Below are 55,481 nucleotides of genomic sequence, written 5' to 3'. Positions count from 1 at the left end.
CGCCTGGGCGCTCCAGACGATCAGCTTGCGCTCACCGATCCAGCCGAAGGCACCCGGATAGGGTTGGGTCACGGCGCGGACCAGGTTGGCAAGCGTGGTGGCCGGACGGCTCCACTGCAGCTCGCCATCGGCGGCGCTGCGGCGGCCATAGGTGCTGGCCTGGCTTTCGTCCTGCTCGCGTTCCTGCAGGGTGCCGGCAGCCAGCGCCGGCAAGGCGTCACGCAGGAGTTCCTGGCTGGCTTCACGGAGCTTGCCGTGCAGGGTCAGGGCGGTGTCTTCCGGGGCGATGGCGACCCGCTGCTGGGCGACGATGGCGCCGGCATCGGCACGCTTGACCATGCGGTGCAGGGTCACGCCGGTCTCGGTCTCGCCATTGACCAGCACCCAGTTGGCCGGGGCGCGACCACGGTAGCGCGGCAGCAGCGAACCGTGCAGGTTGTAGGCACCGCGCGTGGCGCAGGCCAGCACCTCTTCGGACAGCAGATGGCGATAGTAGAAGGAGAAGATGAAGTCCGGCTCCAGGGCGCGGATGCGCTCGACCCAGATCGGGTGGTTGACGTCTTCCGGGGCGTGCACCGGGATGCCGTGGCGGGCGCAGAGCTGGGCCACCGAGCCGAAGAAGCGGTTTTCGCCCGGATCGTCCGGATGGGTGAAGACGGCGGCGATGGGATAGCCGGCCTGGATCAGCGCGGCGAGGCCGGCGCAGCCGATGTCGTGGTAGGCGAAGACGATAGCGGTTTTCATCAGGGGCATTCCTGTCACTGGACCTGGCGCAGCGGCGCCGGCGAAGGGGAAAGGGTGGCGGCGCGGATCACCTGTTCCACGTGGAACCGGGGCCGGGCACGGACGTCGTGGTACACCCGGCCGAGGTACTCGCCGAGCAGACCGAGGCCGACGAACTGGGCGCCGGTGAAGATGAACAGCACCGCGAACAGCGAGAACACACCATCGGCGGCCCACTCGGCGCCGTGGGTGACGCGCAGCACCAGCAGCAGGGCGGCGAAAAGGAAACCGAACAGCGCCAGGCCCCCGCCGAACAGGCTGAGCAGGCGCAGCGGGGTGGTGGTCATGCAGGTCAGCAGGTCGAACATCAGGTTGATCAGCTTGAGGAAGCCGTACTTGGAATCCCCGTGTTCGCGCTCGGCGTGGGCCACCTCGATCTCGGTGGTGTGGCGGGCGAAGCTGTTGGCCAGGATCGGGATGAAGGTGCTGCGCTCGTGGCAGGCGAGCATCGACTGCACCACCTGGCGACGATAGGCACGCAGCATGCAGCCGTAGTCGCGCATGGCGACGCCGGTGGAGCGCTGCACGGCGCGATTGATCAGCCGCGACGGCAGAGTGCGCAGGTAGGAATCCTGGCGCTGCTGGCGCACGGTGCCGACCACGTCGTAGCCCTGGGCGGCGGTGTGCACCAGGCGGGGGATCTCTTCCGGCGGATTCTGCAGGTCGGCGTCCAGGGTGATGATCAGATCGCCGCGGGCCTGCTCGAAGCCGGCGAGGATGGCCGAGTGCTGGCCATAGTTGCGATTGAGCAGCACGGCGACCACGGGGCTGTCCGGCTCGCTGGCGGCCTGCTGCAGCAGCTCGGCGCTGCGGTCGCGGCTGCCGTCGTCGACCAGGATGATCTCCACCTGGCACTCCAGCAGGCGGCAGGCGGCGCGGGTGCGGCGCAGCAGCTCCGGCAGGCTGGCTTCTTCGTTGTAGACGGGGATCACCACGGATACCCGGTCGATGGCATAGGGCTTCATGCGCCTTTCTCCAGCAGGTCTTCGATGGCGCCGACCACGCGGTCGACGTCGGCGAGGGTCATGTCGGGGAACAGCGGGATGGAGCACAGCCGCGCCGAATTCCATTCGCTGTTGGGGAGTGCCAGCTCGGGCCAGCGCTCGCGGTACCAGGGGTGCAGGTGGGTGGCGGTGAAATGGATGCCGGTGCCGATGCCGCGCGCCTTGAGGCCGGCCATGAAGGCTTCGCGCTCCATCCCGCACCGCTCGGGGCAGATGCGCAGGATGTAGAGATGCCAGGCGTGGGTCTGGGCGTAGTCCGGCAGCGCCAGCGGGGCGACCGGCAGGTCTGCCAGGCGCTGGGTGTAGGCCTGGGCCAGCAGCCGGCGCCGGCTGTTGATGTCGCCCAGGCGATCCAGCTGCACCAGCGCCAGGGCGGCGTGGATGTCCGAGAGGTTGTACTTGAAGCCAGGTTCCTGCACCTGGGCCTGGGGCTTGCGACCCAGGGCGTGACGGTCGAAGGCATCCACCGCCAGGCCGTGGAATTTCAGCCGGCGCACGCGCTCGGCCAGGGTGGCGTCGTCGGTCACCAGCATGCCGCCTTCGGCGCAGGTCAGGTTCTTGATGGCGTGGAAGCTGAAGATGGCGGTGCCGCGCATCCCGATGGGCTCGCCCTGGTAGCGGGTGCCGGCGGCGTGGGCGGCGTCTTCAATCAGCGCCACGCCATGCTCGCGGGCCAGGGCGCGCAGCGGGGCCAGGTCACAGCTGGCGCCGGCGTAGTGCACCGGCACGATGGCCTTGGTGCGCGGGGTGATGGCGGCGGCCACCTGCTCGGCGGAGACCATCAGGGTGTCGCGGTCGACGTCGACGAACACCGGGGTGGCGCCGATCAGGGTGATCATGTTGGCGGTGGAGACCCAGGTCAGCGAGGGGGTGATCACCTCGTCGCCGGGGCCGATGTCCAGCGCCAGCAGGGTCACGTGCATGGCCGCGGTGGCCGAGCACAGGGCCACCGCATGGGCCGCGCCCACCGAGGCGGCGAAGCGCTCTTCCAGCAGGTTGGCCTGGGGCCCGGTGGTGATCCAGCCCGAGGTGAGCACCTGGCTCACCGCGGCTACCTCCTCCGCGCCGATGCTGGGGCGGGAGAACGGCAGGAAAGGCTCGTCCAGTACACGGGGAGCGGAGCTCTGGGACAGATCGGTCATGGCGGCTCATCCGAAGCGAGGGGCGCCGGTACAGACGGCCGACGCGATGAGTCCAGGCTAAGGCGCCGCGCCTTACGGCCCCCTTAGCGCAACCTGACAACAGCCTGACAGCCGGTCAGGTTCCTGCCCGACCCCGTGAACTCCTTGGCAAAACAAGGACTTAGCCCGCGACGAACGGGGTGCCGGTGGTCGGTGAGAAGCCTAGAATGCTCCCCCTGCCGCCCTTGGCAGCCCCGAACCTGACACGAGAGACGAGCGCGCCCATGCTGGACAAGACCCTGAGCGAACTGGAAACCGCGATCCGCGACCTGCTGCAACGCAACCAGCGCCTCACCGCCCACGCCCAGGAACTGGAGCAGGCCCTGGCGGCCGCGCGCGAGGAAAACGACACCCTGCAACTGAGCCTGATGGAGCAGGAAGAAGCCGGCGCCAGCACCCGTCAGCGCGTGGAAGGCCTGCTGGCCCTGCTGTCAGCTCAGTCGGTCGAGCACCAGGCCGCTGCCGACGCCGAGCAGCGCCACGCGGCCAGCGTCGAGTGAAGACCCTCCACGCGGGCACCGACGACGAGGTGGAGGTGCTCGGTCGCCGCTACCGCTTCAAGGTGGCCGAAGGTGACCGCGCCGCCCTGCAGCAGGCCGCGGCCCGCCTGCGCGACGAACTGGTCGCCATCCAGGGCGACCGCCGCCGCGGCGACGCCACCGAGTTGCTGGTCCTGGCCGCCCTGCGCCTGAGCCTGGACACCGCTGCCGATGCCGGCGCCCTGAGCGCCCTCGACGCCCGCCTCCAGGCCCTGACCGCCGAGGTGCGCGCGGCACAGGAGGCCTAGGGCCGCTCTGCTGCCGCTCCCGCGGGGCGGATCGGCGTAGGGTGGATGACGGCGTAGCCCCATCCACGGAGGCACAGCACCCGCGTGGAAAACGCTGCGCGGCTTTCCACCCTACCGCCGGGATCGCGCCTCACACCGCTGTGCCCCCCTCTTCCCTGGGAAAGCGCCAGGCGTAGGGTGGATGACGGCGCAGCCTCATCCACCCTGCCGCCGAGACATCCCCAAGCACCACTGCGCCTCCTGTCCCTCCGGGAGAGGGCTGGGGTGAGGGCCGCCCACCGCGCCCGGCTTGACCACCCCGCCGCCCCGTGCGAGCTTCGGGGCCCTTTCCCGCGCCCTGGAGGTCGTCATGCCTGGCGTTCGCTGGCTCGCCATTCCGCTATTGAGCATCACCCTCGGCGCCCAGGCCGCCCCGGCGCCCCTGCCCGAGCTGCTGAACGCCATGGCCCAGCGCCTGGCCATGGCCGACCAGGTCGCCCGCAGCAAGCACGACAGCGGCAAACCGGTACTCGACGAAGCCCGCGAGCACCAGGTGCTACGGGACGTTGCCCAGGCCGCCCCGGGGGCCCGAGTGAATCCGGCCACCGCCCAGGCCTTCTTCGCCGCCCAGATGGAAGCCAACAAGCTGGTGCAATACGGCCTGCTCGCCGCCTGGCGTCGCGGCGAGCGCCCGTTGCCCGCGGCGACCACCGACCTGGCCGCGCTCAGAACCCAGCTGAATGACCTGCAAGCGCGCCTGCTGACCGGGCTCGCCGCCACCGCCGACCTGCGCGCGGCCAAGGATTGTCCAGCGCAGCTGGACCGCGCCCTCACCGCCCACCTCGCCGCCGCGCGGCCCGACGACCTCCACCGCCTGGCACTGCTGCGGGCACTGGGGGATTTCTGCGCCTTGCCTGACTAAGGACTTCCCCATGCACATCCTGCTCGTCGAAGACGACGCCACCCTGGCCGATGGCATCCGCCGCGTGCTGGAAGGCCATGGCATGCAGGTCGATCTGCTGCGCACCGGCGCCGAGGCCGACGCCTGGCTGCGCACCACCCGCTTCGCCGTGGTGGTGCTGGACATCGGCCTGCCCGGCGGGCTGGACGGCTTCGAGGTGGTCCGTCGCCTGCGCCAGCGCGGCAGCGACCAGCCGGTACTGCTGCTCACCGCCCGTGACGCCATCGACGACCGGGTGCACGGCTTCGAGGTAGGTGCCGACGACTACCTGGTCAAGCCCTTCGCCGTGCCCGAGCTGGTGGCGCGGATCAAGGCCCTGGCCCGCCGCGCCGGCGGCCAGAACAGTGCCGACCTCGCCCTCGGCGCCCTGCGCCTGGACACCGCGGCCCACCAGGCGCGCCTGGGCGATACGCCGCTGGATCTCTCCGCCCGTGAGTGGGCGGTGCTCGAGCACCTGCTGCGCCAGGCCGGCAAGGTGGTCTCCAAGCAGCAGATCATTGATGCCCTGGCGCCCTGGGGCAGTGAAGACTTGACCCACAATGCCGTGGAAGTCTACGTCTCGCGGCTGCGCCTGAAGCTCGTTGACTCCGGCGTCGGCATCCGCACCGTGCGCGGCTTCGGCTATCGCCTGGAGGAAGCCGCGCCATGACCACCGCCGCGCCCAGCCTGCGCCGCCGGTTGCTGAAATGGCTGGTGCTGCCGGTATTGCTGGTCAACCTCGGCGGCGCGGTGATCAGCTACCAGTTCGCCCGCAAGCCGGCCTTCAGCGCCCTGGACGGCGACCTCACCGATGCCGCCATCCTGCTGGTGGAACAGCTGGAAGTGGATGGCAACGGCCGTCTGTGGCTGCCGGCGGAGGCCGACTACCTGCTGCGTCACAACAGCCACGACCACGTCTGGCTGGCGGTGCGCTCCCTCGATGGGCGCCTGCTGTTCGGCGACGAGGCCATGCCGGTGCAGCCGGTGACCGAGGAAATGCGTGACGGCCATACCACCGCCGCGCGTGCCCGCATCAACGACCGCTCGGTGTTCATGGTCGCCCGCCTCGGCCACGTGGCAGGCCAGCCGGTGGTGGCCAGCGTCGCCCAGACCCTCAGCCGCCACACGGCGGCCCTGCAACGCATGCTGCTGACCCTGGTGGCGGTGCAGTTGCTGGTCGCCCTGCTCATCGCTGCCCAACTGCTGTGGGCGGTGCGCCGCGGCCTGAGACCCCTGGAACGGCTGGAGCGCCAGCTCGACAGCCGCCACTACGACGACCTCGCGCCCCTGCGCGAGGAAGGGGCGCTGCGCGAGCTGGCCACCTTCGTCACCGCCCTCAACAACCTGCTGCTGCGGGTGCGCGACGGCGCACGCAATCAGCGCGCCTTTCTCGATGACATGGCCCACCAGCTGCGCACCCCGCTGGCCGGCATCAGCACCCTGACCCAGTGGTTACGCCAGCGCCACGCCGGCGATACCGAAAGCGCCGCCGCCCTGGCCCAGCTGGAAGCCGCCACCGAACGCATGACCCGGCAGACCAACCAGCTGCTGACCCTGGCCCGCGCCGCCACCGCCCGCCTGGAAAGCCCGCCGCGCGAGCCCCTGCAACTGGACGCACTGATCAACGAGGCCATGCCCAGCCAGCTGGCCGCGGCCGATCACCATGGTATCGACCTGGGCTACGAACTGGAGCCGCAGACCATCCTGGGCAACGCCTTCCAGCTGCGCGACCTGCTCGACAACCTGGTGGACAACGCCCTCAGATACACCCCGCGCGGCGGCCAGGTCACGATGCGGCTGCACGGCCAGGCCGGCGCGACGGTGCTGGAAGTGGAGGACGACGGCCCGGGGATTCCCGAGGCCGAGCGCGAGCGTATCTTCGAACGCTTCTACCGCCTCGACCGCGGCATCCACGGCACTGGCCTGGGTCTGGCCATCGTCCGCGACATCGCCACCGCCCACGACGCCGGCATCGAGCTGGCCACCCCGGCCAGCGGCCGCGGCCTGCGGGTGGCGATTCATTTTCCGCCGCTGGTCACCCACGCCGGGGAAGTCACGCCGTAGCTTGGCGCTGAGCACGGCGAAGCCCAACGAAGGTGCCGCCATCCTGTACGCCTACAACGTCATCGCGGCCATGGCGGTCCGCCGCTGCGGCCGCTCCCACAGCACTCCCGGAGGCTTTGCTGATCGCGGCCATGGGCCGCTCCTACAGGGGGTGATGCTTTTGTAGGAGCAACTGTCTTATCGCCTGAGTCACTGAAGACGAGCGTCCGCTCCAAGCGCCCCCTCTCCCTTCGGGAGAGGGCTGGGGTGAGGGAATCCTTAGCGGCGAACTCACCCGTGGAAAAGGCTGCGCCGTTTTCCACACTACGACCTGTAGGCGGCCCATGGCCGCGATGGCAGCGATCAGGTCACACCCAGGCCAAGCCCCTGACGTCCCCGCCAGCCCGGATTCTCCAGCAACACCGCCATGCCCTGGCCACCGCCGATGCACACCGCCGCCACCCCGTACCTGAGCCCCTCGGCGCGCAACTGCCGCGCCAGGGTGATGGCCAGGCGCAGCCCGGTGGCGGCCAACGGATGGCCGAGGGCGATGGACCCGCCATGCACGTTGAGCCGTTCCGGGTCTAGCTCCAGCGCCCGTTGCACCGCCAGCAGCTGGGCGCCCTGGGCTTCGTTGATCTCCAGGCGGTCGATGGCGTCCAGCGGCAGGCCGGCGCGGTCGAGCAGGCCCTGGATCGCCGGCACCGGACCGCTGCCCATGAGCGCAGGCAGCACCCCCACCACGCAGGAGCCCCGCACCCAGGCCAATGCCGGCCTCGCGCGAGCGTCCGCACCCCGCGCCAGCAGCACCGCGGCGGCGCCGTCGACCACCGCGCAGCTGTTGCCGGCGGTCTGGACCCCACCTGGGTGCACCGGTACCAGCCGCGCCAGGGCCTCGCGCGAGGTCTCGCGCGGATGGCTGTCCGTATCGACCAGCGCGCAGCCGCGCGGCAGGCGCAACTCCCGCGGCGCCAGCCCGGCGGACTCGAAGCGCACGGCCGCCACCGGCACGATCTCCTCACGAAACCAACCCTGGCGCTGCGCCGCCAGGGCCCGCTCGAAACTGCGCAGCGCCCAGGCATCGACGTCCTCACGGGCGATGCCATGGCGTTGCGCCAGACATTCCGCGGTGCCAAGCATGTCCAGGCCGGCCGCCGGGTCCTTGAGCGCCTCCCAGAGAAAATCGTGGAATTCCACCGGCGCGCCGAGGCGAAAGCCGCTGCGATGGGTATAGGCAGCGATGGGATTACGCGTCATGGATTCGGCCGCCACGCACAGCACCCGGCTGGCCTGGCCGCTCTGCAGCTGGTCGCCGGCCTGGCGCAGGAGCTCCAGCCCCGTGCCGCAGACCCGCTGTACCTGCAACGCCGGCACCGCCTCCGGCACTCCGGCGTAGAGGCCGATATGACGCGGTAGCAGATAGGCGTCGAAGCTGGCCTGGGCCACCGAGCCGGCCAGCATGCTGTCCACCGCCGCGGCGTCATGCCCCCGCGCCAGCAGCGCCCGGGCCACGGCAATGCCCAGGTCGGTGGGCGATACCTGGCCCAGGGCGCCGCCCAGGTCGGTCCAGGGCGTGCGCACGCCGTCCAACAGCAGGACATCGTCGTACAGCGCACTCAGGCCGTTACGCATGACCGGGTGCCTCCACGCGGCTGACGGCGTTTAGCGTCGGCGCCCGCCGGTGCAGCAGGGCCAGTACCGCGCCCGCCGCGACCAGCACCGCCGGGGTGGTGGCCACCACCAGGGTCGCCGCGCCGCCGCCCACGGCCAGTACCTGGCCGGCCAGCAGCGGCCCGGCCATGGCGCCCAGGCGTCCGACCGCCACCGCGGCCCCCGTCCCGGTAGCGCGGATCGCCGCCGGATAGAGTTGCGGCGCCAGGGCATAGAGCACCAGTTGGCCGCCGACCACGAACAGCCCGGCGGCGAAGCCGGCCAGGGCCACCAGCGGATAGGCCTTGGCCAGGCCCAGGCCGGCGAGGCCGAGCAGGATGCCCAGGTAGATGGCCAGCACCGTCAGCCGCGGCCGCCAGCGATCCATGAGCAGACCGAACAGCACCGAGCCGATGCCGCCGCCGAGGTTGAAGAGGATCTGCACCCCCACCGCCTGGCCGCGGCTGAAGCCCTGCCCCACCAGCAGCGAGGGCAGCCAGTTGAGCAGCATGTACATCACCGTGAGGGTGAAGAAGTAGCCCAGCCACAGCAGCAGGGTGGTCGACAGCGGCACTGCGCCCAGCCAGGCCCCGCGCAAGCCACCCGCCGACGTGGCAGCGCGGCTGGCCAGGAAGCCGGCGGTCTCCACCAGGTAGCGGCCGAGCAGCGGCGCCACCAGCAGGGGCGCCAGGCCGCCGACGTAGAACACCGTCTGCCAGCGACCGACGTCCAGCAGCCCCACCACCGCCGCCAGGGCACCGCCCAGGGGGACGCCGCAATACATCAGGCTGACCGCCGTGGCGCGGGCGCGCTCGTCCACCGATTCGGCGGACAGGGCGATCAGGTTGGGCAAGGCACCACCCAGGCCGATCCCGGTGAGCAGCCGCGCCAGCAGCAGGCTCTCCAGGCTCCAGACATGGGCCGTGGCCACCGAGAAGACGCCGAAGATCAGCACGCAGGCGATCAGCACCTTCTTGCGGCCGATACGGTCGGCGCACCAGCCGCCGATGAAGGCCCCGGGCAAGAGGCCGAGGATGCTGGCGCTGAACACCAGGCCCATCTGCGCTGGCTGAAAGCCGAAGGCCTTGGCCATGGCCGGGGCGGCGATGCCCATGGCCTGGAGGTCCATGCCCTCCAGCAGGGCGACGATGAAGCACAGTACGAGGGTCAGGCGGGCCCCGGGCGGGGCGGTCGAGAGCAGGCGCATGGTGGGCTCCTCAGTAGCGGAAGGTGGTGGCGACCATCAGGAAACTGGTGTCGTCGCCGTCGGCCTGGCGCACGGCGGCGCCGGCCTGGAAGTAGCTGTATTCCAGGTCCAGGGTCAGGTTGGCGGTGGGCATCCAGCGCAGGTTGTTGCGCCAGAGATTGCCGGCCTTGCGCGCCGAGCTGGCGACGGTGCCCGGCACCGTGGTCATGCCCGGCAGGTAGACGCCGTCTTCGGTACTCTGCCGCCAGACGCCGAACAGCCCGCTCTCCAGCTGCAGGGTCGGCCGCGGCGCCAGGGTCAGCAGCGGGCCGACCAGATAGAGGTTGGCCAGGGTGGTGAGGCCGGAGTCGCCGTAGAAGCCGTTCTTCGGATAGAGCGGATCGAAGGTGCCGACGCGATCGTCGCCCAGGCCGTGATCGCCACTGGCGGCATCGAGGCGCAGGGCGAGCCGCGGTTTCCAGGCGCCGGCCAGGCGATAACCGGTTTCGCTGCTCAGCCCCCAGGCGCGGATCTGCGCCCCGGCCAGATGCCCGGTCTGCCCGGCCAGGTCCCAGGTCCAGTCCCAGGGCCCGGCATTGCCGAACAGGCGGATGCCGGCGGTGTAGCGTTTCTCCGCACCGGTCAGGCCCGCCAGGGTGCGCTGATCGGTCTCCAGGCCGAAGCCGTAGACATCCAGCCTGAGCGGCCCGGCCAGCGGCAGGGTGCCGTAGAGGCCATAGAACTTGACCGCGTTGTTGGAGCCGTCGTCGAAGCTGTCCTCGCCGGTCACCACCGGTCGCAGGCCGAAGGCGTCCAGTCGGTAGCCGTCCGGACGACTCCAGGCCAGGCGCAGCCCATCGAAGTTGAGACGGATGTTGCGGGCGTCGCGATAGGTGACGAAGGCCTGGTTGCCGTAGCCCAGCTCCTGGCGGCCGACCCGGGTCATCAGCTTGCCGCCGGCCAGCGGCGTGTTGAGGTCGATGAAGGCCTGGTGCAGCTCGGTACGGCTCTGGTCGTAGGGACCGTAGAGCGCCTTGTTCCAGGCGCGGGTGTTCTCCAGCTGGACGAAGGCGCGCAGGGCGTCGTCGAACAGGTGCAGGTCGGCGTGCAGCTGCAGGCGCTGCTGGATGTAGTGATCGGTAGCCACCCCGCGCCGGCCGAAGACCGGATTGCGGATGGTGTCGAAGCGATAGCGCGCCTCACCCCCGGTCTGCAGCCAGGCCGAGTCGCCGAGGCGCTGATAGCGTAACCCGTCGAAGGGATCGGTGCGTTTTTCCGGATCGTCGAGGAAGCGATAGTCCTCGGCCCAGCGCGGCGGTCCGGGCGGCAGCGGCCGCGCCGTCTCCAGGCTGTTGAGGGGTTTGGGCCGGGCGCTTTCCAGGGTGGTGGAAGGCGCAGCCAGGGCTCCCGGGCCGATCAGCAGGGAGGTGAGAGAGGCAAAGGCGAGGCACGAGCGGACCCGTGCGCAGGCCTGGAGCGAGCGCGAAGCTGACATGGAATGACCGTCCTGACAGAGAAGGCGGAAAGCGCCGCGGGGCGCCGGGATCAGGGCCTAGTGGGCGCGGATCGGGTGATGGTCAGGAGGCGAGGCGAATGGATAGCGAGCTGACATGGCGGGTGTCCCTTTGTTGTTGTTGTCGTCACCGTGGGGCCGGGCGGCCCTGGTTCGATGATGGTCCATGCGAGAAACGGATCAAGCCATGGGACCCGATTCTAGCCGATTACCGAACGTTATATTTGTTAACTTTATCGGCTGAAGGGGTCTTGGCTCGACCATCGTCGGCGGCGCCTGGCTCGCGATTTGTAACAATGCCCACCCTAGAGGGGTCCATGCAGAAGCCCGTACGGGTTAAGGTTCCTCCTCTCACGATCGAAAAGGCGAACTCATGAGCTTCAAGACCCCTCTCCTGCTGGCTGGCGCCGCGTTCTTCACCCTGCTGGCCGGTTGTGGCTCGCATGAAACGCGCGACACCCCGGCAGCGGCCAGCCCGGCCGCGAGCGGTGCCGCCAGCAGCAGCGGCCGTTGCAACTCCGACCTAGTCCAGGACCTGGTCGGCAAGGCCCTGACCCCGGCCCTGGCCGAGGAAAGCCGTCAGCGCGCAGGTGCCCAGGTCGTTCGCGTGGTCCGTCCGCAGGACCCGATGACCATGGACTTCAACTCCCAGCGCCTGAGCATCACCACCAGCGCCACCCTGGTGGTGCAGACCGCCACCTGCGGTTGAGCCATCGCACCGACCTGCCGGCTCGCGCCGCGCAGGTCGCGCTACGTCCTACAGCCCGAAGCCCTGGCGCAACGCTGGACCAAGCCCTGCCACGATCATATTGATCGGAAAGAGCCGCCTGGCATCTACCATCGGGTGCGCTCTCGCCAAATCACCAATTGAAACGCTTAACGTTAGGCGTTAATATCTCTTAACGAGCCTCGTCAAGGAGCTGCAATGATCCGCAGCTTTCGTTGTAGCGATACCGAAGCGCTATTTACGACCGGGCAGGACCGGCGATGGAGCCAGATAGCCATTGTGGCAACACGGAAGCTGGCAATGTTGAACGAGGCGATCGAGCTGCGAGACCTCAAGTCTCCTCCCGGTAACCGCCTGGAGCAGTTGGAGCGGGATCGCAAAGGCCAGCACAGCATTCGCATCAACGACCAGTGGCGCATCTGTTTCGAGTGGACCGCACAGGGGCCGATCAATGTAGAGATCGTCGACCACCACTAAAGATGGTCGCTAGACGCCAATGGTGCGATAACTGGCCTCGAACCTAATACCCGGTCCTACCCACCCTAGATGATAGTGAATAGAGGTAACGCCATGCTGACCAACGGAATGCGCCCGGTTCATCCCGGCGAGGTCCTGCGGGAAGAATACCTGGTGCCCATGGGCATGAGCGCTTCCGCGCTGGCCCGCGCCCTGGGCGTCTCGGCCCCTACCGTAAACGATGTCGTTCTAGAGCGTCGCGGAGTGACGGCCGATATGGCCTTACGCCTCGCCGCTGCGCTCGATACTACCCCTGGTTTCTGGGTAGGCCTGCAGGCCACCTATGAGCTGAGAGTGGCGGAGATCGCGAAGGGTGAGCAGATTCGGGCGCAGGTAAAACCCCTGCAGGTCGCCTGATCGTTGACAGACTAGGCTAAGGCACCTGGCCAGTATGGCGACCGCGAGCGGCTGCCAGTAGGCTGCCAGCTCCTCCTGAATGAGTCTTGTTCGCTGATGCCCTTGCTGTCGCTCTCGCTCCGCCCCACCCGCCGGCGCGCCTGGCTAGCCCTGCCGCTGCTGCTGGCCTTGGCCACGCCCGGCCAGGCCCGTCCCGTCGACGAACCCATGGATGCCAGCGTCCTCGTCCACCCTGGCCAGGGCTACACCTTCAGCGACTTGCGCCTGGATTCCGTCGACGGCGAGCGTCACTACCAGGTCTGGATCGCCCGCCCCGCCAGCCCGGCGCCGGCCACCGGCTACCCGGTGCTCTATCTGCTCGACGGCAACGCCGCCCTGGGTGGGCTGAACGCCGAACTGCTCGACACCCTGGCCCGGCGTCCGAAGCCTCCCGTACTGGTCGCGGTGGGCTATGCAGGCGGCAAGCGCATCGATGGGCCTGGCCGGGCCTATGACTACACGCCCACCGCGCCCACCAGCGAACGCTTTCGCGAGATGGCCACCGGCGGCGCCGATGGCTTCCTCGCCTGGCTGCTCGACCACCTGGAGCCGGCGGTGGCGCGCCAGATGCACCTCGATCGCGAGCATCGCGCGATCTGGGGCCATTCCCTGGGCGGTCTGTTCGTCGTCCACGCCCTGCTCACCCGACCGGACGCCTTCGCCCAGGGCTACGCCGTCAGTCCCTCGCTGTGGTGGAGCCCCGCCGCCCTGCCCCAGGACGACGCGGCCCTGGCGCAACGCCTACGCGGACACCCGGCCGAACTCGTCCTGCTGCAAGGCGGCGCCGAGCGCGAGCTGCCCGCCCACTTCCAGAGCCAGGTCCCGGCCGATGCCACACCGCGCCTGGCCGACCGCCTCCGCCGAGTCCCGGGTATCAAGGTGCAGTTCGAAACCCTGCCGGGGCTCGGCCATGGCCCCATGCTCGCGGCGTCGCTGCGCTGGGTGGTGGACCACGTCGGGCGCTGACGGCCGCTTATCCCAACATTACGCATCTTTATCCAGCGCAACGGCAAAGCTTGGCAGTATCCCCGAGCAAGGGTGCCACCACCGGCCCCCTCCCTCAGGAGCAGCACCATGCCGCAACGCCGGACCCGGGCGCGCCTCAGCTGGCTCGCCATCGCCCTCTCCACCACCCTGGGTCTGCTCGACCTGCAGAGCGCTTCCGCCGCCCGTGCCTTGCGGCTGGCCCACGCCTCCAGCAGCGACAGCCTGATCAACCAGGCGGTGCAGCGCTTCGCCGAAGAACTCAAGACCGAATCCAAGGGCGAGCTGACCGTCAAGGTCTTCCCCGATGGCCAGCTCGGTGACGAAGGCCCCATCGCCGAGGGCGTCGGCAATGGCTCCATCGACATCGGCCTGGGCGGCGCCGTGGACGCCATCGATCCGCGCCTCAACGTGGTCTCCCTGCCCTTCCTGTTCCACGATGCCGCCAACGTCCATGCCTTCCTCGACGGTCCCCAGGGCAAGGCCCTGCTGGGCCTCGGCCAGGACCACGGCTATGTGCTGCTGGGCGCCCTGGACTCGGGTTTCCGCCAGTTCGCCAACAGCAAGCATCCCATCGTCGTCCCGGCCGATCTCGCCGGTCTGAAGATCCGTACGCCGCCGAATCCGGTGATCCTCGCCACCCTCAAGCAACTCGGCGCCCTGGCCCAGTCGATCCCCTTCGGCGAGGTCTACAGCGCCCTGCAATCCGGCGTGGTGGATGGCGTCGAGCCGGAAATGCGCGATTTCTACGACCAGAAGTGGTTCGAGGTGGCCAAATACCTGTCGCTGTCCAACTACATCTGGTCGGCCAACTACTGGTTCATGAACAAGGACACCTACGACAGCCTGAGCGAGCCCCAGCGTGAGGCACTGCGCAAGGCGGCGCAGGATACCGTGACCTGGTACCGCGGCCAGCTGGACGCCGCCTACGCCAAGGTCCTCGCCGAACTCAAGGCCAAGGGCGTGCGGGTCAACACCGTCGACACCGCCCCCTTCCAGTCCCTGGTCGATCCGGTCTACACCCGCTTCGCCGGTGAATGGGGCCAGGCCTTCGTCGACCAGACCCGCAGCGCCGCGCGCGAGGCCCGCTGAGCCATGAGCGATCCGACCCACGTCCCGCACCGCCCCTCGCGACCCGAGCGCCTGTTGCAGGCCGTGGGCGTCCTCCTGTTCCTCGCCACCTTCGGCGCCATCACCGGTGGGGTGGTGGCGCGCTACTTCCACCTGTCCGGCTTCGAGTGGTCCTTCGAGATCGCTGCCCTGAGCTTCGTCTGGGTCACCTTCATCGGCTGCGTGCTGGCCGAGCTACGCGGCGAGAACGTGCGCTTCGTCGGCGTCCTGCTGCTCCTGCCGCCAGCCGGGCAGCGCGCCCTGCAGCTGTTCAGCTGCCTGGTGCTGCTGGGCGTCAGCCTCTGGCTACTGGCCAGCGGCTGGGCGGTGCTGGAGCGCTCCGGCCGGGTACCCACCCCGGTGCTGCGCTGGCCCTCCGGCCTGATGACCCTGGCGCTGGTCAGCGCGGCCGCCCTGCTCGTCGTCATCGCCCTGCTGCGGCTGTGGCGCCTCTGTGTCCGCCGGGAGCCCCAGGCATGACCGTCCTCGCGCTGTTCCTCGCCTTCATCGTGCTGCTGCTGGCTGGTATCCCCATCGTCTGGGCCATGGCCGGCGCCAGCATCGTCGCCCTGTTGGTGGGCGACCTGAGCATGCCCCTGGCCTGGCTCGCCCAGCAGACCATCCGCGGTGCCGATTCCGCCACCCTGAGCTCCATCCCGCTGTTCCTGCTGGCCGGCGAGCTAATGAACCGCGGCGGCCTGACCCGGCGCATCATGCGCATCGCCGAGCACTTCCTCGGCCGCTTCCGCGGCGGCCTGGGCCTGGTCAACGTGGCCACTGCCTTCGTCTATGGCGGCCTGACCGGCTCCGCCACCGCCGACACCGGTGCGGTGGCCAAGGTGATGATCCCGGCCATGGAAGAGCGCGGCTATCCACGTGCCTTCGCCGCCGCGGTCACCGCCGCCTCCGGCACCCTGGGCATCATCGTGCCGCCCAGCGTCATCCTCATCCTCTATGGTGTACTGACCAACACCTCCATCGGCGGCCTGTTCGTCGCCGGCCTGATCCCCGGCGTGCTGCTGGCGCTGACCTTCATGGCCACCGCCTATGTGGTCGGGGTCCGCGAGAACTTCCCCAAGGTCGACGAGCGCCTGCCGCTGCGCGAGCTGCTGCGCGACCTGGGCTACGCCCTGCCGGCGCTGCTGATGCCGGTGCTGGTACTCGGCGCCATCGTCAGCGGCTTCGCCACCGCCACCGAGGCCGCCGCCGTCTCGGTACTCTACGCCCTGGTCGCCGGCGCCCTGGTCTATCGCGAACTGCGCTGGCGCGACCTGTTGCCGGCGATCCACGAAGCCGTGGTCACCACCGGCTCGGTGATGATCATCATGGCGGTGGCCATGCCCTTCGGCTGGATCCTCACCGTGGAGCAGGTCCCCCACACCGTGGCCGGCTGGATCGTCGACCTGCACACCGGTCCGCTGCTGACCATGCTGCTGATCGTGCTGGCACTCAAGGTGGTGGGCTTCTGGCTCGACCTCGGCCCGGCCATGATCATCCTCGCGCCCATCCTGGTGCCCATCGCCAAGGCAGCCGGCTTCGAGCCCTACCAGATCGGCCTGATCTTCACCGTGACCCTGGGCTGGGGCCTGTTCACCCCGCCCATCGGCACCAACATCTTCGTGGTCTGCAACGTCGCCCGGCTGTCCATCGGCGAGGTCTCCTGGCGCCTGGTGCCTTTCTGGCTCGCCACCGCCGTGGCCGTCGCCCTGCTCGTGCTCTTCCCTTCCCTGAGCGGCTGGCTGCCCCGCCTGCTCGGTTACTGATCAACCCGCAATCCGAGTACCTCCGTCATGACCTTTCTCGTGGGTGGCATCTCCAGCGCAGGACGCGCCCTGCCCGATCTTCAGGGCCACGCCTTCCGGGTCACCCGCTCCGCGGGTGCCTACCTCTGGGACGACCGCGGCCAGCGCTACATCGACACCGCCATGGGCTTCGGCGCGACCCTGCTCGGCCATGCCCCGCCCCCGGTGCTGGAGGCGGTCGCCCAGGCCCAGGCCGAGGGGCCCATGCCCTCCTTCGCCCATGCCCGCGAGGAAGCCGCCGCCGCCGCCCTGGCCGCCCGTTGCGGTGACCTGTCGCGCGTCATCTTCCTCAACACCGGCAGCGAGGCCGTGCACCTGGCCTGCCGTACCGCGCGCATCGCCACCGGCCGTGGCCGCATCGTCAAGTTCGCCGCGGCCTACGATGGCTGGTATGACCCGGTGGCCTTCGGCAACGTGCAGTCGCCCGCCGCCCGCATGAGCGGCGCCCGTCCCGAACGCGACGGCATGCTGCTGCTGCGCTACAACGACTTCGCCGACGTGGAGCGGCTGTTCGCCGAATACGACGACATCGCCGCCATCCTCATGGAGCCGGTCCTGGCCAACGCCGGCTGCCTGGAGCCAGTCCCCGGCTACCTGCAGTACGTCACCGACCGCGCCCATCGCCATGGCGCCCTGGTGATCCTCGACGAGGTGCTGATGGGCTTTCGCCTGCACGCCGGCCTGACCGGGCATCATCTCGGCGTGGACGCCGACCTGGCGGCGGTGGGCAAGGCCATCGGCAGCGGCATCCCGGTCGCCGCCCTGCTCGGCAAGCCGGCCATCATGGAGCTGTTCGAGCGTGGCCAGGTGGTACGGGCCGGCACCTACAGCGGCAATCCGCCTGCCTGCGCCGCGGTGCTCGCCACCCTCGAACTGCTGGTCAAGCAGGACTACTTCGCCCTGCTGGCGCGCGGCGACGCCCTGCGCACCCGGCTGGCCAGCACCTTCGCCGCCCAGGGCCTATCCTTCTCCAGCAGCGGCTACGGCAGCGTCTTCACCCCCTGGGACCGTGAACAGGCCCCCGCCGACTATGCCCAGGCCGAAACCAGCGTCGATGCCGAATGGACCCGCGCCCTGCACTTCGCCCTGCGCGCCCGCGGCGTGCTGATGATGCCCGTCGCTTATGGCCGCCTGTACCTGACCTTCGCCCATGCCGATGCGGTGCTGGCGGACCTGGAAGCGGCCTTCACCGACGTGGCCCGAACCTGGGCGTAGGGATGGCCTGGTCTGCAAATCGGTCAGCGCAGGCACGTTTCCGACTACGCCTAGGCGATCGCGGCGCGCTGCCGATCCTGATAGCGATCGCGAATGAAATTGGCCAGTCGCCGGGTGCTCAGCCGGGCCCCTGACGGCACCAGCAGCGCCAATTCCAGTTGCGGCAGGAGTGGCAAGCCCTCGCCCGCGCCCAGCACACGCCACCCCTCAGGTACCACCGAAGCGGGCAGCACCGTGACCGCCGCGCCCAGGCGCACAGCGGCGAGCACCCCGGGCAGATGCGACGACGACGACACGATGCGCCAGGGCCGCCCGACCTCGTCCAGTGCCGCGAGGATGCCGGGGCGGGCGCGACAGCTGTCGGCGAACAGCGACAGCGGTAACACCTGCTCCCGTTCCGGACGTTTTCCCACCACGCTGCACCACACCTGGGCTTCGGCACAGAGCAACTCGCCGCTGGGCCGCCCGGCCTCCCGGGTGACGATGGCCAGATCCAGGTCGCCCCCCTGCACCTGGGGCTCCAGCCGTTTGGAAAAGTCGCAAAGGATCTCCACCTGGATCTCCGGATGCCGCGCCGAGAAGGTCTGCAGCAGCCAGGCGCCGAGGCTGTCCAGATAGTCGTCGGGCATGCCGATGCGCACCCGCGTCGCCTCCAACTTACACTCCAGGGCGCACAGCGCCTCGTCCTCAAGGATCAGCATGCGCCGCGCATAGCCCATCAGGATCTCGCCCTGGGCGGTCAGGCTCACTCCCTTGCGACTACGCTCCAGCAGCCGCTTGCCCACCCGCTCTTCCAGCCGACCGACGATCAGACTCACCGCCGCCTGGGTCTTGCCGATCCGCTCGGCCGCCGCCGTGAAACCACCGTGATCGATTACCGCGATGAAGGTAGCGAGGGCATCGGTATCGAAATGGCGCATGGCGGGCTCGTAACGGCGAGGGACGATGGGCTCTGGCACGCAAATTACGTTCCGTTGTGGCCGGGCTCCACGCCGTCGACCTTGGCAGGTGCCAGACCACTTCGCCAATGGCCTGGCGAGCGCTCCGTCCGTCCAGGCCCGATCCTTTCCGAAACCACTGATACCGCCCAGCCTGACGCCTGTCGAGCGATGCGTTAAATGCGTCACAAAATTATTGTTACACTGAAGCCAGTCTTTTGACTCGATCAGCAGGATGCTCGCCTCGCCATGGACCGGCCCGGAATTCCCTCCAGCCTCTTTCTCCAGCCGCGTTCCCGCCATCCCCCCGACCCGGTCGGACGGGCGAAGTACTCATCCCTGTCGAAGTCAGCGAGATTCGTGTCGAGCCCACGCGAGGGGCGTGTCTCGGCGCCCACGACGCTTACCGCACACTCAAGGGATCTATGAAAAACGCACTGATGTTCGCCGTCGCCACCGGCCTGGCCACCCTCGTGGGTTGCGCCACCGAATCCTCGCGCTCGCTGGACGTCCAGCAGGTCACCTCGGCCAACACCCAGTACCAGGGCGTGCGCCAGCCCATCGCCGTGGGCAAGTTCGACAACCGCTCCAGCTATATGCGCGGACTGTTCTCCGACGGCGTGGACCGCCTCGGCGGCCAGGCCAAGACCATCCTGGTCACCCACCTGCAACAGTCCAACCGCTTCAACGTGCTCGACCGCGACAACCTGGCCGAGATCGCCCAGGAAAGCGGCTTCTCCAAAAAGGCCCAGCAGATCAAGGGCGCCAGCTACGTGGTCACCGGCGACGTCACCGAATTCGGCCGCAAGGAAGTCGGCGACCAGCAACTGTTCGGCATCCTCGGCCGCGGCAAATCGCAGATCGCCTACGCCAAGGTCAACCTGAACATCGTCGACGTGCGCAGCTCGGAGGTCGTCTACTCGGTGCAGGGCGCCGGTGAATACAGCCTGTCCAACCGCGAAGTGGTCGGCTTCGGCGGCACCGCCAGCTACGACTCCACCCTCAACGGCAAGGTCCTGGACCTGGCCATCCGTGAAGCCGTCAACCGCCTGGTCAACGGCATCGACAGCGGCGCCTGGCGCCCCGCCCCCTAAGCAAGGAAGCCCCCATGAACAGCGTATTTCGGCCGCGCGCCGCGATGTTGTCGCTCGTCCTCGCCAGCGCCGTGCTCGGCGGCTGCGCCAGCCAGCCCCGCCCGCTTTACTACTGGCCGGGCTACCAGGAGCAGGTCTATGGCCACTTCACCAAGCAGAGTGCCCCCGAGCAGCAGATCGCCGAACTCGAAGCCGGCCTGCAGAAGGCCCGTGCCGCCGGCCTGACGCCCGCCCCGGGCTATCACGCCCAGCTCGGCATGCTCTACGCCGAAGTTGGCAAGACCGACCAGGTCCGTCAGCAGTTCGAGACCGAGAAGTCGCTCTTCCCCGAATCGACCGCCTACATGGACTTCCTCATGCGCAACCTGGCGAAGAACTAAGGAACCGACCATGCCCGGACACCTGCTCAAAGCCCTGCCCCTGCTGGCCGCCTTCGTCCTCCTCGGCGGCTGCGCCAACCAGCAGAAAGCCTACGACTACACCGCCTTCCGCGAGAGCAAGCCGGCCTCGGTGGTCATCCTGCCGCCGGTGAACAAATCGCCGGACATCAAGGCCAGCTACAGCGTCCTCGCCCAGCTCAGCTATCCCCTGGGCGAAGCCGGCTACTACGTCCTGCCGGTCGCCCTGGTGGACGAGACCTTCAAGCAGAACGGCCTGCTCAACCCGGACGAGATGCAGGCCGCCCCGCTGCCCAAGCTGCGCGAGATCTTCGGTGCCGACGCCGCCCTCTACACCGAGGTGACCCGCTACGGCACCTCCTACCACGTCATCAGCAGCGAGACCGCCGTCGTCGTCACCGCCAAGCTGGTCGACCTGCGCAGCGGCAAGCTGCTCTGGGAAGGCGCCGCCGCGGCCAGCACCGCCGAACAGCAACAGAACAGCGGGGGTGGCCTGGTCGGCATGCTGATCACCGCCGCCGTCACCCAGATCGTCAACTCCATCAACGACCGCGGCCACGAAATGGCCGGCATCGCCGGCGTGCGCCTGCTGACCCTGAGACCCAACGGCGTCCTGCCCGGCCCGCACTCGCCGCTGTATGGGAAGGATCTGGCGGCGCGATAACCGTCTCCACCACTCCTCTCGCCGAGGCGCCACACCTCCCACCGAAGCGGCGGCGCCTCCAGCCAGTCACCTCGTCTGCCTTGCCAGGAATTACCCATGAAGCTGAAGACCACCTTGCTCCTGCTTTCCTGCGCCCTCGCGGGTTGCAGCAGCAAGGCGCCCTATCCTGACACCCAGGAGCCGAACGCCGCCAAGCTGAGATTCGTCTCCACGGTAGGGGGCGCCACCCTGAACTACTACGATGCCGCGAATTGCGAAGGCCTCAAGGCGGGCACCCTCAACAGCGTCCTGAGCGGCAAATCCGAACGCCGCGTGCAGATGCTCGCGCCACCGCCGCTGCGCATGAAGGACTACCTGGAGATCAAGGTCAGACCGGGCGCGGACGTCTATCTGCAGGCCACCGACCTGGATACCCCTTCCGCCTGTAGCACCCTCACCACCTTCAAGCCCCAGCCCGGCGCCGAGTACGAGCTGAGCTTCCGCATGAGTGGCAATACCTGTACCGCCAGGCTGGATCGGCTGGACGTCGCCAATGGCGAGCTGGTACGCCAGGGCGTTCCCCCGGGAGGTGTCCTCAGGACCTGTGCTGGCAGCGGCAAGCTGTTTCCCAAGCGCGATGCCCAGCAACCCGATACCGTCCAGCGCGAGCAGTGGATCCGGCAGATCGTCGACGCGGCCACCGATCCGAAGATGCGCGAGAAATCCACGCCTACCCCGGTCGATGAGCAGGCGCTGGCCGAGCGCAAGGCGAAGATCGGCTTCAAGCTGCCCGACGACTACTGGGACGCCTATCGTCAGAGCCTGGTGCTGTTCCACGCCGACATGGCCGGGGTGAAAGAGGAAACCCTGACGCTCTATCAACAGAGTTTCGGCGAGCGGCTACGTACCGTCGACGACACCAACCTGGAGCGTCTCGCCCACGCCGCCGAAAGCGGTACGCCGGACAAGCTGCTGGATGCCATGAAAATCTACATGGCCCAGCAATACGTCAGGCTGGGCGTTCAGCGGGCGCTCCTGGCATCGGATCGGCAACTCACCCGCGCGGGCGAGCTGGATGCGAAGTATCGGGTCTGCGGCAAATTCAAAGGCTGCTGGCGCCCGCATTGACTGTCGAAGTCGCTCGTATCGGTGGATCGTCGCTCGCCGATACGAGCGGACCTGCTAGCGCGGGGTCAGATCCGGACGACTGCTCGCCAGGATGTCCTTGGACAGCTTGCCCTGCAGCGAGCAAGTCACCATGCTCTTGGCCGGCAGGCCCTCGTTGGGGTCGAGCGGCTCGATCAGCAGTACCCGTTCGGCACCCTGGGTGACCAGCTTGCCGCTGGTGTCGCTGGGATCTTCGCGGACCCAGGCCTCGCGTTCGGCGGACCAGGCTTCCGGCCGGGCATAGACGCCACCCGCCAGGGTCAGCGGCCCGACCTTCTCCTTGTCCAGCATCTGGGCGATCTCTTCGATCCCCTGATCGCTGTAGAAGCCCCAGTTGATGAACTCGGAACCGGCCAGCTCCATGCGGCTCTGGTAGAAGCCCTTGAGCACTATGCCCTTCTCGACAACGGGCTTGGCGAACAGCCAACGGGTCGTATCGCCCTGTTGCTTGCCGTCCTGCAGTTGAAGACTGGCGCCCTCGCCTTTATGAGGAATGAGCGTGGTGAATCCGGAGTCCTGCAGGAAGTTCAGGGAATGGCTGTCGCAGGTGGACAGCTGCGCCAGGGCTGATGTATCCGCAGCCTGGGCGATGAAGGGAATGACCGATAGCGCTACTGCGAGAAACGCGCATTTCTTCATGGATCAAAGTGTCCTGTTTAGGTGATCGCATCCAGCCAGCATCCGTCACGATAGCGACAGGAGCCCACGCTTGGGTAGCCATTGCCTTGCCTTGGAAACTGCTGGTGATTCGTCTGCCATCTTGGGCAGCAGTGAATGGCTCTATCTGGCTTGGGCGAATGCCTGCTCGCAGCCGCCACCTCGTCAATCAATCCGCCAACCACCGATACATCACATGGCAATCCACCAACCCCAGACTCCCATGCCGATAGGCCTTGGGCAGGGTGCCAACGATCGCGAAGCCGTGCTTCTGCCATAGCCGCACCGCCACCTGGTTGCTGGCCACCACCGAGTTGAACTGCATGGCCTGGAAGCCCAGGTCGCGGGCCACCTGTAGCGAATGCTCGCAGAGGGCGCCGGCCACACCCTGGCCGCGAGCGGCGGGGGCGACCATGTAGCCGCAGTTGCAGACGTGGTCGCCAGGACCCAGGGCATTGGCCTTGAGGTAGTAGCTGCCGAGGATCTGGCCCTCGCGCTCGGCGACGAAGGTCGCCCGGGGCAGTTCGATCCAGAGGCGCCAGGCGTCATCGCGAGTCAGGTGCGGATCGTAGGCGTAGGTTTCCTGCGCCTGGGCGACCTGCTGGATCAGCGGCCAGACCTGGTCGAAATCGGCGGCGGCGAAGGGGCGAATCTGCATGGGTGACTCCGCTGAGAGGGGTGGGCACCAGTGTCGCCTAGCCGGCGGAGACTGCCAAATCGGCGTCCCCTGCGCAGCTCCTCAGCGTTCCGGCGACAGGCCGCCAGCACCTTCATGGCGAAACGCTCGTCATCCAGCACCTGCGACAGCGGCCGGCCGCTCCTGGTGCCGACCGACGTCCCCCGGCGTTAAGCCAGCCTTAACCCGCCTTTGCTGCAATCTTCGCACGCCGGCGGCCTGCCTGCGGCGTGCCCCTTTGCCGAACGGAGGCTAGCGCACCTGATGCGTCTCGCCCCCTGTCCGTCCTCGACCGCCAGGTAGCGTCCCCTAGCCGCCTGGCTCGCCAGGCAGCCGCGACTCCGCGCGCCACCGCTCGCTGATTCGTGGCCTCGGCCACGGGGAGTCTTCCCATGTTCAAAGCCCTTACCCAGCCGTTACTGGCCTTCTTCAGCCAACGCCTCGACCAGCGTCTGTTCCATCGTCCCGCCCTCTGGCAGCGCTCGTCCGCGGACCAGGGTCGCAGCGAACCCAGCGCCGACTTCAGTCGCCGCCTGCACGAGGCGGCCGGTCTCGCCGAGGGTGAACTGTTGCGGCGCCACCGCAGCAGTCCGCTGGGTCTGTCCGCGGCAGAGGCTGCCGAGCGGCGCCTCACCTTGGGTTACAACGAAGTGGAGCAGCAGCGCCGGCTCGGCGCCTGGCGCCATCTCTGGCTGAGTTATCGCAATCCCTTCAACCTGTTACTGACGCTACTTGCCGCTGTCTCGGCGCTCACCGACGACCTGCCCGGCGCCGCCGTGATCGGTACCATGGTGCTGGTGTCCACGGTGCTGCGCTTCGTCCAGGAATCGCGCTCCAATCGCGCCGCCGAGCGGCTCAAGGCGCTGGTCAGCACCACGGCCACGGTGCTGCGCCCGGAAGCCGGCAATCCCTTCGGCGTCGAGGTGCCGATCCGCGAACTGGTCCCCGGTGACATCGTACGGCTGGCGGCCGGCGACATGATCCCGGCCGACCTGCGCCTGCTCAGCGCGCGCGACCTCTTCGTCGGCCAGGCCGCCCTCACCGGTGAATCCCTGCCGGTGGAAAAGCGCGCCCTCACCCTGACTGCCGGCGGCAGCGCCCTGGAGCTGGACAACCTCTGCTTCATGGGCACCAACGTGGTCAGCGGCGCCGCCACCGCCCTGGTGGTGGGCACCGGGGTCGGCACCTACTTCGGCAGCCTCGCCGAGCGAGTGACCCGCGTCACCGAGGAACCCAACGCCTTCCAGCAAGGGGTCAACCAGGTCAGCTGGTTGCTGATCCGCTTCATGCTGGTGATGGCCCCGCTGGTGCTGCTGATCAACGGCCTGACCAAGGGCGACTGGCTGGAAGCGGCGCTGTTCGCCCTCTCGGTGGCCGTTGGCCTGACGCCCGAGATGCTGCCGATGATCGTCACCTCCACCCTGGCCAAGGGCGCCGTGGTGCTGGCCCGGCAGAAGGTGGTGGTCAAGCGCCTGGACGCCATCCAGAACTTCGGCGCCATGCAGGTGCTGTGCACCGACAAGACCGGCACCCTGACCCAGGACCGTATCGTCCTCGAGCGCCACACCGACAGCCAGGGCCGCCCCAGCGACGCCGTGCTGGAATACGCCTATCTCAACAGCCATTACCAGACCGGACTGAAGAACCTGCTCGACGTGGCGGTGCTGGAGCACGCCGAACTGCGCGGCCTCAGCCTGGCCTATCGCAAGGTCGACGAATTGCCCTTCGACTTCGAACGCCGGCGCATGTCGGTGGTGGTGGCCGAGGGTCAGCGTCACCTGCTGGTGTGCAAGGGCGCCCTGGAAGAGATGCTCGCTGCCTGCAGCCACGTCCGCGAAGACGGCGTCGACCGACCGCTTACCGCCGAGCGCCTGGCGCACATTCGCGCGCTCACCGCCGCCCTCAACGACGAAGGCCTGCGCGTGGTGGCCGTGGGCATCCGCGAGCTGCCCGGCGACCACCTCGACTATAGCGTCGCCGACGAGCACGACCTGGTGCTGATCGGCTACATCGCCTTCCTCGATCCGCCCAAGGAGACCGCGGTGGCCGCCCTGCGCGCCCTCGCCGACCAGGGCGTCGCGGTCAAGGTACTCACCGGCGACAACGAGCGCGTCACCCGGCGGGTGTGCCACGAGGTCGGCCTGAACGTCGACGGCCTGCTCACCGGTGCCGAACTCGACACCCTGGACGACCCTGCCCTGAGCGCGCGACTCGCCACCACCACGGTGTTCGCCCGCCTCACCCCGGCCCACAAGGAGCGCCTGGTCCGGCTGCTGCGCGACCAGGACCTGGTGGTGGGCTTTCTCGGCGACGGCATCAACGACGCCCCGGCACTGCGCGCGGCCGACATCGGCATCTCGGTGGATTCGGCGGTGGACATCGCCAAGGAAGCCGCTGACATTATCCTGCTGGAAAAGAGCCTGCTGGTGCTGGAAGAAGGCGTGCTGCAGGGCCGCAAGACCTTCGCCAACATGCTCAAGTACATCAAGATCACCGCCAGCTCAAACTTCGGCAACGTCTTCAGCGTACTGGCGGCGAGCGCCTTCCTGCCCTTCCTGCCGATGCTGCCGCTGCAGCTGCTGGTGCAGAACCTGCTGTACGACCTGTCGCAGACCGCCATCCCCTTCGACCACGTCGACGCCGACCTGCTGGCCCGTCCGCAACGCTGGAAGGTGGAGGACATCGGCCGCTTCATGCTGTTCTTCGGCCCGCTGAGTTCCATCTTCGACCTCCTCACCTTCCTGCTGCTGTGGCAGGTGTTCGGCGCCGATTCCCCGGCCCAGGCGACGCTGTTCCAGACCGGCTGGTTCGTCGAGGGACTGCTGTCCCAGACCCTGGTGGTGCATCTGATCCGCACCCGCCGCCTGCCCTTCGTGCAGAGCCGCGCCGCCGCGCCGCTGCTGCTCATGACCGGCGCCATCGCCGCCATCGGCCTGCTGCTGCCCTTCTCGCCCCTGGCCGGCTACTTCCGCCTGCAGCCCCTGCCATTGGGCTACTTCCCCTGCCTGGCGCTGCTGCTGGCGGGCTACGCCCTGCTGGTCCAGGGAATGAAGGACTGGTTCGTGCAGCGCTACGGCTGGCAGTAGGGAAGGTGCGCGGCGACCCGATACCGCTCGACCATCCCCCTCCTCTCGGAGAGCTGGAATGAGGAGCACCCCGCTCGATAGCTGCAGGCTGACACCACATCCTCCCTGCCCCCCAAATCCCCTCTTCCTTCGGGAGAGGACTAGGGTGAGGGCCAGGGCCGCCACCGACCGACTCCAGCCCCGCCCCAGCACACCTAACCATCTCCTATCCCTCTGGGAGAGGGCCAGGGTGAGGGCCAAGGCCGCCACCGACTGACCCCAGCCCACCCCAGCACACCTAACCATCCCCTCTCCCTTTGGGAGAGGGCTAGGGGTGAGGGCCAAGGCTGCCACCGGCTGACTCCAGCCCACCCCAGCACACCTAACCATCCCCTCTCCCTCTGGGAGAGGGCTAGGGTGAGGGCGCCCCCAATACCCCTCACGACCTGCTAGCCTTGGTAGCCCCCTGGCCACCCCAAGGACCATCCATGACTACCGCTCGCCCCATCGCCCTCGTCACCGGTGCCTCCCAGGGTATCGGCCGCGCCGTCGCCCTCGGCCTGCTCGCAGACGGCTTCCGCGTGATCCTCGCCGCCCGCCGCGCCGAGCCGCTGGAGACCCTGGCGGAGGAAGCCCGGCAGCAAGGCGGCGAAGCCTTGGCGGTCCCCTGCGATGTCACCGACGCCGCCAGTGTCGCGGCCCTTTTCGCGCGCATCCGCGACACCTACGGCCGCCTCGACCTGCTGTTCAACAATGCCGGCGTCGGCGCCCCGGCGGTGCCCATCGACGAGCTGGAACTGGACGCCTGGCACCGCGCGGTCAACACCAACCTCACCGGCGTCTTCCTCTGCAGCCGCGCCGCCTTCGCCCTGATGCGCGAACAGTCGCCACGGGGTGGCCGCATCATTAACAACGGCTCCATCTCCGCCCACACCCCGCGCCCCTTCAGCGCGCCCTACACCGCCACCAAGCACGCCGTCGCCGGCCTGACCAAGGCCCTGGCCCTGGACGGCCGCCCCTTCGACATCGCCTGCGGCCAGATCGATATCGGCAACGCCGCCACCGAGATGACCGAACGCATGGCCAAGGGCGTGCTCCAGGCCGACGGCAGCACCGCCGTGGAGCCGCGCATGGACGTCAGGCACGTCGCCGACGCCGTCCGCTACATGGCCAGCCTGCCCCTGGACGCCAACGTTCAGACGCTGACGGTGATGGCGACCAAGATGCCGTATGTGGGTAGGGGCTGAGGGGTTCCACGTGGAACCCCGATGGGCTGCCTATACGGCAGTGAACGCGCTGAAGGGATCACCCTTATCCATGCCATATTTCTAAGCTGCCTAAACGGCAGTGAACGGCGTGCATCCTGTTGGGCAGTTCGTCCGCCGTTTCTAAGCTGCCTACACGGCAGTGAACAGCTCGCCGGCATCGTCGAGCAGCTCGCGAAATTTCTAAGCTGCCTACACGGCAGTGAACATAGTCGAGGGCGAGAACTGCTGGCCGGCAACTTTCTAAGCTGCCTACACGGCAGTGAACAGCTACGGCAAAGCCGTGGACATGCGCACCAATTTCTAAGCTGCCTACACGGCAGTGAACGCTGCCGACACTGCCTACACGGAGATTCAGCATTTCTAAGCTGCCTACACGGCAGTGAACACCTGACCCCACGAAATCCCGCGCCAACGGGTTTTCTAAGCTGCCTACACGGCAGTGAACGATCGCATGGCGCTCGGGCCGTGGGCGTATGCTTTCTAAGCTGCCTACACGGCAGTGAACGATGGCTTGGCTTTCTGCAGCTCCGAGTACCTTTTCTAAGCTGCCTACACGGCAGTGAACTGTCTGAGCTGCAGGCTACGTTGAAAGCAGAATTTCTAAGCTGCCTACACGGCAGTGAACGGCAGGCCATAGCCCGTCTGGATGTGGCTGATTTTCTAAGCTGCCTACACGGCAGTGAACTAGAGTATTTCCCGCCCAACCCCTTGATACAACAGCTTTCAGCGCTCTTTTCGGCCACCAAACCCTCTTTTTAGCTCCCTCCCTAACCCCTTGATTTCAAAGGCCTCGCTAAACAACCCGAAAAAAGGGTTCCGCCCAGCCACTCGCCGCGCCAAGATGACGACAGGCCCGCCACCGACATCAGGGACGCTGTCATGGATGATTTCAGCCCTTCCGATCTCAAGTCGATCCTGCACTCCAAGCGCGCCAATCTCTACTACCTGCAGCACTGCCGGGTGCTGGTGAATGGTGGCCGGGTGGAGTACGTGACCGAGGCCGGCCAGCAGTCGCTGTACTGGAACATTCCCATCGCCAACACCACTACCCTGCTGCTCGGCACTGGTACCTCCATCACCCAGGCGGCGATGCGTGAATTGGCCCGGGCGGGTGTGCTGGTGGGTTTCTGCGGTGGCGGTGGCACGCCGCTGTATTCGGCCAACGAGATCGACGTGGAGGTGGCCTGGTTTTCACCCCAGAGCGAATACCGCCCCACCGAGTACCTGCAACGCTGGGTCGGCTTCTGGTTCGACGAGGCCAAGCGGCTGACCGCGGCCAAGGCCTTCCAGCTGGCGCGCCTGGAGCGGATTCGCACGGGTTGGCTGCAGGAGCGCGCGCTGCAGGAGGCTGGCTTCCAGGTCGAGCCGACGGCCTTGGAGGCGGCCCTGGCGGCCTCGCGCAACGCCATCCAGGCGGCGGTGGACAACACCTTCCTGCTCACCGAAGAAGCCCGCCTGAGCAAGCAGCTCTATGCCCTGGCGGCGCGGGCGGTGGACTATGGTGACTTCACCCGCGCCAAGCACGGCGCCGGCAGCGACCCGGCCAATCGCTTCCTCGACCATGGCAACTACCTGGCCTATGGTCTGGCCGCCAGCGCCACCTGGGTGCTCGGCCTGCCCCATGGCCTGGCGGTGCTGCACGGCAAGACCCGTCGCGGCGGCCTGGTATTCGACGTGGCCGACCTGGTGAAGGACGCCAGCATCCTGCCCCTGGCCTTCGTCAGCGCCGTGCGCGGTGACGAGGAACAGGAATTCCGCCAGGCCTGCCTGGAGCGCCTGACCCGCGGTGAGGCGCTGGACTTCATGATCGACACCCTGAAGGCGGTGGCCGAGGAGGTCGGCGGGTGAACGTCCTGCTCGTCAGCCAGTGCGACAAGCGCGCCCTGGTGGAAAGCCGACGCATCCTCGACCAGTTCGCCGAGCGTCGCGGCGAACGTACCTGGCAGACGCCCATCACCCAGGCCGGCCTGGACACCCTGCGCAAGCTGCTGAAGAAGACCGCCCGCCGCAACACCGCCGTGGCCTGTCACTGGATCAGGGGCCGCGACCACAGCGAGCTGCTGTGGATCGTCGGCGATGCCAGCCGCTTCAATGACCAGGGCGCGGTACCGACCAACACCACCCGCCGCGACGTGCTGCGCCGGCACGACGAGAACGACTGGCACAGCGGCGAGGACATCAAGCTGCTGGCGCAACTGGCGGCCCTCTTCCATGACATTGGCAAGGCCAATGCCGCCTTCCAGGCCAAGCTGCGCGGCAAGGGTCCGCTGGCCGACGCCTATCGCCATGAGTGGGTGTCGCTGCGCCTGTTCGAAGCCTTCGTCGGCAACGGCAGCCAAGATACGGACTGGCTGCATCGCCTGGTCAACGGCTCAGCGGAGGACTGGCTCATCCGGCTGCAGGCGGATCACCGACCACCGCAGCCGGGCCCTTTCATCCAGCGCCACCTGCCACCCCTGGCCCAGGCGATCGGCTGGTTGATCGTCAGCCACCATCGCCTCCCTCTCGCGGCCAAGGCACCGCCGGCACCGGGCGTGAAACTGCTGCCCATGCCGATCATGGCCGACTGGTGCGGCGCCCGCAGCGAGGCGACGCCGGCCGAACAGGCCGCCTGCTGGCAATTCCCGGCGGGCCACCTGCCCTTCGCCAGTGCCGCCTGGCGCCGCCGTAGCGCCGCCTGCGCCCAGGCCGTGCTGGATCGACCGGGGCTGCTGGCAGATGCCGAGCGACTGCTGGGCGATCCCTACCTCATGCACCTGTCGCGCCTGGTGCTGATGCTCGCCGACCACCACTATTCGAGCCAGCCCGCCCAACCCCGCCTGGGCGATCCGGACTTCCCCGCCCATGCCAATACCGACCGGGAGGGCCAACCCAAGCAACGCCTCGACGAACACCTGCTCGGGGTCACCCAGGACGCCCGGCGCATCGCCGGCCTGTTGCCACGCCTGGAACGCAACCTGCCGCGCATCGCCCGGCACAAGGGCTTCAAGCGCCGCGCCACGGACCCGCGCTTCCGCTGGCAGGACAAGGCCTTCGACCTGGCCAATGGCCTGCGCGACACCGCGGCCCGGCACGGCTTCTTCGGCGTCAACCTGGCTTCCACCGGCTGCGGCAAGACCCTCGCCAATGGCCGTATCCTCTATGCCCTGGCCGATCCGCAGCGCGGGGCGCGCTTCAGCATCGCCCTGGGCCTGCGCACCCTCACCCTGCAGACCGGCGAGGCCTACCGACAACAGCTCGGCCTGGACGAGGACGACCTGGCCATCCGCGTCGGCGGCATGGCCGTGCGCGAGCTGTTCGAGCTGGACGCCCGGGAACGCCGCGCCGCCGCCCAGGGCAGCGAGTCGGCCGCCTTGCAGGACAATGGCCACGTCCATTACGCGGCCAGCCTGGAAGACGGCCCGCTCAAGGACTGGCTGCAGCACGATCCCGCGACGCTCAAGCTGGTCAGCGCGCCCGTGCTGGTCTGCACCCTCGACCATTTGATGCCGGCCTGCGAGAGCCTCCGCGGCGGCCGGCAGATCGCGCCCATGCTGCGCCTGCTCACCGCCGACCTGGTGCTGGACGAACCGGACGACTTCGACCTGGCCGATCTACCCGCCCTGACCCGCCTGGTGCACTGGGCCGGCCTGCTCGGCAGCCGCGTGCTGCTGTCCTCGGCGACCCTGCCACCGGCCCTGGTGCGCGGACTCTTCGACGCCTATGCCGCCGGCCGCGCGACCTATCGCCGACATCGCGGCGAACCGGGCACCTCGGCGGACATCTGCTGCGCCTGGTTCGACGAATTCGGCTGCAGCACCGCGCAGGAGGCGCAAGGCGATGGCTTTGCCCAACAGCACGCGGCCTTCATCGACAAGCGCCTGGCCGCCCTGCGTCAGCAACCCGTGCGGCGCCGGGCGCACATCCTGCCCATCGCCACCAGCAGCCGCGAACGGACCGCCCTCTGCGCCGAACTGGCCGCTCAGTTGCCCGGTTGGATGAGCGAGTTGCACCAGCGCCATCACAGCACCAGTACCGACGGCCAGCGCGTCAGCTGCGGGCTGCTGCGGCTGGCCAACATCGATCCGCTGATCGAACTGGCCCAGGCCCTCCACGCCCAGGACGCCCCCACGGGCACGCGCCTGCACCTCTGCGTCTATCACTCGCGCTTTCCACTGCTGCTGCGCTCGGCCATCGAACGCCAGCTGGATACCCTACTGCGCCGCCACCAACCCCAGGCGCTGTTCGCCCATCCCCTGGTCCGCGACGCCCTGGCGCGCTATCCGGAAGCCGATCACCTCTTCGTCGTGCTCGCCTCGCCGGTGGCCGAGGTGGGCCGCGATCACGACTACGACTGGGCCATCGTCGAGCCCTCGTCCATGCGCTCCATCATCCAACTGGCCGGCCGCATCCGCCGCCATCGTCCCGACGCCTGCACGGAAGACAATCTCTACCTGCTCTCGCACAACCTCAAGGCGCTGCAAGGGACAGCCCTCGCCTTCGAGCGCCCTGGCTTCGAGACAGCCAACTGGCGCCTGGCCAGCCATGACCTGCGCAACCTGCTGCCCGCCGACAGCTTCGCCATCGATGCCACGCCCCGCATCCAGGAAGCCGTCCCCTTGCAGCCCACCACCCGCCTGGTGGACTTGGAGCACGCCCGGCTACGCGCCGAACTCCTCGGCGAAGGCGCCAGCAAGACCGCCTACACCGCACCCCTCTGGTGGCAGAGCCCGGCCGCCCTCACCGGCCTGCTGCAAAAGGCCCAACCCTTTCGCCAGCGACAGCCCCAGCTGGACTATTCCCTGCTGCCGGATCTGGACGACGAGCCACCCTTCACCTTCCAGCGCGACGAAGAAGACGGCACCTGGCGGCCGGTGGGTAACCTCCTGAAGGAGCTGCCTCTCAGTCTGGGCGCCCGCGTCCATAGTTGGGGCCATGCCGGCTACGAAGCCGAACTGCACACCCTGTCCGAACGCCAAGGCCTCGGCCTACGCGCCTGTGCCCAACGCTATGGACGCCTCAGCCTCGACTGCGACCGCAACGACAGCGGCACTCTGACGGATCGGCCCTGGCGCTGGCATCCACGATTGGGGTTCGCCCGTGGCAAATAGGCTATGAGCTGAGTGGGCACCTGTAAAAGAAAGCCGGTTTTCTTTCCATGTCCGGCTCTTCATGTAAAAGAAATCGTGATTCTTTTACACGTACTCACGCTGGGCTGCGTTGGACAGCAGCTCAAACAAGGCATCGTTCAAGTAAAGATTTTCCTTGCCTACCCGATGCTTGCTCAGCAAACCCAGCTCGACGACTGTCTCAAGGTACTTGGTAGCAGTAGGCCGGCTGACGTTCAACTCCTGCTGTACGAACTCCACCTTGGTGTAAGGGTGCCAAAACAGGTTGTTGAGCAGATCCTGGCTGTAAATCTTGGGCCGCTGCGTGCGCAGTCTTTCCTTGTAGTCCTGCATCAAATCCTTGATGCCATAGATCAACTTAGTCGTCTGAGTGGCGGTCTGCTCGACGGCTTCCAGCATGAACAGCAACCAAGCTTCCCAAGCTCCTTCATCCCTTACCGCCTGCAGCCTGGAGTAATAGAGCGCTTTGTTCTGATTGATATACCTCGACAGATAGAGCACCGGGCTCCCGAGCAATCCCCACCGGACGAGATAGAGAACGTTCAGGATACGTCCAGTTCGACCGTTGCCATCGTAGAAAGGATGGATGCTTTCAAATTGATGATGCATCACAGCCATCCGCGTCAACGGATCCCAATCGCACAGCGTTTCGTCATTGATGAACCGCTCCAGATTGGTCATCAAGGCAATGACCTCATCGGGGTGCTGAGGCGGGGTGTAAACCACCAGTCCTGCCTGGTCCATCAGTTTTGTCCCTGACATTCGACGAAAGCCAGCCTCGTTTTCCTCTAGCCGAGCCTGGATACGCAAGATGTCGCTATTAGTCAGCAGTCCAGTGCGGCGAACCTCCAGAAAACCTTCTTTGAGCGCCAATGCATAGTTGTGTACCTCTTTCGCCGCCACGCTGATGAACTGCCGGCCGGCACTATCGCTTCGGTAAAGATCATCCTGGGTGGTGATGATGTTCTCGATAGCAGAGCTGTCTTTGGCCTCCTGTAGAGATAGCGTACTGATCAGGATGTCCTGATTAGGCACGCTGTCTGCTACCCCCTTGAGCTCAGCCAGGGCCTGATGCGCACGTGCCAACTTGCGTAGAACCGTCCGGCTTTCCAGGTCTTCAGCGAGAGGCAACTGTGGAGGGAAGTAGGCCATGTTCAATCCTTCTGAGCTGCCTGTTCGGCAGTTTTCCCGAAAGCATCTTTTCCTAAACTGCCCATTCGGCAGTCCACGGAGAATAGCCTGAAATTTACAGAAAGTATCTTGGTGTTTTTCTTGGATTAGACCTATGCTGCCTTGGTCAATTGATAGGGAGATCACCATGGCGTCACTGCTGCTGCCTCAAGCCGCCCTGCGCGACCTGATCCATACCTTCATCCAGACCCGCCTGCAGGCCAAGCTCGACAAGCTGGCCGACGACGACCCCAGGCGTCAGCCGCTGCTCGATGCTCACCGCCCGGAAGTCTGGCTCGCCGACGCCGCCCGGCGCGTCGCCCAGATCCAGCTCGCCACCCATACCCTCAAGCCCATCCACCCGGACGCCCGTGGCAGTAGCCTGCATGTACCGCCGACCGCTGCCGAACTGCCGGGGCTGGTTTCCAGCCATTGCCTGGCCGAGGGCTGGGATGACGATGTAGTGGGCAACGCAGCGGCGCTGGATGTATTCAAGCTGCTCAAGTTGGAGCATCAAGGCCGCAGCCTGCTGCAACGCGTTCTGGACCAGGACGCCGACCTGCTCGCCGCCTTGAGCGACGACGCCGAGCAGGCCGAGGCCTGGCGCGCCAGCTTCGCCGCCATCACCGCCAGCCGCGGCCCGGCGGCTTCCCATAGCCTGGCCAAGCAGGTCTATTTCCCGCTGCCGGACGGCGGCTATCACCTGCTGGCACCACTGTTCCCCACCAGCCTGGCGCACCGGCTGCAGCGGCGCCTGCGGGAGGATCGCTTCGGTGCCGCCGCCAAGGCGGCCCGCGAAGCCCGCAAGAACGCGCAACCGGCCGAGCAGGGCTATTGCGAGTACCTCGACCTGGCGATCCAGAAGTTCGGCGGCACCAAGCCGCAGAACATCAGTCAACTCAACAGCGAGCGCTATGGCGAGAACTGGCTGCTCGCCTCGCTACCGCCCACCTGGCGCAGCCTCGACCTGCGCCCGCCCTTGCGCCGCGACTCGGCCTTCGACTTCCTCTATCGCCACGACAAGACCCTGCGCGCCCGGGTAGCCGAGCTGCAGCACTTCCTGCGGGTGACGACGCACAACAACTGGCAGATCCGCCGCAAACGCGCCCGCCTGCTCGAAGAGATCACCGACGCCTTCCACCAGTACGCCGCCGAGCTGCTGGAGGCCAATCGCAACGGCGTCCTTCCCCCCGGCTGGAGCGCCCATCCCGACTGCCGCCTGGACGAAAGCGAGCGCCTCTGGCTCGATCCCTTGCGGGCTCAAACGGATGCGGACTTCCGCAGCAGCCACCTGTGGCGCGACTGGCCTGCCCAGGCCAGCCAGCGCTTCGGCAACTGGCTCAACGCCAAGCTGGATCACGACGCCCTGCGCCTGGGCGAAGCCGAGGCCGACCACTGGCGCGGCGTGCTGCACGACGAACTGAAGCTGTTCAAGGAGATGCTCGACGATGGACGCGCCTGAAGCCCTGCTCCTGCTGCCGCGCCTGCGCGTGCAGAACGCCAACGCCCTCTCCGGCCCCCTGACCTGGGGCTTTCCGGCGGTCACCGCCTTCACCGGCTTCGTCCAGGCCCTGGAACTCAAGCTGCGCGAAGCGCTGGACATCCAACTCGCCGGGGTGGCCATCGTCTGTCACCACCACCAGGCGCAGACCTCCGTGCCGGCCGGCAAGCGCACCCGGGTGTTCCACCTCACGCGCAACCCGGTCGGCAAGGACGGCACCACCGCCGCCATCGTCGAGGAAGGGCGCATCCACCTGGACGTCAGCCTGCTGATCGGCGTCTCCGGCACCGCCCTCTATGACGGCCTGCTGGAGCCTGCAGCCATCGCTCAGCGCGCCTGGGACCTCGCGCTGGGTATGCGCCTGGCCGGAGGCAGCCTGCTACCGCCGACCTGGGCCCTGGGCGAGCGCCAGCGGCCGCTGTTGGAATTCTGGCCCGGCACGGCCGAGGAAGAAGTCCGACTCAGCCGTCGTCTGACGCGCCGCCTGCTGCCTGGCTTCGCCCTGATCCCCCGCGCCGACCTGCTCGCCCAGCGCACCGCCGCATTGCAAACCCAGGATGCCAGCCTGACCAGCCTCGAGGCCCTGCTCGACCTCACGCGCCTGAACGTCGATCCGCCCGGCACGGCAGACGAGCAAGGCGCACCTCGGAGCGACTGGCACCTGCGCCCCCGTGCCGGCTGGCTGGTGCCCATCCCGCTGGGTTATCGCTCCCTGGCGGCCCATCCGCCTGGCAGCGTGCGCAATGCCCGCGACCGCAGCCTGCCCTTCCACTTCGTCGAAAGCCTCTACGGCCTCGGCGAATGGCACAGTCCGCATCGCTTCGCCGACATCCGCCAATTGCTCTGGTACCACCAGGCCGAACCCGATGCCGGCCTGTATCGCTGCACCACGCCCTTCCTCGACCTCGAAGCCCTCGCATAAGGACATCCGACATGGCCAAGACCACCACCCTGAACACCGCCTCCGTCCTCGCCTTCGAGCGCAAGCTCGATCCCTCGGACGCCCTGCTCTACGCCGGCCGCTGGGACGAGCGTGACGTCGGTACCTGGCAGCCCATCGCCATCCGCGAGAAATCCGTGCGCGGTACCATCTCCAACCGCATCAAGACCAAGGACCGCGACCCGGCCAAGCTGGACGCCTCCATCCAGGCGCCCAACCTGCAGACCGTCGACGTCGCCGCCCTGCCCGCCGAGGCCGATACCCTCAAGGTGCGCTTCACCCTGCGCGTCCTCGGCGGCGCCGGCACCCCGGCGGCCTGCAACGATGCCGACTACCAGGCCAAGCTGCTGGCCACCGTGCAGCATTATGTGAGCGCCCAGGGTTTCGGCGAACTGGGCCGGCGTTACGCCGCCAACCTGGCCAGTGGCCGCTTCCTTTGGCGCAACCGGGTCGGTGCCGAAGCCGTCGAGGTCCGCATTGCCCGCCTGCAGGATGGCGCCGCCGCCCAGAGCTGGCGCTTCGACGGCCTGGCCGTGCCGTTGCGCAGCTTCGCCGCCGATGCACAGGTCGACAGCCTCGGCGCCGTGATCGCCGACGGCCTGGCCGGCAAGGGCCATCTGCTGCTGGAGGTGGTGGCCTTCGTCCGTATCGGCGATGGCCAGGAAGTCTTTCCCTCCCAAGAACTGATCCTCGACCGCGGCGACAAGGGCGGCAAGAGCAAGACCCTCTATCAGGTGCGCGACGTAGCGGCGATCCACTCGCAGAAGATCGGCAACGCCCTGCGTACCCTGGATACCTGGTACCCCGGCGCGGACGAACTCGGCCCCATCGCCGTCGAGCCCTATGGCTCCGTCACCTCCCAGGGCAAGGCCTACCGCCAGCCCAAGGACAAGCTCGACTTCTACAGCCTGTTCGACAACTGGGTACTGCACGACCAGGTGCCGACGCTGGACCAGCAGCACTTCGTCATCGCCAACCTGATCCGCGGCGGCGTCTTCGGGGCCGCCGAGGAGAAGTAGCCATGGACCACTACCTCGACCTCCGGCTGCTGCCGGACCCGGAGTTTCCCGCCACCCAGCTGATGAGCGCCCTGTTCGCCAAGCTGCACCGCGGGCTGAGCGATCTGCGACGCGACGACGTGGGCATCAGCTTTCCCGAGGTGGACGCCGGCCCCACCCTGGGCACCCGGCTACGCCTGCACGGCACGGCCGAGGCCCTGGACCGGCTCCTGGCGCTGGACTGGCTCACCGGCATGCGCGACCACCTGCACCTCGGCGCCCTGACCCCGATACCGGCCCAGGTCCGCTGGCGCCAGGTCAGCCGCGTCCAGGTGGACAGCAACCCCGACCGTCTCCGCCGCCGCCTGATCAAGCGCCATGGCCTCAGCGAAACGGAGGCCCGCCAACGCATCCCCGACAGCGCCGCCAAGCGCTGCGCCCTGCCCTTCGTGACCCTGCGCAGCAACGGCAACGGCCAGCGCTTCCCCCTGTTCATCCGCCACGGCCCGTTGCTGGAGGCGCCCATCCCCGGCACCTTCAACCGCTACGGCCTGAGCACCACGGCCACCGTGCCCTGGTTCTGACCCTTTTTTCTGAGCGCCCAGGTGCCACCTGTAAAATCAAGGGGTTACGGAAGGCGCAGAAAAAAGGTTGGAGAGGTTAAAAAGCCGCCTAAGTCTTTCGGATCAAGAGCTTGGGTGGTTTTGGGTCTAGTTCACTGCCGCGTAGGCAGCTTAGAAATTCTACGACCCGAATGCCTCGGTCGGAGTTGCGTTCACTGCCGCGTAGGCAGCTTAGAAATGGAAGGCTGCCGCGGTCTGCTCGGCGCGCTCGTTCACTGCCGCGTAGGCAGCTTAGAAAGGCCGATGACCGGTACGGTACGGATTGCCTGAGTTCACTGCCGCGTAGGCAGCTTAGAAACAGCCGTATCGACAGCTTTCTTGACTCCCATTGTTCACTGCCGCGTAGGCAGCTTAGAAAGCCGCCCTGCTGGAGCTGCGCGCACTCATGGGGTTCACTGCCGCGTAGGCAGCTTAGAAACGAGAATCTTGCAGGAAAAGACCAGCCAAATGGTTCACTGCCGTGCAGGCAGCTTAGAAACAAGGTGTGCAGCGTAAAGCACCGAAATGGAAGTTCACTGCCGCACAGGCAGCCCAGAAACTAGCACCCACGACGGCTAAGCCCCCAGCGCTGCCAGCACATGCACGGCGTCGTTCTTCAGCGCTACCAACAGCGCCTTCGCCGGCCCAGTGGGTTCGCGCCGGCTCTGTTCCCAATTGCGCAACGTACCGACGTCGATATTGAGCTTCCTAGCGAACTGCGCCTGGCTCAGTCCCGTGTTCTTGCGCATCTGCTTGATCTGCAGGGCATCGATGTGGAATTCACGGGGAGGTTGCCGCTCACCCCGGACGATCTCGTCCATTTGGGTAACGCTTTCCATGAGGTCATCCAAGAACCTGGTCATACGGTCTATCTCCACTTTTCGGGGCCTTCAAGGCTATCCGGTCCTCGACGGAGAGGTCGTCCTGCTTACGCGGCCGTGTATGAAATAGCCGTCTGTCTCGCCGCACCAAGCAGTCGTTATAAGCTACGTCGAGTGCAACAACCACTCAGGCAACCCGCGCGACTGGGAAGACAGCATGCAACCACAGGAAGTCGTAACCTTCTGGCGCTCTGCCGGTAGACGCAAATGGTTCAGCGGTGGCACCGAGTTCGATACCGAATGCCGCACGGGCTTCGAGGCAGCGCATTTCGCCGCGAGTCGCCGCGAATTCGATAGCTGGGCCGACAAGGCCGAAGGCGTCCTGGCCCTCTGCCTCCTGCTCGACCAGATCCCCCGCAATATCTTCCGCCACAGCGGCCATGCCTTCGCCACCGACGCCCTGGCCCTGCATTACGCCCGGCAGGCGATCGATGCCGGCCTGGACCAGCAGGTCGAGCCCGAGCTACGCGCCTTCTTCTATCTGCCATTCGAGCATTCCGAAGCCCTGGTCGATCAGCACCGCTCTCTTGAATTGTTCGAGGCCCTGGGCATCGAGCACTACCGCAGCTACGCCCAGGCGCATCTGGACGTGATCGCCCAGTTCGGGCGCTTTCCACACCGAAATCGGGCGCTGGGCCGGATCGATACAGCGGAAGAACAGGCTTGGCTGGATGCAGGTGGGGGATTCTAAAAGGAGGCTTTAGATCGGCGCCTGTCCGGTCTCGGCAAATGGCGCCGCGTTCATACCCTCTTTTTTGAGGCCCACCTTACAGCGATAAAAATCAATGACTTGGAAGAGGCCGTGAAAAAAGGGTTTTGAGAGGAAAAACCGATTAGTCTTCGATAGATCAAGGTGTTATGTAGAACTAGCTCTAGTTCACTGCCGTATAGGCAGCTTAGAAAAGGACGGCGCAGCCGGCCGACCTGGAGCGCGTGTTCACTGCCGTATAGGCAGCTTAGAAACTCGTCGATGGCCCTGTCCCAGGCCTCATCCGGTTCACTGCCGTATAGGCAGCTTAGAAAGGTCTCCCCCCTCCAGCAGCACAGGCGGGTTCGTTCACTGCCGTATAGGCAGCTTAGAAAATACTGATCAGGAAATCGAAGCGCTAATGCCCGTTCACTGCCGCATAGGCAGCTTAGAAATACGCCAGCTGTTGGCTCAAATGCCACGAGCCGTTCGCTGCCGCATAGGCAGCTCAGAAATCATCCCCATGCGCGGCGGCAGTCGGGGCAATGTTCACCGCCGTACAGGCAGCTTAGAAACACGCCGCCCTCGCCACTCAGCTCGCCTCTGGCTTCACTGCCGCCTAGGCAGCAAACACCCTTGCCTCCTCCGGCCTAACCGATTCCCACCCCATCCCGCCACTCCACCACCAGATCCGCCCGCGCCCGGTCGCCGTCGATCAGTCGGGCATTGGGCTCGTCGGTGCTCGCCACCCAGGCTTCGGCCTCCGCGCGGCTGCGGCCGAAGTGCATGTGCCGGGCGACCAGGCGTGCGCGACGCTCCTCGGGGTCGACGCGCACGTACCAGCACTCGTCGAACACGTCCGCCACGTCGCGCCAAGGCGCCTGGGTCAGCAGCAGGTAGTTGCCTTCGCTGATCACTAGTTGCGTCTCCGCATGGACGGGGATGGCGTTGGCGATGGGTTCCTCGATCTCGCGATTGAACAGCGGCGCATAGACGGTCTCGCCTGCCACTGGCGACTTCAGCCGCTGCAGCAGGGCGCGATAGCCGCGGGCGTCGAAGGTGTCCGGGGCGCCCTTGCGCTGGGCGCGACCCAGGCGCGCCAGTTCGCGGTTGGCCAGGTGATAGCCGTCCATGGGCACCACCACGGCGCGTTCGCCCAATGCCACCGCCAACAGTTCGGCCACCGTCGACTTGCCGGCGCCGGGCGTGCCGGCGATGCCCAGCAGGCGGCGCCCGCCCTGGGCCAGCAGCGCCTCGGCGCGGGCCAGGAGCTCGGTGGGAAGTTGCAGGCCGTCGACCGGACGCTGGCTGCTCATGCCGATACCCCCGGCAACGAATACGAAGGGCGGGCAAGCGAGGAAACGAGAACGGTCATGCAGCAGGCTCCGGTAGGGGGGATCGCGGCACGCTAGTGTGGTGTTTCAGAAGTTCGCGCAAGAATTGGCGAGTGATTTTTTGGTCTGGGCCAGGCGCCGCGACGAGTCATAGCAGGGCTATGGCGAGGAGTGGCAACGCCGCCCAGGCCGAAAAAGCGCCGCCAGAATTGTGTAGATAACTTCTGAAACACCACACTAGCACCCACCGAATCGGCCGTCGACTCGGCACGCCAATCGCTGGAAAGCGATCACAGTCCACCACCCTCCGCGCGAACGGCCGGGCTTGCCCCTCGGCATCCGCCAGGCGCTCTCGTACACTCCGCTTCCGACTCGCCGCGGATTGCCTCCGCGCCTCGCTCACAAAGGGACTTGTCACCTATGCAGAAACCCCTCCTCACCACCCTGGCCGGACTGGCCCTGGTGGCCGTCGGCACAGGCGTCGGCGGCGCCTGGTACACCGGTGGGCGCCTCGAAGCCGAATTGCGCCAGGCCGCCAGTCAGGCCCAGGCGGCGCTACAGGCCGAGATGCCGGAGTATCCGTTGCAACTCCAGCTGGCCGACTTCCAGCGCGGGCTGTTCAGCAGCACGGCCGTGTTCAGCTTGACCCTGCAACCCGAGGGGCGTCCCCCGGTGGAAATGCTGCGGGTACGAGACAGTATCCAGCACGGCCCCTTCCCGCTGGCACGGCTGAAGTCCCTCCAGTTGACTCCAGTGATGGCGGTCAACAGCTTCACCCTGGCCGATACGGCCACCGCGGCCGCCCTGTTCGGCCTGACCAAGGGCACCGAGCCCATCCGTCTCGACGCGACCCTGGGCTATGACCGCAGCGTCGACGGCCAGTTGATGATCGCCCCGCTGCACCTGGACCAGCCCCAGGGCGCCGTGGCCTTCTCCGGGCTGAACGCCAGCTTCCGCACCGACCTGGACGGCCGCCGGTTGCGCCTGGAGGGCACGGTGGGGCAATTCAGCGTCAACGTCCGCACCCCCGAGGGCTGGAGCAAGCTGGAAATGGAAGGCTTCGGCCTGACCGGCGACAACCACCGCAACGCCGATGGCTTCTGGCTCGGCCCGGGCCAGCTGCGCCTGGCGCGGGTCTCGCTGGCGATGCCCGGCAAGCCCGAGGTGCAAATGCAGGACCTGAACCTCCAGGGTGACACCCAGCAACAGGGACAACGACTGTCCGGGACACTCAACGCCAGCCTCGGTCGCCTCGACATCGCCGGCCAGACCCTGGGCAAGGCGACCCTGAAGAGTCACTACACCAATCTCGACAGCCCCGCCCTGGCCCAGTTGAACACCCTGCTCCAGCATCTGCAGTTGGACGCCGAGGAAGGCCTCGATCCCACCACCCAGGCGACCCTGCAGCAGCAGTTGAACGACGTGCTCGCCGCCCGCCCGCAACTGGTGGTGGATGAGTTGCGCTTCGACACGGCAGGCGGCAGCAACCAGCTGCGACTGGACCTGACGCTGGACAAGCCAGCGACCTACGACCTGCCGCCGGAGCAGCTGATCGCCCAGTTGCTGACTCGCCTCGACGCCCGTCTCTCGCTGGCCCGCAGCAGCCTGGTGGACGGGGTCCTGTTCCAGACCGGCGCCCCGCGCGACCAGCCCGCGCTACGCCAACAGGCCCAGGCCACCGCCGAGGCCCTGGCCAGCATCGGACTGAACAGCGGCCTGCTCAAGGCCGAGGGTGACGACCTGGTGGCGAGCCTGGCCTACGCCGCCGGCCGCCTGACCCTCAATGGCCAGGAGGTGCCGCCGGAGCGGTTGCTGGCACTGCTGGAGCGTCCGCAACCGCCGGCACCGGCCAAGCCCCAGGGCAAGCCGCCGAAGCGCTAGCCGGCACCGCTGAGGACGTCGGCGCTTTCTGGCAAGGGGAGAGTACCCGCTCGGCTAATACCTAATACCGGTCCGTTGAGCATTGATCGCAGTCCACCCTGCGCTCCCAGCTACCCTGACGATCACAAAAACGCCGCGTTCTCCTCGCCAGAGCGCGGCGTTTTTGCAACTGACGGCAGTGGGCAAATGCCAGGCTGTTGCATGGGCAACCAGCAGGATCTCTACCGCTCCCGCTTTATCGCGGCCATGGTCCGCTCCTACAAAGGCATCATCCCCTGTAGGAGCAACTGTCTTATCGCTGTGGGGATACCTCACGTAGCGTGGAAAACGGCGTAGCCTTTTCCACTGGAGACTTGGTGGCGAGGAGGCCCTCACCCCAACCCTCTCCCGAGGGGAGAGGGGGCTGTCCGAGCAGGCGTTCAGTTTCATCAGCCACGGCAAGATCACGTTAAACCGGCGTGCCTCTTCCTGTAGGAGCGGCCGCATCGACGGACCGCCATGGTCGCGATCGCACGCCTAACACCAGGTCCAGGCTCCACCCTTTAGCACACGACCCGCCAGGAAGGCTTGACTGATCGGCATTACTTGCTCAGTCCTTCCCTACTTCAGCTCCAGGCCGCCACTGGCCTTGTTCAGCTCGCGCAGGTGCTTGCCCAAGAGGTCGAGGTTGGCCTCGGTGAGATCCAGGCCGCTGCGAGTCTCCGGCGAGAGCAGCTGGCGCACCTCGTCGTTGAGGGTATCCCGGAGGCTGCGCAGATGGGCCTGGCGCTTCTGGCTCTCGGCGGTCAGTTGGTCCCACTCGCCGGGTTGCGGCAAGCCGTAGCCGTCGGTGCCGAGCAATTCGGCCGGGCGGCTGAGGTAGCCGCTGTCCTTGAGGATCTGCTCCAGGGCACCGCCGGCCTTGCCGAAGCGCGCCTTGTCCGCGGCGTCCTGGCCCAGGTAGCGATCCTTCAGCTCGGTCTGGGCCTGCAGCAGCGCCCGGCGATAGGCCGCCTGCTCCAGCAGCAGCAGGGCCGCGCTGGCCCGCAGATCGGCGCGCTGGAATTCGGCGCGGCGCTGCTGCGGGGTCAGGGCCAGCCAGGCCTCGACATCGGCCTGGGGCAGGCTCAGCCGCTCCCTGGCCACCTTGAACATGGCCTGGAAGCGCTCGCGGAAGCTGTCGAAGCGATAGCCCAGGCGCAGCGCCTCGCGTGGATCGTCCAGCACCGAGGTGTCCACCAGCCCCTTGATCCGCAGCGCATCCATCAGCCCGGTCGGGGTGATGACGTCGAGCTGGGCCTGGGCCAGTCGCGGCACCCCGTCGTGCAGCAGCTTGAAGGTCTCCACCGCGCAGTTGTTGGTGATGAAGTAGTAATGACCGTCGTAGCTCCAGTGGACCTGGGCGGTCCGCTCGAGGAAGTCGGCGATTTCCGGACGCGTCAGCTTGAGGGGTACGGATTGCAGACCCCGCAGCTCCACCTTGGTGTATTCGTCCACCACCTGGGCCAGCGGCAGCACGAACAGCCGCGAGGGATAGGAGCCGGTCAGGCCACGCCAGCTGGAGAGCTGGACGTCATTGACGAAGGCACGGAACGACAGCACCAAGTGATACTGCAGGTCCAGCCGGCAATCCGGGCCGAGCGGCCGCCCGGGGGCGCAGACCACCAGCCGCAGCATGCTGTGCCCCCAACGACTCATGACCTTTTCATTGCCCTCGGCCAGCAGGTAGTCCACCGCGTAGACCCGCGCCGGATCGAGCCAGCCCAGGGGCGCCTCGCCGAAGTCGTTGCCGGCGTTGAGATAGGGATAGCGGCCTGGACAGGCGTCGTGCGGCGGCGACCAGCCGAAGTGCTCGGCGAAGTAACGCTGCAGCGCCGGCCGGCGGCAGGCGTAGCTCGGATCGAGCAGGAAGTACTCCATGTTCACCGCCACGAATTCCTTCGGGTTGGTGACTTCATAGAGATCCGGGCTGCGCGCGATGAAGAGATTCTTCGACTCGCGGTTGCCGTGCTTGCGGGTCTTCACCTGCCAACCGGCCAGGTCCAGCAGGCGGGGATCGTCGGACAGGGTGTAGCTGCGCCCGGCCTGGCCCTGGCACTTCAGCGGCAACTGGTCGGAGTTCAGTCCCAGGCCGCCACAGGAGAGGATCAGCTGGCGCTGCGCGGGCGTCCAGACCTGCTCGCGATCGTAGAAGTGGGTCAGTTCATGGAGCACCGTGGCCAGCAGCTCGCGGTGCTGGGTGCCGTGGGGGCGACCGGTCTGGATGCGAGTGTCGCTGCCGTCCACCAGGCTCGGCAGCAGGCGGCGATTGAGCAGCAGGTTGCGCCGGTCCGCCTCGCCGTACGCCTCTTCCAGCAAGTCGCTGCTCCAGCGCACCGGGATGCGCTCGTCCAGCGCCGCCTTGAAGGTGGGCGGCAGCAGGGCCTGGGCTTCAGCCAGCAGCTGCTGGGTGGCCTGGATCTGCGCGGGCGTCAGGCCCTGGGTATCGAGTTCGAGGTGCAGGGCGGCCTGGGCCCCGCCGAGGGCCAGGCCGGCCGCGAGGCCAGCCAGCCACTGCCGCAGCCGGCCGGCGCGACAGTTCACAGCGCGAGGATGGCCTGGGCCAGCTGCAGATCGTTGGCCTGACGTGCCGCCGGGAGCTGGTCGCGCAGGCTGCGGAAGGCTTCTTCCAATTGCACGCCGCGGATGTCGCCGTTGCTGGCGACGAAGCTGGCGGCATCGCCGCGGGCAGCCTGGATCATCTTGGCGTCGCGGATGGAGGTGGTGGTATCGGAGGTGAAGTCGATGCTGCGCTGCAGCGCCCGCACCACGATGTTACTGGTGGCCACCAGGGTCTGGGCCTGAGCCAGGCTGGAAACGCCAAGGGTCAGGGCGGCGGCGATAAGCAGGGAACGGCGCATGGGTACTCCAGGGATGTCACGGAATTGAAACGGACTACTGACTCAGAATGGCCTCGGCGAGTTCCCGATCGCTCGCCTTGAGCGCCGGATCGGCCGCTCGCAGCGCCCGCAGGGTCTCTTCCAGCTGCGCGCCGCGCAGGGCGCCGTCAGTGGCGACGAAGGCCGCGGCATCGTCACGCGCCGCCAGGACCAGCTTGTTCTGGAAGGGGGCGGTGGTGATCTGGCTGGTGCCATAGATGGTCTTCACCAGACCCTCGGTGGTGGAGTCGAACGCCAGGACCGGCGTGGCGAGGCAGAGACCGAGCAGCAGCCCGGCAGAACGGCGGAAACACATGGATGGCGACCCTCCGGTGGCAGATGGTCGCCAAGGCTAACGCAGCCCCCCGCTCCGGGCTAGCCGGCACGCGCTGCAGGGGGTATTTCGCGGTGTTGCGATTCAGATGGCGAGGATTGCCTGGGCCAACTGTGCATCGCTGGCCTGGCGCAGTTCCGGCGCCTGGCTGCGCAGATGCCCCAGGGCGGCCTCCAGCCGTACGCCGCGGATGTCACCGGCGCTACCGACGAAACTGGCCGCATCGTCGCGGGCGGCCAGGACCACCTTGTCGTTCTTGAACGACCCCGTGATGGCCGAGGTGGCGTCGGACGTCGCGTCGATGGCGTCGACGATGATGTCCGTGGTGACGTAGAAACTCGAGGCCGAAGCGGCGGTGGACAGGCAGAACAGCGCCGCGGCGGCGCCCAGGTGCAGGCTTTTCATGGGGGGCTCCCGTCTAGATGTGCCTGAGTGAGACTGCCGCCGGCCCTGAGAAGTCTCATGGTGCCGCGCAATTTCATTCGCGCCAGAAGGGCTTGCCCCCTTCATGGTACTGGTCCGCCAGGTTCAGCCCCAGATCGGCCAGGGCCCGACCGTCCAATCGCTGCAACTGCCGACGCGTGGCGCAGCGGCGTTGCCAGGCAGCGAGCAACGCCAGCAGGGGGCGCAGGCCGTAGCGACGTCCAGGCGAACGGGCGGATGAAGCAGGGAGTGGCAGGCTGTCCATGGCGATCTCCAGGGCCGCGAGGGAGGAGAGACCAGCTTCGGCGTTGCGCAGCGAACGGACCAGTTACAGCGATAAATCACTGTAACTGTACAATTTAATGGATAATTGATCTGTATCCATTCGCCTCAGCAAGACCCTTCTACCCGGCTGCTCTGCACCGGTCCGTCGGTGGCCAACTGTATTCCCGCCCGACGTACCCCTGGCCCGCTCGAATCGCTACAATCGAGGCTTTCAGCGCCCATCCGCGAGAGGCACCGCCATGAGCTTCAAAGTTTTCGTCGACGGCCAGGAAGGCACCACCGGCCTGCGCCTGCTGGACTACCTGACCGGCCGTTCGGACATCGAACTGCTGCGCATCGACGAGAGCAAGCGCAAAGACCCGGTCGAGCGCGCGCGTTTCCTCAACGCCGCCGACGTGGCCTTCCTCTGCCTGCCCGATGCGGCCTCCCGCGAAGCGGTCAGCCTGGTGACCAATCCCAACACCTGCATCATCGACGCCAGCACCGCCTTCCGTACCGACAGCGGCTGGACCTACGGCCTGCCCGAGCTGGCCCCGGGTCAGCGTGAAGCCCTGCGCGCCAGCAAACGCATCGCCAACCCCGGCTGCCACGCCACCGCCTTCATCCTGCTGGCCCGCCCGCTGGTGGACGCTGGCCTGCTGACGCCGGAGACGCCGCTGTCGGCCTTCTCCCTCACCGGCTACAGTGGCGGCGGCAAGCAGATGATCGCTGCCTACGAAGCCGGTGGCGACGCTCGCCTGCAGAGTCCGCGCCCCTACGCCATGGGCCAGGGACACAAGCACCTGCCGGAAATGCGCGTGCAGAGCGGCCTCGCCGCGGCGCCGGTGTTCAGCCCCATCGTCGGCCCCTTCCTCAAGGGCCTGGCGGTGACCATCCCGCTGCACGCCAGCCAGTTGCGCCCAGGCACCACCGCGGCCGACCTGCAGGCGGCCCTGGCCCGTCACTACGACGGTGAAGCCTTCATTCGCGTGGCGCCGGTGGCTGCCGAAGCGGAGCTGGACGATGGCTTCTTCGACGTCCAGGCGTGCAACGACACCAACCGCGCCGATCTCTTCGTCTTCGGTAATGCCGAGCGCCTGACGCTGGTGGCGCGCCTGGACAACCTGGGCAAGGGTGCGGCCGGCGCGGCGGTGCAGTGCATGAACGTACACCTGGGTGCCGACGAGGGGCTGGGGCTGGCCAGCGGGCGCTGAGCGGCCCCGGGCTTTAGTCCGATTTTTCGTGGCCGGGGCGAACCTTTTTCATGGGGCCCCGTCTGAACAGCTGAACGGTTCGGATAGCCGTTCTGCTCCTTTGCTGTTTAGTGTTGGCAGATGCTGGACCGCCCCTTTGCGGTCCAGTCTTGAACTCCGGACTTCTCCCCTCCCCCGATGGAAGTCCGGAGTTTTTTTATGCCTCGGCGGCGCGCTCGTCCAGGCCCAGCCAACCGGCCAGCACCCGCAGGGCATCTTCCACCCCCTGGCGCTTGGGCGCCGAGAACAGCTGGATGCTGGCGGTATCGCCCCAGCCCTGGCGCACCTCGCGCTGCACCTTGAGCAGGGCGTTCTTCTGGGCGCCGAAGGCCAGCTTGTCGGCCTTGGTCAGCAGGATGTGCAGGGGCATGGAACTGGCCTGGGCCCAGTCCAGCATCAGGCGGTCGAATTCGGTCAGCGGATGGCGGATGTCCATCATCAGCACTACGCCGCTGAGCGAATGACGGCTGCTCAGATAGGCCTCCAGGTGCTCCTGCCAGTGCTGCTTGAGCGGGATCGGCACCTTGGCGTAGCCATAGCCGGGCAGGTCCACCAGGCGCCGCTCTTCATCGAGCGAGAAGAAGTTGAGCAACTGGGTGCGGCCGGGCGTCTTCGACGTCCGCGCCAGACTGGCATGGGTCAGGGTATTGAGGGCACTGGACTTGCCGGCATTGGAGCGCCCGGCGAAGGCCACCTCGCGGCCGCTGTCGGCCGGGCACTGCTCGACCTTGGCAGCGCTGATGAGGAAGGACGCCTGCTGGCACAGACCGACGATGGGATTCTTGAAGCTGGACATGGGCGTACTCGCGACCGCGCGGCAAAGCCGGCAGTATATCGGATGCGCCCGGCCAGGGCCGTGCCCACTGGCAACCTGAACGAAGCCTGAACACGGCCGGCGTCCAGCCGACGGGCGACTAGGCGTGGCGATGCGCCCGGCTACAATGCCCGCTGTCCGTAACGCCCGGTTGATGGGCGTGTCATCCTCCAGGAGTAGCCCCATGCGCAACCTGCTTTTCTCTGCCGTGTTCGCCGCCGCCAGCCTGTTCGGCGCGGCCGCCCATGCCGACGATATCCAGGCCGGCAAGCAGTACACCGAACTGAGCAGTCCGGTTCCGGTGTCCGAGCCCGGCAAGATCGAAGTGGTTGAGCTGTTCTGGTACGGCTGCCCCCACTGCTATGCCTTTGAACCCACCCTCAACGCCTGGGCCAAGAAACTGCCCGCCGATGTCGCCTTCAAGCGCGTGCCGGCCATGTTCGGTGGTATCTGGAACGTCCACGGCCAGCTGTTCGTGACCCTGGAAGCCATGGGCGTGGAAGCCAAGGTGCATGACGCCGTCTTCGCCGCCATCCACAAGGAACACAAGAAGCTGGCCACCCCCGAGGAAATGGCCGATTTCCTCGCTACCCAGGGCGTGGATCGCGACAAGTTCCTCAGCACCTACAATTCCTTCGCCGTGAAGGGCCAGGTGGAAAAGGACAAGAAACTGGCCATGGCCTACCAGATCACCGGCGTACCGACCATGGTGGTCAACGGCAAGTACCGCTTCGACCTGGGCTCCTCGGGTGGTCCGGACGAGACCCTGAAGGTCGCCGACTTCCTGATCCAGAAAGAACGCGCCGCCAAGTAAGACCCTGCCGCCGCCGCGTTCTGCGGCGGCGCCCCCTCAGCTCGTCCCTTCCAGGCGGCCTCCGGTCGTCCTGCTCAAACTTTCCCCGTACTGGCCGATACCCTAGCGACTATTCAGTCGGCTGGGCGCCTCGTCGTTCCTGCCTTCTAGCCACCTCAAGCCTTTGGAGCGGGCGGATGGAGCGCGCGGACGTCGAACGCTGGAAAAGCAAGTACCTGGAAAGCCTCGAGAACCTGGAGCGCCTGGAAAGCCGGTGGGAAAACCGCCTGGACCTGGTGCGCCGCGGTCTCGTGCGCAGCAGCCTGGCCGCCGAAGGCAACGACGTGGCGGTGGACGCCTGCCTGGTCGAATTGCGCGACATCCTCAGGCGCGACGACAGCGACGCCGACCTCGCCAAGCTCATCCCACGCCTGGAGCGCACGGTGCTCGACTCCGAGCAGCGCCGGGAACTGCGCACTCGCCAGGTCGCCGAGGCCTTCGCCGAACTCTGCCGCCTGCTGCTGAACCTGGAACTGCCCCGGGAGCTGCGCAAGGCCCTCAAGGGCTTCGCCAAGCGCGCCCAGGCCGCCGCCGGCCAGTCCGGCGAGCTGCCCGCCCTGCTGGGTGAGTTCAGTCGCCTGCAACAGCAGGCCCTGACCCATCTGCAACCCGAGCAACCCGCCCGCCCCGGTCTGCTGCAACGCCTGTTCGGCGAGCGCGGCGAGACGGGTTCCGAGGCACCGACCGGCGAAAGAACCGCACAGGATGCGGAACCCTTGTCCGCAGCCAGCGCCCCCCTGGCCGAACCCCAACCCCTGCTCACGCCGGACGATGCGCCTGCGACACAGGAAACACCGGCCGCTCTGCCGGAGCTTGCGACGGCCGCAGCCGATGACCCCGCCTACGCCCTGCCACCGGTCCCCGAGCCCGGCTACAGCGCCATCGCCCCGCACCTGGAAGCCACCCTGCTGCGGCTGCTCGATGACCTGGCCCTGCCCGACAGCCACAAGCCCCAGGCCGAGATCCTGCGGCAACGCATCCAGGGCAGCCTCAACTGGTACGAATTGGTACCGGTACTCGACGACCTGTCGGTGCTGGTCCTGGCGCTGAATCACTCCGGCCAGAGCGAATTCCAGCTCTACCTGCGCCAGCTCAACGAGCGGCTGGCCACCTTCCAGGCCGGCCTGGAAGACGTCCACGTCCATCGCCAGGACGGCCAGACCCAGGAGCGCGCCTTCGGCGATGCCCTGCGTGGCCAGGTCAACGAGCTGCAGAGCGAAGTGCAGGAGGCCACCGACCTGGACAGCCTCAAGCTATCCCTGGACAGCCGCCTGGAAGGCCTGCTGACCAGCCTCGCCGAGCAGCAGGCCCAGCGCGAGCACCGCGAGCAGGAAGCCAGCCAGCAGCTGAGCACCCTCACCGCGCGGGTGGCCGGAATGGAGCGCGAGGCCCAGCAGTATCGCGGCCATCTGGAGGAACAGCGGCAGAAGGCCCTGTGCGACCCCCTGACCGGCCTGCCCAATCGCGCGGCCTGGAGCGAACGCCTGGACCTCGAGGTGGCGCGCTGGCAACGCCATGGCGGCGACCTGCTGCTGGCGGTGCTCGACGTGGACCTGTTCAAGCGCATCAATGACGGCTACGGTCACCTGGCGGGCGACAAGGTGCTCAAGATCATCGCCAATGAACTGCAGCGCCGTCTGCGCAAGACCGACTTCATCGCCCGCTTCGGCGGCGAGGAGTTCGTCGTGCTGCTCGGCGCCACCCCGGTCGCCGGTGCGGTCACCCTGATCGAGCAGTTGCGGGCCGCCGTGGCCGCCTGCCCTTTCCATTTCAAGGGCGAACGCGTCGTGGTCACCCTGTCCGCTGGTCTAGCGGCCTTTGCGCCGGGCGAGGATGCCGATACCGTGTTCGAGCGTGCCGACCAGGCGCTCTACCGCGCCAAGCGCGCCGGACGCGATCGCCTGGAAGTGGCCTGACCCTGCCCACCCTCGCGAGGTAACCGTGCGTAACCTGTTCAAGCCCCTTTCCTGGCTGCTCTGCGGTCTGCTCCTGGCCGGCTGTGCCAGCGGGCCGCGCATCAACGACGACTACACCTCCCGCGACCAGGACAGCCGAGTGCAGTACATCGTGCTGCACTACACGGCAGCCAATTCCCAGCAGTCGCTCAAGCTGCTGACCCAGGCCGGGGTCAGCGCCCACTACCTGATCGATACCGACGGCACCGTCTACCGCCTGGTAGACGAGAATCGTCGCGCCTGGCACGCCGGCGTCAGCGAGTGGGAAGGTCGCACCTGGCTCAACTCCAGCTCCATCGGCATCGAGATGGTCAACCTGGGCTTTCGTGACACCCCGGCGGGACGCCAGTGGTATCCCTTCAGCGAAGCCCAGATTCAGGCCCTGATTCCGCTGCTCAAGGACATCGAACAACGCCACGGCCTGGATCGGCGCGCCATCGTCGGCCACAGCGACATCGCGCCCGGCCGCAAGCAGGACCCCGGCCCACTGTTCCCCTGGGCGCGTCTGGCTGCCGCCGGGCTGATCAACTGGCCCGACCCGGCCGTGGTCGCCCAGCGCCAGGCCAGCCTGGGCGGGGTGCTGCCGCCACCGGCCTGGTTCCAGGATCAGTTGGCACGGATCGGTTATGCGGTACCGCGCAACGGTGTACTGGATGCGGCCACCCGCGATGTCATCGGCGCCTTCCAGATGAAGTACCGGCCGGGCCGTTTCGACGGCCAGCCGGATCTGCAGACGGCGGCGCTGCTGCTCAGCCTGCCCAGCGGTCGCTAGGCGGCCTGAGGCGGCTTACAGCCGCACGCTGGCGAAGGTGGACTCGCCCTGGGCCTGGCTCAGGGCGGCGAGCGCCGAGGAGGCCGGCATCAGCGACAGTTCCTGGGACAGCGGCATCAGCGCGATGGGCTGCTGGATGGTCGGGCCCTGGCGCTCGTCACGCGGCGGGATGCCGAAGTATTCGCGGTAGCACTTGGAGAAGTGTGGGGTGGAGACGAAGCCGCACACCGAGGCGACCTCGATGATCGACAGGGTGGTCTGCTTGAGCAGTTGCCGCGCGCGGATCAGGCGCAGCTTGAGGTAGTAGCGCGACGGCGAGCAGTGCAGGTACTTCTGGAACAGTCGCTCCAGCTGGCGCCGGGAGACGTCCACGTACACCGCCAGTTCGTCGAGGTCGATGGGCTCTTCGAGGTTGGCTTCCATCAGCGCCACGATCTCCTGCAGCTTGGGCTGATTGGTGCCCAGCATGTGCTTGAGGGGCACGCGTTGATGATCCTGCTCGTTGCGGATGCGTTCGTAGATGAACATTTCCGAGATGGCCGCCGACAGCTCGCGACCGTGCTCGCGGCCGATCAGGTGCAGCATCATGTCCATCGGCGCGGTACCACCCGACGCGGTGCAGCGGTTGCGGTCGATGGTGAACAGACGGGTGCTGAGCACCACCCGCGGATAGGCCTCCTGCAGGGCCGCCAGGGTCTCCCAGTGCACGCTGCAATCGTAGCCATCGAGCAGGCCGGCACGGGCCAGGGCCCAGCTGCCGGTGCACACCGCACCCAGCTTGCGCCCCTGGCGCGCCTGGCTCTGCAGCCAGGTGCAATGCTCGCGCGAGACGCTGCGCTGGATACCCACGCCACCGCAGACGATCACCATGTCCATCACCGGGGCGGCGCTCACCGCGCTGTCCGGGGTGATCTGCAAGCCATCGCTCGCCCGTACCGGACGACCGTCCAGGCTCAAGGTGCACCAGCGATAGAGCTCGCGCCCCGACAGCTGGTTGGCCATCCGCAGCGGCTCCACGACCGAGGCCAGGGAAATCAGCGTGAAATTGTCCAGCAGCAGGAAGCCGATGGACTGGATGGCACGGGGCTGTGACGGGGACGGAATGGGCGACATGGTTAGGACTCTCCTTCACGCAGGCTGAGGCCCTTTCTCCGGGCTCTTTTGGGGTCCGGCTGACGGCTTGCCAATGGGCAAGGTGTCGCGGACGCATAAGTCATGTCGCAAATCCCATGCCGACATCGAGCGAACCTCACACGTCGCAGAGTGTCTGCGGCGGACAACCCGCGGCGCAGGGCGAAATGCCCTTGATTGAATAGGGATTTGTTTGCGACCAAACGAATCCGAGACCGACCCATCGCGTGGTGGCCTCTCGCCACATTGGCCGCTGCGGTAACACCAGAACGTAACCGGCACGCGCCAAAATGTAGCAACCCGACTCAAGAGGCACGGTTCTAGGTCAGGACTGGCGACCGTCCGTCGCCCTTCTGCTCGCTTGCGGCGCAAAGCCGTAATCAGCCGAGCCAGGCGGCGCGGTCCATGCAACCCCGGTCCTTCCCGACCTTTTCGATCCAAGGAGTCCAGGATGAAGATCTCTCGTTACCTGCTGCTATCCGGCCTGCTGCTGTGCGCCACCGCCCAGGCCGCCGAGCCCGAAAGCTGTCACGACGTACGCTTCGCCGACGTGGGCTGGAGCGACCTCGTGATTACCAACGCGATGGCCCGCTACCTGCTCGGCGCCCTTGGTTACGATACCGAGATCGTTCGCCAATCCTTGCCGAACAGCTACACCGCCCTGGCCAAGAACGATGCCGATGTCTTCCTCGGCAATTGGATGCCGGCCCAGGTAAAGGTCAGCCAGCCCTTCGTCGACAACGGCAGCGTCGAGCGGCTGCGCAGCAATCTCGAAGGTGCCCGCTACACCCTGGCCGTGCCCCAGGCCGCCTACGATGCCGGCGTGAAGACGTTCGCCGACATCGCCCGCTTCGGCGACCGCTTCGACCACACGATCTACGGCATCGAGAAGGGCAATGACGGCAACGGCCTGGTCCAGAAGATGATCGCCACCAATGCCTTCGGCCTGGGTGGCTTCAAGCTCGACGAATCCAGCGAACAGGGCATGCTGACCCAGGTGCGGATGAAGGAATTGCTGAAAAATCCGTGGATCGTCTTTCTCGCCTGGGAACCGCACCCGATGAACATCCGCCACAAGCTGGCCTATCTCGATGGCGGCGACGACTACTTCGGCCCCAACCAGGGTGCTGCCACGGTCTACACCGTGGTCCGCAAGGGCTATGCCCAGCAATGCGCCAACGTGGGCCGGCTGCTGTCCAACCTGGTCTTCACCCCGGCCATGGAAAACATCCTCATGGATCGGGTGGCCAACGAGCAGGAGAATCCGCGCCGAGCGGTACGCAACTGGCTCAAGCAGAATCCCGATCAGCTGGAAGCCTGGCTCAAGGGCGTCACCACCCGCAGCGGCGCCCCGGGCAACGTCGCGGTCAAGGCCAGCCTGGCCAATTGACCAGGACAGCCGGCGCCGCTCCGTCGCGAGTCGCGGAGCCGGCGCGGTCAGCCATCCGGCAGCCGCGAATCGTGGAAACCGACCACCGCCGCCGATGCGCGGAGCCAGGGTTCGCGGAGTTCAAGCTGGATACGACATTCCCGCTTCTGGTTACGACGCTGCGCACTCTGGTAGCGACGCAGGCGGTAGGCGAGCCAGGGGGGATAGGTTACAGATAAATACACGCGGGGCTGGCCAGAGGACACCCCGGCAAACGCAAGGGGATATGTCCATGAAAGATTTTTCACGTTGGCTCCTGGGTGCAGTGCTCCTGACCCCGCTCGTCGGCCAAGCCGCCGAGCCGGCGGCCTGCGGCACCGTGCGCTTCGCCGACGTGGGCTGGACGGACATCACCGTGACCACCGCGGTGACCAGCGAAATACTGCGCGCCCTCGGCTACCAGACCACGACCAACATGATTTCCGTGCCGGTCACCTACAAGTCCATGCAGAACAAGGACATCGACGTCTTTCTCGGCAACTGGATGCCCAGCATGGCGGCCGACATCAAGCCCTATGCCGACAACGGCAG

52 protein-coding genes and 3 CRISPR repeat arrays (1 of these 55 running past the window's edge) are annotated in these 55,481 nt (G+C 67.2%); of the genes, 33 read left to right on the top strand and 19 right to left on the bottom strand.

The window, feature by feature from the left end; translation table 11 throughout:
• The 3 genes in view from arnA to arnB are tightly spaced (at most 14 nt apart) and all read right to left on the bottom strand, a layout consistent with a single transcriptional unit that may run on beyond the window.
• Positions 1-744, bottom strand: partial view of a bifunctional UDP-4-amino-4-deoxy-L-arabinose formyltransferase/UDP-glucuronic acid oxidase ArnA gene (gene arnA / locus AR540_RS16920; RefSeq protein ID WP_059230382.1) — the 5' portion only. 1,236 nt of this gene lie to the left of the window's left edge; the window shows 744 of its 1,980 coding nt (coding positions 1-744); it begins with the start codon at positions 742-744; its stop codon lies beyond the left edge, outside the window.
• Between the two features lie 14 nt (positions 745-758).
• The gene (gene arnC / locus AR540_RS16915; protein ID WP_059230381.1) at positions 759-1,748 is read right to left on the bottom strand and encodes an undecaprenyl-phosphate 4-deoxy-4-formamido-L-arabinose transferase; all 990 of its coding nucleotides are present in this window, start codon (positions 1,746-1,748) and stop codon (positions 759-761) included.
• Positions 1,745-2,893, bottom strand: coding sequence for a UDP-4-amino-4-deoxy-L-arabinose aminotransferase (arnB, locus tag AR540_RS16910; protein ID WP_153014284.1), 1,149 nt, complete (start codon positions 2,891-2,893; stop codon positions 1,745-1,747). Before arnB ends, arnC begins: the two co-directional genes overlap by 4 nt.
• Before the next feature lie 299 nt (positions 2,894-3,192).
• On the opposite strand from arnB, the gene AR540_RS16905 reads away from it, so the two are divergent.
• From AR540_RS16905 to AR540_RS16885, 5 genes are all read left to right on the top strand, one after another.
• Positions 3,193-3,468 (top strand): hypothetical protein, encoded by a 276-nt coding sequence (locus AR540_RS16905; protein WP_059230379.1) that lies wholly within the window; start codon positions 3,193-3,195, stop codon positions 3,466-3,468.
• The gene (gene zapA / locus AR540_RS16900) at positions 3,465-3,755 is read left to right on the top strand and encodes a cell division protein ZapA (protein WP_059230378.1); all 291 of its coding nucleotides are present in this window, start codon (positions 3,465-3,467) and stop codon (positions 3,753-3,755) included. The genes AR540_RS16905 and zapA overlap by 4 nt, the downstream gene beginning before the upstream one ends.
• Before the next feature lie 349 nt (positions 3,756-4,104).
• Positions 4,105-4,656 (top strand): chorismate mutase, encoded by a 552-nt coding sequence (locus tag AR540_RS16895; RefSeq protein WP_059230377.1) that lies wholly within the window; start codon positions 4,105-4,107, stop codon positions 4,654-4,656.
• A 10-nt stretch (positions 4,657-4,666) separates the two neighbouring features.
• Positions 4,667-5,344, top strand: a complete 678-nt coding sequence (locus tag AR540_RS16890; RefSeq protein ID WP_059230376.1) for a response regulator transcription factor — start codon at positions 4,667-4,669, stop codon at positions 5,342-5,344.
• A complete protein-coding gene (locus AR540_RS16885) occupies positions 5,341-6,738 on the top strand; it encodes a sensor histidine kinase (RefSeq protein ID WP_059230375.1) in 1,398 nt (465 codons plus the stop codon). Before AR540_RS16890 ends, AR540_RS16885 begins: the two co-directional genes overlap by 4 nt.
• 342 nt (positions 6,739-7,080) lie before the next feature.
• Here the strand turns inward: AR540_RS16885 and AR540_RS16880 are convergent, their stop codons facing one another.
• Genes AR540_RS16880 through AR540_RS16870 form a run of 3 tightly spaced genes read right to left on the bottom strand, consistent with a single transcriptional unit; the run spans position 7,081 to position 11,048 of the window.
• The gene (locus AR540_RS16880) at positions 7,081-8,349 is read right to left on the bottom strand and encodes a thiolase family protein (protein ID WP_059230374.1); all 1,269 of its coding nucleotides are present in this window, start codon (positions 8,347-8,349) and stop codon (positions 7,081-7,083) included.
• Positions 8,342-9,574: a 3-(3-hydroxy-phenyl)propionate transporter MhpT gene (gene mhpT, locus AR540_RS16875; RefSeq protein WP_082707035.1), complete on the bottom strand. Its 1,233-nt coding sequence runs from the start codon at positions 9,572-9,574 to the stop codon at positions 8,342-8,344. The genes AR540_RS16880 and mhpT overlap by 8 nt, the downstream gene beginning before the upstream one ends.
• 10 nt (positions 9,575-9,584) lie before the next feature.
• Positions 9,585-11,048 (bottom strand): alginate export family protein, encoded by a 1,464-nt coding sequence (locus AR540_RS16870; RefSeq protein ID WP_059230373.1) that lies wholly within the window; start codon positions 11,046-11,048, stop codon positions 9,585-9,587.
• Positions 11,049-11,439: 391 nt separating this feature from the next.
• Here AR540_RS16870 and AR540_RS16865 point away from each other — a divergent pair, with 391 nt between their 5' ends.
• From AR540_RS16865 to AR540_RS16830, 8 genes are all read left to right on the top strand, one after another.
• Positions 11,440-11,775 carry an I78 family peptidase inhibitor gene (locus tag AR540_RS16865; protein WP_059230372.1) on the top strand — a complete coding sequence of 112 codons (336 nt, stop codon included), beginning with the start codon at positions 11,440-11,442 and terminating at the stop codon, positions 11,773-11,775.
• A gap of 216 nt (positions 11,776-11,991) precedes the next feature.
• On the top strand, positions 11,992-12,270 hold the full coding sequence (locus tag AR540_RS16860) for a type II toxin-antitoxin system RelE/ParE family toxin (protein WP_059230371.1): 279 nt from the start codon (positions 11,992-11,994) through the stop codon (positions 12,268-12,270).
• A gap of 93 nt (positions 12,271-12,363) precedes the next feature.
• The gene (locus AR540_RS16855; protein ID WP_059230370.1) at positions 12,364-12,666 is read left to right on the top strand and encodes a HigA family addiction module antitoxin; all 303 of its coding nucleotides are present in this window, start codon (positions 12,364-12,366) and stop codon (positions 12,664-12,666) included.
• A 96-nt stretch (positions 12,667-12,762) separates the two neighbouring features.
• Positions 12,763-13,671, top strand: a complete 909-nt coding sequence (locus AR540_RS16850) for an alpha/beta hydrolase (protein ID WP_059230369.1) — start codon at positions 12,763-12,765, stop codon at positions 13,669-13,671.
• A 108-nt stretch (positions 13,672-13,779) separates the two neighbouring features.
• Complete coding sequence (locus tag AR540_RS16845) at positions 13,780-14,781, top strand: TRAP transporter substrate-binding protein (protein ID WP_059230368.1); 1,002 nt, start codon at positions 13,780-13,782, stop codon at positions 14,779-14,781.
• Positions 14,782-14,784: 3 nt separating this feature from the next.
• Positions 14,785-15,279, top strand: a complete 495-nt coding sequence (locus AR540_RS16840) for a TRAP transporter small permease (protein WP_059230367.1) — start codon at positions 14,785-14,787, stop codon at positions 15,277-15,279.
• Positions 15,276-16,562 (top strand): TRAP transporter large permease, encoded by a 1,287-nt coding sequence (locus tag AR540_RS16835; RefSeq protein WP_059230366.1) that lies wholly within the window; start codon positions 15,276-15,278, stop codon positions 16,560-16,562. The genes AR540_RS16840 and AR540_RS16835 overlap by 4 nt, the downstream gene beginning before the upstream one ends.
• A gap of 27 nt (positions 16,563-16,589) precedes the next feature.
• A complete protein-coding gene (locus AR540_RS16830; protein ID WP_059230365.1) occupies positions 16,590-17,816 on the top strand; it encodes an aspartate aminotransferase family protein in 1,227 nt (408 codons plus the stop codon).
• A 50-nt stretch (positions 17,817-17,866) separates the two neighbouring features.
• On the opposite strand, the gene AR540_RS16825 is transcribed toward AR540_RS16830, so the two are convergent.
• Entirely contained in the window at positions 17,867-18,736 is an 870-nt protein-coding gene (locus tag AR540_RS16825) for a LysR family transcriptional regulator (protein ID WP_059230364.1), read from the bottom strand.
• Between the two features lie 443 nt (positions 18,737-19,179).
• On the opposite strand from AR540_RS16825, the gene AR540_RS16820 reads away from it, so the two are divergent.
• The 4 genes from AR540_RS16820 to AR540_RS16805 all read left to right on the top strand — a co-directional run bounded on the left by AR540_RS16820 (position 19,180) and on the right by AR540_RS16805 (position 22,017).
• A complete protein-coding gene (locus AR540_RS16820) occupies positions 19,180-19,848 on the top strand; it encodes a CsgG/HfaB family protein (protein ID WP_059230363.1) in 669 nt (222 codons plus the stop codon).
• 14 nt (positions 19,849-19,862) lie between these two features.
• A complete protein-coding gene (locus AR540_RS16815; RefSeq protein ID WP_059230362.1) occupies positions 19,863-20,228 on the top strand; it encodes a DUF4810 domain-containing protein in 366 nt (121 codons plus the stop codon).
• 10 nt (positions 20,229-20,238) lie between these two features.
• Complete coding sequence (locus tag AR540_RS16810) at positions 20,239-20,910, top strand: DUF799 domain-containing protein (protein ID WP_059230361.1); 672 nt, start codon at positions 20,239-20,241, stop codon at positions 20,908-20,910.
• 96 nt (positions 20,911-21,006) lie between these two features.
• Positions 21,007-22,017: a hypothetical protein gene (locus AR540_RS16805; RefSeq protein ID WP_059230360.1), complete on the top strand. Its 1,011-nt coding sequence runs from the start codon at positions 21,007-21,009 to the stop codon at positions 22,015-22,017.
• Between the two features lie 54 nt (positions 22,018-22,071).
• Here the strand turns inward: AR540_RS16805 and AR540_RS16800 are convergent, their stop codons facing one another.
• Complete coding sequence (locus AR540_RS16800) at positions 22,072-22,695, bottom strand: hypothetical protein (protein ID WP_059230359.1); 624 nt, start codon at positions 22,693-22,695, stop codon at positions 22,072-22,074.
• 187 nt (positions 22,696-22,882) lie between these two features.
• Complete coding sequence (locus AR540_RS16795) at positions 22,883-23,371, bottom strand: GNAT family N-acetyltransferase (RefSeq protein ID WP_059230358.1); 489 nt, start codon at positions 23,369-23,371, stop codon at positions 22,883-22,885.
• 410 nt (positions 23,372-23,781) lie between these two features.
• Between AR540_RS16795 and mgtA the strand changes: the two genes are divergently transcribed.
• From mgtA to cas3f, 4 genes are all read left to right on the top strand, one after another.
• Positions 23,782-26,475: a magnesium-translocating P-type ATPase gene (gene mgtA / locus AR540_RS16790; RefSeq protein WP_059230357.1), complete on the top strand. Its 2,694-nt coding sequence runs from the start codon at positions 23,782-23,784 to the stop codon at positions 26,473-26,475.
• Positions 26,476-26,942: 467 nt separating this feature from the next.
• Complete coding sequence (locus AR540_RS16785) at positions 26,943-27,701, top strand: SDR family oxidoreductase (protein WP_059230356.1); 759 nt, start codon at positions 26,943-26,945, stop codon at positions 27,699-27,701.
• Positions 27,702-27,779: 78 nt separating this feature from the next.
• Positions 27,780-28,407: direct repeats of the CRISPR family, unit length 28 nt; unit sequence TTTCTAAGCTGCCTACACGGCAGTGAAC.
• Between the two features lie 194 nt (positions 28,408-28,601).
• Positions 28,602-29,570, top strand: coding sequence for a type I-F CRISPR-associated endonuclease Cas1f (cas1f, locus tag AR540_RS16780; RefSeq protein WP_059230355.1), 969 nt, complete (start codon positions 28,602-28,604; stop codon positions 29,568-29,570).
• Complete coding sequence (cas3f, locus tag AR540_RS16775) at positions 29,567-32,812, top strand: type I-F CRISPR-associated helicase Cas3f (protein ID WP_059230354.1); 3,246 nt, start codon at positions 29,567-29,569, stop codon at positions 32,810-32,812. The genes cas1f and cas3f overlap by 4 nt, the downstream gene beginning before the upstream one ends.
• An 84-nt stretch (positions 32,813-32,896) precedes the next feature.
• On the opposite strand, the gene AR540_RS16770 is transcribed toward cas3f, so the two are convergent.
• Positions 32,897-33,982: a Fic family protein gene (locus AR540_RS16770; RefSeq protein ID WP_059230353.1), complete on the bottom strand. Its 1,086-nt coding sequence runs from the start codon at positions 33,980-33,982 to the stop codon at positions 32,897-32,899.
• Positions 33,983-34,148: 166 nt separating this feature from the next.
• Between AR540_RS16770 and csy1 the strand changes: the two genes are divergently transcribed.
• Genes csy1 through cas6f form a run of 4 tightly spaced genes read left to right on the top strand, consistent with a single transcriptional unit; the run spans position 34,149 to position 38,023 of the window.
• Positions 34,149-35,462, top strand: a complete 1,314-nt coding sequence (gene csy1 / locus AR540_RS16765; protein WP_059230352.1) for a type I-F CRISPR-associated protein Csy1 — start codon at positions 34,149-34,151, stop codon at positions 35,460-35,462.
• Positions 35,449-36,423 (top strand): type I-F CRISPR-associated protein Csy2, encoded by a 975-nt coding sequence (gene csy2, locus AR540_RS16760; RefSeq protein ID WP_059230351.1) that lies wholly within the window; start codon positions 35,449-35,451, stop codon positions 36,421-36,423. Before csy1 ends, csy2 begins: the two co-directional genes overlap by 14 nt.
• Positions 36,424-36,434: 11 nt before the next feature.
• A complete protein-coding gene (csy3, locus tag AR540_RS16755; protein ID WP_059230350.1) occupies positions 36,435-37,460 on the top strand; it encodes a type I-F CRISPR-associated protein Csy3 in 1,026 nt (341 codons plus the stop codon).
• A 2-nt stretch (positions 37,461-37,462) separates the two neighbouring features.
• Positions 37,463-38,023 carry a type I-F CRISPR-associated endoribonuclease Cas6/Csy4 gene (gene cas6f / locus AR540_RS16750; protein ID WP_059230349.1) on the top strand — a complete coding sequence of 187 codons (561 nt, stop codon included), beginning with the start codon at positions 37,463-37,465 and terminating at the stop codon, positions 38,021-38,023.
• 129 nt (positions 38,024-38,152) lie between these two features.
• A CRISPR array of direct repeats spans positions 38,153-38,600; the repeat unit is 28 nt; unit sequence GTTCACTGCCGCGTAGGCAGCTTAGAAA.
• 16 nt (positions 38,601-38,616) lie between these two features.
• On the opposite strand, the gene AR540_RS16745 is transcribed toward cas6f, so the two are convergent.
• Positions 38,617-38,904, bottom strand: a complete 288-nt coding sequence (locus AR540_RS16745; RefSeq protein ID WP_059230348.1) for a helix-turn-helix domain-containing protein — start codon at positions 38,902-38,904, stop codon at positions 38,617-38,619.
• Positions 38,905-39,079: 175 nt separating this feature from the next.
• On the opposite strand from AR540_RS16745, the gene AR540_RS16740 reads away from it, so the two are divergent.
• Positions 39,080-39,613 carry a DUF924 family protein gene (locus tag AR540_RS16740; RefSeq protein ID WP_059230347.1) on the top strand — a complete coding sequence of 178 codons (534 nt, stop codon included), beginning with the start codon at positions 39,080-39,082 and terminating at the stop codon, positions 39,611-39,613.
• A gap of 183 nt (positions 39,614-39,796) precedes the next feature.
• Positions 39,797-40,185: a CRISPR direct-repeat array (repeat unit 28 nt).
• 75 nt (positions 40,186-40,260) lie between these two features.
• On the opposite strand, the gene AR540_RS16735 is transcribed toward AR540_RS16740, so the two are convergent.
• Positions 40,261-40,926, bottom strand: coding sequence for a nucleoside/nucleotide kinase family protein (locus tag AR540_RS16735; RefSeq protein ID WP_059230346.1), 666 nt, complete (start codon positions 40,924-40,926; stop codon positions 40,261-40,263).
• A gap of 438 nt (positions 40,927-41,364) precedes the next feature.
• Here AR540_RS16735 and AR540_RS16730 point away from each other — a divergent pair, with 438 nt between their 5' ends.
• Positions 41,365-42,825 carry a YdgA family protein gene (locus AR540_RS16730; RefSeq protein ID WP_059230345.1) on the top strand — a complete coding sequence of 487 codons (1,461 nt, stop codon included), beginning with the start codon at positions 41,365-41,367 and terminating at the stop codon, positions 42,823-42,825.
• Positions 42,826-43,425: 600 nt separating this feature from the next.
• On the opposite strand, the gene AR540_RS16725 is transcribed toward AR540_RS16730, so the two are convergent.
• The 5 genes from AR540_RS16725 to AR540_RS16705 all read right to left on the bottom strand — a co-directional run bounded on the left by AR540_RS16725 (position 43,426) and on the right by AR540_RS16705 (position 46,744).
• Positions 43,426-45,387: a DUF7844 domain-containing protein gene (locus AR540_RS16725; protein ID WP_082707034.1), complete on the bottom strand. Its 1,962-nt coding sequence runs from the start codon at positions 45,385-45,387 to the stop codon at positions 43,426-43,428.
• Positions 45,384-45,704: a DUF2388 domain-containing protein gene (locus AR540_RS16720; RefSeq protein WP_059230344.1), complete on the bottom strand. Its 321-nt coding sequence runs from the start codon at positions 45,702-45,704 to the stop codon at positions 45,384-45,386. Before AR540_RS16720 ends, AR540_RS16725 begins: the two co-directional genes overlap by 4 nt.
• A gap of 34 nt (positions 45,705-45,738) precedes the next feature.
• Positions 45,739-46,038 carry a DUF2388 domain-containing protein gene (locus AR540_RS16715; protein WP_059230343.1) on the bottom strand — a complete coding sequence of 100 codons (300 nt, stop codon included), beginning with the start codon at positions 46,036-46,038 and terminating at the stop codon, positions 45,739-45,741.
• Between the two features lie 102 nt (positions 46,039-46,140).
• Positions 46,141-46,461 (bottom strand): DUF2388 domain-containing protein, encoded by a 321-nt coding sequence (locus AR540_RS16710; RefSeq protein WP_059230342.1) that lies wholly within the window; start codon positions 46,459-46,461, stop codon positions 46,141-46,143.
• Positions 46,462-46,534: 73 nt separating this feature from the next.
• On the bottom strand, positions 46,535-46,744 hold the full coding sequence (locus tag AR540_RS16705) for a DUF1127 domain-containing protein (RefSeq protein ID WP_059230341.1): 210 nt from the start codon (positions 46,742-46,744) through the stop codon (positions 46,535-46,537).
• A gap of 259 nt (positions 46,745-47,003) precedes the next feature.
• Here AR540_RS16705 and argC point away from each other — a divergent pair, with 259 nt between their 5' ends.
• On the top strand, positions 47,004-47,957 hold the full coding sequence (gene argC, locus AR540_RS16700; protein WP_059230340.1) for an N-acetyl-gamma-glutamyl-phosphate reductase: 954 nt from the start codon (positions 47,004-47,006) through the stop codon (positions 47,955-47,957).
• 196 nt (positions 47,958-48,153) lie between these two features.
• Here argC and yihA read toward each other — a convergent pair whose 3' ends face one another.
• Positions 48,154-48,792 carry a ribosome biogenesis GTP-binding protein YihA/YsxC gene (yihA, locus tag AR540_RS16695; protein WP_059230339.1) on the bottom strand — a complete coding sequence of 213 codons (639 nt, stop codon included), beginning with the start codon at positions 48,790-48,792 and terminating at the stop codon, positions 48,154-48,156.
• Between the two features lie 202 nt (positions 48,793-48,994).
• Here yihA and AR540_RS16690 point away from each other — a divergent pair, with 202 nt between their 5' ends.
• From AR540_RS16690 to AR540_RS16680, 3 genes are all read left to right on the top strand, one after another.
• Entirely contained in the window at positions 48,995-49,624 is a 630-nt protein-coding gene (locus AR540_RS16690) for a thiol:disulfide interchange protein DsbA/DsbL (RefSeq protein ID WP_059230338.1), read from the top strand.
• 176 nt (positions 49,625-49,800) lie between these two features.
• The gene (locus AR540_RS16685) at positions 49,801-51,579 is read left to right on the top strand and encodes a GGDEF domain-containing protein (protein WP_059230337.1); all 1,779 of its coding nucleotides are present in this window, start codon (positions 49,801-49,803) and stop codon (positions 51,577-51,579) included.
• A gap of 25 nt (positions 51,580-51,604) precedes the next feature.
• Complete coding sequence (locus AR540_RS16680; protein WP_059230336.1) at positions 51,605-52,390, top strand: N-acetylmuramoyl-L-alanine amidase; 786 nt, start codon at positions 51,605-51,607, stop codon at positions 52,388-52,390.
• Between the two features lie 15 nt (positions 52,391-52,405).
• Here the strand turns inward: AR540_RS16680 and AR540_RS16675 are convergent, their stop codons facing one another.
• Entirely contained in the window at positions 52,406-53,503 is a 1,098-nt protein-coding gene (locus AR540_RS16675; protein WP_059230335.1) for a GlxA family transcriptional regulator, read from the bottom strand.
• A gap of 469 nt (positions 53,504-53,972) precedes the next feature.
• On the opposite strand from AR540_RS16675, the gene choX reads away from it, so the two are divergent.
• On the top strand, positions 53,973-54,911 hold the full coding sequence (gene choX / locus AR540_RS16670) for a choline ABC transporter substrate-binding protein (RefSeq protein ID WP_059230334.1): 939 nt from the start codon (positions 53,973-53,975) through the stop codon (positions 54,909-54,911).
• 271 nt (positions 54,912-55,182) lie between these two features.
• On the top strand, positions 55,183-55,481 hold a 299-nt coding region (locus AR540_RS16665), incomplete at its 3' end, for a glycine betaine ABC transporter substrate-binding protein (RefSeq protein WP_330219595.1).

The sequence above is a fragment of the Pseudomonas sp. EpS/L25 genome (genome assembly GCF_001512295.1).
Classification (GTDB): domain Bacteria; phylum Pseudomonadota; class Gammaproteobacteria; order Pseudomonadales; family Pseudomonadaceae; genus Chryseomonas.
This window is presented reverse-complemented; position numbering and strand designations above follow the sequence as displayed.

Excerpts from the sequence above, each read along its gene's own strand:
- arnC (WP_059230381.1), bottom strand. The coding sequence starts at position 1,748 with ATGAAGCCCTATGCCATCGACCGGGTATCCGTGGTGATCCCCGTCTAC.
- AR540_RS16905 (WP_059230379.1), top strand. The coding sequence starts at position 3,193 with ATGCTGGACAAGACCCTGAGCGAACTGGAAACCGCGATCCGCGACCTG.
- AR540_RS16895 (WP_059230377.1), top strand. The coding sequence starts at position 4,105 with ATGCCTGGCGTTCGCTGGCTCGCCATTCCGCTATTGAGCATCACCCTC.
- AR540_RS16890 (WP_059230376.1), top strand. The coding sequence starts at position 4,667 with ATGCACATCCTGCTCGTCGAAGACGACGCCACCCTGGCCGATGGCATC.
- AR540_RS16885 (WP_059230375.1), top strand. The coding sequence starts at position 5,341 with ATGACCACCGCCGCGCCCAGCCTGCGCCGCCGGTTGCTGAAATGGCTG.
- AR540_RS16880 (WP_059230374.1), bottom strand. The coding sequence starts at position 8,349 with ATGCGTAACGGCCTGAGTGCGCTGTACGACGATGTCCTGCTGTTGGAC.
- mhpT (WP_082707035.1), bottom strand. The coding sequence starts at position 9,574 with ATGCGCCTGCTCTCGACCGCCCCGCCCGGGGCCCGCCTGACCCTCGTA.
- AR540_RS16870 (WP_059230373.1), bottom strand. The coding sequence starts at position 11,048 with ATGTCAGCTTCGCGCTCGCTCCAGGCCTGCGCACGGGTCCGCTCGTGC.
- AR540_RS16865 (WP_059230372.1), top strand. The coding sequence starts at position 11,440 with ATGAGCTTCAAGACCCCTCTCCTGCTGGCTGGCGCCGCGTTCTTCACC.
- AR540_RS16860 (WP_059230371.1), top strand. The coding sequence starts at position 11,992 with ATGATCCGCAGCTTTCGTTGTAGCGATACCGAAGCGCTATTTACGACC.
- AR540_RS16855 (WP_059230370.1), top strand. The coding sequence starts at position 12,364 with ATGCTGACCAACGGAATGCGCCCGGTTCATCCCGGCGAGGTCCTGCGG.
- AR540_RS16850 (WP_059230369.1), top strand. The coding sequence starts at position 12,763 with ATGCCCTTGCTGTCGCTCTCGCTCCGCCCCACCCGCCGGCGCGCCTGG.
- AR540_RS16845 (WP_059230368.1), top strand. The coding sequence starts at position 13,780 with ATGCCGCAACGCCGGACCCGGGCGCGCCTCAGCTGGCTCGCCATCGCC.
- AR540_RS16840 (WP_059230367.1), top strand. The coding sequence starts at position 14,785 with ATGAGCGATCCGACCCACGTCCCGCACCGCCCCTCGCGACCCGAGCGC.
- AR540_RS16835 (WP_059230366.1), top strand. The coding sequence starts at position 15,276 with ATGACCGTCCTCGCGCTGTTCCTCGCCTTCATCGTGCTGCTGCTGGCT.
- AR540_RS16830 (WP_059230365.1), top strand. The coding sequence starts at position 16,590 with ATGACCTTTCTCGTGGGTGGCATCTCCAGCGCAGGACGCGCCCTGCCC.
- AR540_RS16825 (WP_059230364.1), bottom strand. The coding sequence starts at position 18,736 with ATGCGCCATTTCGATACCGATGCCCTCGCTACCTTCATCGCGGTAATC.
- AR540_RS16820 (WP_059230363.1), top strand. The coding sequence starts at position 19,180 with ATGAAAAACGCACTGATGTTCGCCGTCGCCACCGGCCTGGCCACCCTC.
- AR540_RS16815 (WP_059230362.1), top strand. The coding sequence starts at position 19,863 with ATGAACAGCGTATTTCGGCCGCGCGCCGCGATGTTGTCGCTCGTCCTC.
- AR540_RS16810 (WP_059230361.1), top strand. The coding sequence starts at position 20,239 with ATGCCCGGACACCTGCTCAAAGCCCTGCCCCTGCTGGCCGCCTTCGTC.
- AR540_RS16805 (WP_059230360.1), top strand. The coding sequence starts at position 21,007 with ATGAAGCTGAAGACCACCTTGCTCCTGCTTTCCTGCGCCCTCGCGGGT.
- AR540_RS16800 (WP_059230359.1), bottom strand. The coding sequence starts at position 22,695 with ATGAAGAAATGCGCGTTTCTCGCAGTAGCGCTATCGGTCATTCCCTTC.
- AR540_RS16795 (WP_059230358.1), bottom strand. The coding sequence starts at position 23,371 with ATGCAGATTCGCCCCTTCGCCGCCGCCGATTTCGACCAGGTCTGGCCG.
- mgtA (WP_059230357.1), top strand. The coding sequence starts at position 23,782 with ATGTTCAAAGCCCTTACCCAGCCGTTACTGGCCTTCTTCAGCCAACGC.
- AR540_RS16785 (WP_059230356.1), top strand. The coding sequence starts at position 26,943 with ATGACTACCGCTCGCCCCATCGCCCTCGTCACCGGTGCCTCCCAGGGT.
- cas1f (WP_059230355.1), top strand. The coding sequence starts at position 28,602 with ATGGATGATTTCAGCCCTTCCGATCTCAAGTCGATCCTGCACTCCAAG.
- AR540_RS16770 (WP_059230353.1), bottom strand. The coding sequence starts at position 33,982 with ATGGCCTACTTCCCTCCACAGTTGCCTCTCGCTGAAGACCTGGAAAGC.
- csy1 (WP_059230352.1), top strand. The coding sequence starts at position 34,149 with ATGGCGTCACTGCTGCTGCCTCAAGCCGCCCTGCGCGACCTGATCCAT.
- csy2 (WP_059230351.1), top strand. The coding sequence starts at position 35,449 with ATGGACGCGCCTGAAGCCCTGCTCCTGCTGCCGCGCCTGCGCGTGCAG.
- csy3 (WP_059230350.1), top strand. The coding sequence starts at position 36,435 with ATGGCCAAGACCACCACCCTGAACACCGCCTCCGTCCTCGCCTTCGAG.
- cas6f (WP_059230349.1), top strand. The coding sequence starts at position 37,463 with ATGGACCACTACCTCGACCTCCGGCTGCTGCCGGACCCGGAGTTTCCC.
- AR540_RS16745 (WP_059230348.1), bottom strand. The coding sequence starts at position 38,904 with ATGACCAGGTTCTTGGATGACCTCATGGAAAGCGTTACCCAAATGGAC.
- AR540_RS16740 (WP_059230347.1), top strand. The coding sequence starts at position 39,080 with ATGCAACCACAGGAAGTCGTAACCTTCTGGCGCTCTGCCGGTAGACGC.
- AR540_RS16735 (WP_059230346.1), bottom strand. The coding sequence starts at position 40,926 with ATGAGCAGCCAGCGTCCGGTCGACGGCCTGCAACTTCCCACCGAGCTC.
- AR540_RS16730 (WP_059230345.1), top strand. The coding sequence starts at position 41,365 with ATGCAGAAACCCCTCCTCACCACCCTGGCCGGACTGGCCCTGGTGGCC.
- AR540_RS16720 (WP_059230344.1), bottom strand. The coding sequence starts at position 45,704 with ATGCGCCGTTCCCTGCTTATCGCCGCCGCCCTGACCCTTGGCGTTTCC.
- AR540_RS16715 (WP_059230343.1), bottom strand. The coding sequence starts at position 46,038 with ATGTGTTTCCGCCGTTCTGCCGGGCTGCTGCTCGGTCTCTGCCTCGCC.
- AR540_RS16710 (WP_059230342.1), bottom strand. The coding sequence starts at position 46,461 with ATGAAAAGCCTGCACCTGGGCGCCGCCGCGGCGCTGTTCTGCCTGTCC.
- AR540_RS16705 (WP_059230341.1), bottom strand. The coding sequence starts at position 46,744 with ATGGACAGCCTGCCACTCCCTGCTTCATCCGCCCGTTCGCCTGGACGT.
- argC (WP_059230340.1), top strand. The coding sequence starts at position 47,004 with ATGAGCTTCAAAGTTTTCGTCGACGGCCAGGAAGGCACCACCGGCCTG.
- yihA (WP_059230339.1), bottom strand. The coding sequence starts at position 48,792 with ATGTCCAGCTTCAAGAATCCCATCGTCGGTCTGTGCCAGCAGGCGTCC.
- AR540_RS16690 (WP_059230338.1), top strand. The coding sequence starts at position 48,995 with ATGCGCAACCTGCTTTTCTCTGCCGTGTTCGCCGCCGCCAGCCTGTTC.
- AR540_RS16685 (WP_059230337.1), top strand. The coding sequence starts at position 49,801 with ATGGAGCGCGCGGACGTCGAACGCTGGAAAAGCAAGTACCTGGAAAGC.
- AR540_RS16675 (WP_059230335.1), bottom strand. The coding sequence starts at position 53,503 with ATGTCGCCCATTCCGTCCCCGTCACAGCCCCGTGCCATCCAGTCCATC.
- choX (WP_059230334.1), top strand. The coding sequence starts at position 53,973 with ATGAAGATCTCTCGTTACCTGCTGCTATCCGGCCTGCTGCTGTGCGCC.